The sequence below is a fragment of the Micromonospora sp. NPDC047762 genome (assembly GCF_043204655.1).
GTDB lineage: Bacteria > Actinomycetota > Actinomycetes > Mycobacteriales > Micromonosporaceae > Micromonospora.
Genome location: NZ_JBIDCQ010000001.1, coordinates 682,953 through 737,910, shown reverse-complemented (window position 1 = coordinate 737,910; position 54,958 = coordinate 682,953). Strand labels below are relative to the sequence as shown.

Here is a 54,958-nt window from a genome sequence, read left to right as displayed (position 1 = left end):
TAGCCGGCCTGGTCGTAGCCTCGGTCGTCGTAGCCGCCGCGCTGCTGCTGCGGAGGCTCCTGACCGTAGTTGCCGCCCTGGTCGTAGCCGCCGGCGGGCTGGCCGTAGCCGGCCTGGTCGTAGCCTCGGTCGTCGTAGCCGCCGCGCTGCTGCTGCGGAGGCTCCTGACCGTAGTTGCCGCCCTGGTCGTAGCCGCCGGCCGGTTGGCCGTAGCCGCCCTGGTCGTACCTGCCAGCCTCCGGAGCGCCGTATCCTGCGGTCGGCTCGGCGGCGCGACCGCCGTACGGGGCGGCATCGGGCTGGCCGTACCCCTGCCCCTGTTCGGGCTGGTAGACGCCGGTGGCGTACGGGTCGGCCGGGGCCGGGTACTGGGTGCTGTCGCCGGTGTAACGGCCGGTCGGCTCGTCGAACCGCTCGCCGTAACCGGCTGCGCCAGCGGGAGCCGGCGGGTAGGCGGCGGTGCCGCCCGGGGCGTCGTAATCACGACCGCCGTAGCCGCCACCGGAGGCTGGGGCGTTCCCGTAGCCGGCACCGGAGGCCGGAGCATTGCCGTAACCGGCGCCGGGCGCGGCACCGTAGCCGTCACCGGCCGCACCAGCGCCGTAACCGCCCTCGGGGCCGGCCGGGGAGCCGTAGCCGCCACCGGAGGCGGGGGCGTTGCCGTAGCCGCCGGCACCGTACCCAGCGGACGCTGGCTCCTCGCCGTAGCCCGCGCCACCCCAACCCTGCTGACCCGCGCCGCCGTAAGGCTGGGCAGGCGCGCCGTACGGGTCCGGCGGAACGTCGTCGACCACCGGGCGGTGCATCATCGTCGGCGCCTCGCTCAGCGCCGCGCCGCCGACCATCGTCGGATCCGCTCCACCGCCGGGCCGACCGCCGACCACGCGGGTCTGGTCGTCCGGACCGCGGAAACCGCCCCGTGAGGGAGGCACCACACCGCCGCCGCCGACAGCCGCCGGAGCGTCGTCGTCGTCGCCGTTCTCCCTGCGCTTCATCCAGAGCAGCACGATCGTGCCGACACCGGCGGCGACCAGGAGACCACCGAGCAGAATGATCAGGTACGAGCTGAAGCCGCCGCCGTCGTCCTCGCTGTTCGCGGCGTTCGCCGGAGCACCCTGGCTGGCCTCCTCGGTGGGCTCCTCCTCGGTGCCCTCCTCGGTCGCCTCGTCGGTGGGAGTGGCCTCGGGGGTGGCGGACGGCGTGGCGCTGGGCGTCGTCTCGACCTTGATCGCGAGGCTGAGTCGCTGACCGGTGACTGCCTGCCCGGCGCTGGCGTTCAAGGACTTGAACGCCTTGATGTTGTCGAACGACGCGCCCAGGTCGATCCGTCCGGGCGCGATCGGGTTCTGGGTGGTGCCGGTGAACCGGAAGTCGCCGCTGCCATTGCTGGTGGCGTCGTAACGGTGACCGGCGGTGTCCTGGAGGACCACGAACGCGTTCGCCACGGCCTTGCCGTCGCCCTGCGCGACCACCTTGCCGGAGACCGACCGCACGGTCTGGTTCTGCGGCGGCGGCGGAGCGGCCTTGCCCTTCACAGTCAGCGAGACGGTGGCGGTGTCCGGGCCCGACTCGGCCTCGACGGCCACCGTGATGGTCGCGGTCGCGTCGCCGGCGTTGTCGCTGGCCGCGATCCTGACCAGGGCCGACCCTGTCGGGTTGCCCAGGCCGCCGCCGGAGAGTTTGACGTCGCCGCAACCACTGGCGCAGCTGACGCCGGACGGCAGGCCGGCGAGGCTGACCTTCGCTGACTCGTCGTCATTACCCCCGGTGACGCGCACGGTGATTGTGGCGTCGCTGCCGGCGTTTACGGTGATCGAGCCGGGGGAAACGCTGACATCTGCGGCCATGGCTGGTGTGGCGGGGACGGCGAGCAGAGCGCCGGCAACCAGCGCTACGACCACACCGGCCCGCTGCTTCCAGGCACGTCGGTGTGTTGACACGTCCACCGCCTTCCGGGCTGACTTCCCTCTGACCGGCGGGGCGCCGGGCCGGGGATCATCACGGTACGAATACGCCGTCGGCAACTATGCCTTGTCCGACTGCATGAGCGCGACCCAGGGCCAGCGTCGCGTGTTTGGCCTGGGGGTCGTATCGTCCCGTCGTGTCCTCTCCGCACAGTAAGTCCGCTGCCGTTGCCGCCGCGTTGTCGGCGCTCGACGAGGGGCGTACACCCGAACGGCCGGTGTTCCGAGAGGCGGTCCGGTCGCTGTTGGCCGTCCTCGCGGAGCGCGCCCCCGGCCGATCGGTGGAGGTGCGCGTCCCACCATACGGGGCGATCCAGTGCGTACCGGGGCCTCGACACACCAGGGGAAATCCACCAAACGTGGTCGAGATGGCCCCGAACACCTGGTTGGAGCTGGCAACCGGCAGGGTCGCCTGGGCGGAGGCGGTCACCGACGGTCGCGTCCAGATGAGTGGAAACCGCGCGGACCTCTCGGCCTATCTGCCCCTCTAGTTGTCCCGATGTCCACTCCCCGTAACGCTGAGCAGGGGAATCGTGACTTTCTGTATTGACGCCGATTCGCGTACACTGTCAGGCGATGACAGTGGTCCCGGCAGAGGAGAGTGGATCCGCCCGTGATCCCCGCCCGGCCGGTCCAGACCAGCATGAGGGAGCGGTAGGTGCCCCGAGGCGACGGCCGGCTGAGCCACGACCTTGATCCCCAACGACCTGGCCCCCAGGATGCCTGTGGCGTCTTCGGCGTCTGGGCCCCCGGCGAAGAGGTTGCCAATCTGACCTACTTCGGCCTCTACGCCCTACAGCACCGCGGCCAGGAGGCGGCGGGCATCGCGGTGAGCGATGGCTCCGGCGTGGTGGTCTACAAGGACCTCGGCCTGGTGGCGCAGGTCTTCGACGAGCCCACCCTGGCCAGCCTGCGTGGTCACCTGGCGATCGGGCACGCCCGGTACTCCACCACCGGCGCGTCCAACTGGGAGAACGCCCAGCCGACGATCCGGTCGACGACCTCCGGCACGACCATCGCGCTGGCCCACAACGGCAACCTGGTCAACACGGCCGAGCTGGAGAAGGAGGTCGCCGAGCGCGGCCTCATCGCGGACGGCTCGACAAACGACACCTCCCTGGTGACGATGCTGCTCGCCAGCCGACCGGATCTTTCGGTAGAGGCGGCCGCGCTGGAGGTGCTGCCGCAGCTGCGTGGCGCGTTCAGCTTCGTCTTCATGGACGAGTCGACCCTCTACGCGGCCCGCGATCCGCACGGCGTCCGCCCGCTGGTGCTCGGCCGCCTTGAGCGCGGCTGGGTCGTCGCCAGCGAGACGGCCGCCCTGGACATCGTCGGCGCCAGCGTGGTGCGCGAGGTCGAGCCGGGCGAGTTGATCGCGATCGACGAGAACGGGCTGCGCTCCACCCGGTTCGCCGCGCCGGAGCCGAAGGGCTGCCTCTTCGAGTACGTCTACATCGCCCGCCCGGATGCCACGATCGCCGGGCGCAACGTCCACTCGGCGCGGGTGCAGATCGGCCGGCAGTTGGCCAAGGAGCACCCGGTCGAGGCCGACCTGGTGATCCCGGTGCCCGAGTCGGGCACCCCGGCCGCCATCGGGTACGCGGAGGCGTCCGGCATCACGTACGGCGCCGGTCTGATGAAGAACCCGTACGTGGGCCGCACCTTCATCCAGCCGTCGCAGACCCTGCGTCAGCTCGGCATCCGGCTCAAGCTCAACCCGCTGCGGGAGAACGTCCGCGGCAAGCGGTTGGTGGTGGTGGACGACTCGATCGTGCGCGGCAACACCCAGCGCGCCATCGTGCGGATGCTGCGTGAGGCGGGGGCGCTGGAGGTGCACGTCCGGATCTCCTCCCCGCCGGTCAGCTGGCCGTGCTTCTACGGCATCGACTTCGCCACCCGGGCGGAGCTGCTGGCCAACGGGTTGGACAACGACGGCATCCGGCGCTCCATCGGCGCCGACACGCTGGGCTTCGTTTCCCTTCCCGGTCTGATCGCCGCGACCGAGCAGCCGAAGACCAGGTTGTGTCGGGCGTGTTTCGATGGGGAGTACCCGATCGAGTTGCCAGCCGGCAACCTGATCGGTAAGCACCTGCTCGAAGGGGTGGGTCGACGCGTCGCCAACTCGACGCCGGAGGCCCCGCTCACCAACGGCTCGTCCGTCGCCACTCCGGGTGGCGTTACCGCAAACCGCCCGTAGCACCAACCGGCGCGGCCCGGCTACCGCCGGCGGCACCGAGAACCAAAGGGGAGAACCGTGACGCACGTGTCCGAGCGCAGCGGCGCAGGAAGCAGCCCGACCGGCGCCGGCGGCGACCGCCAGCCGTGGACGGGCGGTGCTGGCCGCCAGGCGCGCAAACGCTCGGTCTCGTACGCCGACGCCGGTGTCTCCATCGACGCGGGTGACCGCGCGGTGGAGTTGCTCAAGTCGAAGGTGCGGCAGACCCGCCGTCCCGAGGTGCTCGGTGACCTCGGTGGCTTCGCCGGCCTGTTCCGGCTGGACACGAAGAAGTACAAGAGCCCGATCCTGGCGTCCTCCACCGACGGGGTGGGCACCAAGCTGGTGATCGCCCAGCAGATGGACATTCACGACACGGTCGGCATCGACCTCGTCGCGATGGTCGTCGACGACCTGGTGGCCTGCGGCGCCGAGCCGCTGTTCCTGCTCGACTACATCGCCACCGGCGAGGTGGTGCCGGACAAGGTCGCCGAGATCGGCGCGGGCATCGCCGACGGCTGCCGCTACGCCGGCTGCGCGCTGCTGGGCGGCGAGACCGCCGAGCACCCCGGCGTCCTGCGTCCGGACGAGTACGACATTTCCGCGACCGGCGTGGGCGTGGTCGAGGAAGCTGACATCCTGAGCCCCGAGCGGGTCGAGGTGGGCGACGTGGTGATCGCCATGCGCTCCTCCGGCCTGCACTCCAACGGGTACTCGCTGGTCCGGCACGTGCTGCTGGGCGCGGCCCGGATGCGTCTGGACATCGTGATCGACGACTTCGGTCGGCAGCGGACCCTCGGCGAGGAGCTGCTCACGCCGACGAAGATCTACGCCAAGGACTGCCTCAAGCTGATCGCCGAGGCCGAGGTGCGGGCGCTGTCCCACATCACCGGTGGCGGCATCCCCGGCAACCTGGTCCGGGTGTTGCCCGAGCACGTGGACGCGGTGGTCAACCGGTCCACCTGGAAGCCGCAGCCGATCTTCGACCTGATCCAGACGAAGGGTCGGATCGACGACCACGACATGGAGTCGACCTTCAACATGGGCGTCGGCATGTTCGCGATCGTCTCGGCCGAGGACGCCGACCGGGCGCTGGCCACCCTGACCGGCCGTGGCGTCGAGGCGTGGCAGGCCGGCGAGATCATCGAAGGCACCGGCAACGTGCAGATGGTCGGTCAGCACACCCGAGGATGATCACCTCCCGGTGATCGTACGGGCACCTGATCAGGGCTTCACCCGAGTGGCCAATGCCGCCTAGCCTGAAGGGCACCCTCAGGCTAGGCGGAGGAGGGCAATGGCTGCTCGGGGACAGTCGTTCAGCGGGATGCGCGGCCTTGCCGCCGTCCCGTCGTACGTCGTCATGCAGCCCACCACTCTCTGCAACCTCGACTGCGCGTACTGCTATCTGCCGTTTCGCGCCGCCGACCGCCGGATGCCGGTGGCGGTGGCCGAGGCGGTCGCGGCCGCTGTCAATCCGTGGGCGGCGACTGGTCGGTTCTCCGTCGTGTGGCATGGCGGCGAGCCCCTGGCCGCCGGTCGAGAGCACCTGGCCGATCTGATCGCCCCGTTCGGGCCGGCGGTCGAGCACCACGTGCAGACCAACGCCACCCTCATCGACGACGCCTGGTGCGATTTCTTCGCCCGGCACGAGATGCGGGTGAGTGTGAGCGTCGACGGGCCCCGGGCGCGTAACGGCGACCGGGTAAACCGGGGCGGTCAGCCGGCGTACGACCGGATCCTGCACGGCATCTCGGTGCTGCGCCGGCGCGGTCTGCCCTTCTCCGCGCTGGCCGTGGTGTCCCGGCCCGAGCCGGGGCTCGCCACCGAGCTGTACGACTACTTCCTCGAGCTGGGCTGCGACGTGCTGGGCATCAACATCGAGGAGACCGAGGGGGTCAACACCCGCGACAACCGCCACGACCCGTCGGCGGTGTCCGCGTTCTGGGCGGAGTTGGTCGGGGCGTGGCGTCGGGAGCCCCGGATCCATCTCCGCGAGATCGAGTGGTCGTTGCGTTACGCCGCGGCGGTGCTGGACAACTCGGCGGACGGGGTGCTGCCCCGCCATCTGGACCCGATCCCGACGATCGGTCACGACGGCTCGGTGATCGTGCTGTCGCCGGAGTTGGCCGGGTTCACCGACCCCCGCTACGGCGACTTCAGCAGCGGCAACGTGCTGACGACCCCGTTGGCGCAGATCCTCGGCAACGCGGCGTCGACGCCGTGGGTGGGGGAGTTCCTGGCCGGGGTGGAGGCGTGTCGGGCGTCCTGCCCGTACTTCGGCTTCTGCGGTGGTGGTCATGCCGCCAACCGTTACTTCGAACTGGGGCGTTTTGACGGTACGGAGACCGAGCACTGCCGCAACAGCAAGATCCGCCTATTGGAGGGAGTGTTGGAGCATGCCCGAGACCACCAGTCACCGGCGGCCTGAGCGCGAAGCGAACGACGGAGTCACCGAACGGGTGCGGGACGCGGCTCCCGCGCTCGTCGCGCTGCTCCAGGAGGCCGAGGACGCACGGCTGCTGCGTTCGGAGGTGTCGGGCGGAGGGGACTCCAGCGCGGTCTGCGCCTGGAACCACTTCGAGAACATCCCGACGTTCTACAACTGGAACAATCGCCCGCGCTGAGGGAGCCGTTGTCAGGGGCCTGTCGAGCGGCCGGAGTGGATCCGGTCGGGCCAGGCCCCTGATCGTCGGCGACTGCACCTGCACGGGACGTGCGTGAGCACGCGGGGGTTACCGCGTGCTCAGCTGCGTCGAGAGGTCAGCGGGTCGGACGTACCCAGGGATCTGGGTCGTCGTCAGCGTGATCCTCATCATCATCGCCGACGGACTCTTTAGAGTCGTCGTCGAAGTGGTGCTCAGACTTACCAGCACCCGCCAGTTCGCGCTGCAAAGCGGTGAGGTCGGTGTTCGGGGAGTGGTACTTCAACTCCCGCGCCACCTTAGTCTGCTTGGCCTTAGCACGGCCGCGCCCCATGGCTCGACCCCCTCGCACAGAATGCGGGGCAGCCCGAAGGCGGGCCCCGATGACGTCAGGCATCTCTCGTGGCTCTTACGGTACATGGGGATGCCAACGTTCGGCACCTCGGGTTACCGTCAGCCGGCTCTGCGCGTCGCGTCGATCCGGCCGTCACCCAGTGTACCGGGTAAGGAGCGGAACGGTTAGCACCCGTGACACCGGACAAACCGCATCAAATTCGACCCGGGCTCAGCTTACCCAGCGAGGCCCGGCACCGGGGCCCGGAGGCGGATCTCGTCGACCCGCCCCCGGGGGCGCTCAGCGCAGGTGGATCGCGCGCAACCGGCCGACGTCCGCCATCCGGCGCTCCGCCAGCCGGTCGGCGGCCACCGCCGGGGGCACGCCCTCCGCGTCAGCCAGGTGCAGGATCTCGCGGGTGGTGTCGTAGATCCGGGTCGCCCGCAGCTTCGCCCGGTCGAAGTTGAAGCCCTCGATCTCGTCGGCCACCTGGATCACGCCGCCCGCGTTGACCACGTAGTCCGGGGTGTAGAGGATGCCCCGGTCGGCCAGCAGCTTCTCGATGCCCGGGTGGGCGAGCTGGTTGTTCGCCGCCCCGGTGACCACCTTGGCGCGCAACGCCGGCACGGTGTCGTCGTTCAGGGCGCCACCCAGCGCGCACGGCGCGTACACGTCGATGTCCGCGGCGACCAGCGCGCTGGCGTCGTCGACGAGGGTGACCTCAGGGTGGTTGCTGCGCACCCACGCCAGCGCCTTCGGGTTGACGTCGGTGGCGACCACCTCGGCGCCGTCCTCCAGCAGGTGCCCGGTGAGGTACTTGCCGACCTTGCCCAGCCCGGCCACGCCGACCCGCCGGCCCCGCAGGCTCGGAGTGCCCCACACGTGCTCGGCAGCGGCCCGCATCCCCTGGAAGACACCCCAGGCGGTGAGGATCGACGAGTCGCCGGCGCCGCCGTGCTCGACGCTGCGCCCGGTCACGTAGCGGGTCTCCCGGGCCACCACGTCCATGTCCGCCACGTACGTGCCGACGTCACAGGCGGTGTAGTAGCGACCGCCCAGCGACTCCACGAAGCGGCCGTACGCGCGCAGGAGCGCCTCGCTCTTGATCTGCTCCGGGTCGCCCCAGATGACGGCCTTGCCGCCGCCCAGGTCCAGCCCGGCGAGCGCGTTCTTGTACGCCATCCCGCGGGACAGGTCCAGCACGTCGGCGAGGGCGTCGTCCTCGCTCGCGTACGGGTAGAAGCGGGTGCCGCCGAGTGCCGGGCCCAGCGCGGTGGAGTAGATCCCGATGATCGCCTTCAGGCCGCTCTGCTTGTCCTGGCAGAACACGACCTGTTCGTGACCGGTCGATACCGGGTCGTCGGTGCTCGCGAATACGCCCATTGTTGGCTCCTACTGTGGTGTGCGTCCTTGTGGGACGCGGACCTGGTGGACCCCGGCGGGGATGCTGCCGGTGTGATCGAGCCTAGTATCGGCCGCCGGGCAGGCGCTCGACGTGCCGCCGCCGTCCCACGGTGCGGCGCGCGTGCTCCGGCCGCTGACCGCGTACGGGCGTGGTTCGTGGGAGGATCGCGCGGTGCCGTCGCTCTTCGCTTCTTACCTGCGCGTGTACGAACCGCTGGCCGCGTTCGATCGGGACCGGCAGAGCTACTGGCGCCGCTACGTCTCGGAGGGGCGCGCGATCGCCCCGGTCGAGGGGCCCGGTCGGCAGCGGACGGCGGTGATCGAGGCGCTGGGCGCTGGCTGGACCCGGCTGCCCGACCTGCCGGAGGAGGCGTACGTCCTGGAGACGGACGACGGCCTGCTGGTCTGCCCGTGGAACCTGCGCATCCGGGTCGCTGAGGCGGCGCTCAGCGCCCGGGACGGGGTGCCCTCGGTGCTCGCCGACGCCTTCGTGCCGCCGGTGCTCGCCGGGCAGGCCAGGGCGGTGGTGGACGACTGGCGCAGTGGCGCCCGGGTGCTGGAGCACGGGGTGCCCAGGGTGCACGAACAGATCGCCACCTGGGGCGTACCGCTGCGGTGGTTCGTGCTCTTCGACCCGGCGGAGCGGGACCTGGTCACCCAGCCGGGCCGGCGGGCGTTGCGCTACCGCACCGAGATCTCCAAGGCTCGACGCCGCTCGTCGCGGGCGCTGTCGGTGCTGCGCAAGTCGGTGGGCGAGGCGCCGATCACCGAGGCGGTGGAGGAGGCGGCCCGCTGGCTGGAGGAATTCCATCCGCGGTCAGTGGTCGAGCTGGACTACGGCGGTCTGGTCGACCTGCTCTCCGACGAGACGCTCGCCGCGGACGACTCGCCCGAGCTGGTCGCCGGTGGCCTCGCGGGGCTGTCGCGCGGCGAGGCCGAGGAGGCGTCGGCCGCGTACGACAAATTGGTGGCCCGGTGGCGCGCGGTGCAGCTGTTGGAGCGGTGCAACTAGGGCATATCGCACTAGGAGCGCTCCCAAGGCGAGTTGTGCTCGTAGTTGACGCATCACGAACCGTGATCATGAGTCCTAATAAGGTACTTTCTGCCGTGTAAAAGTCGTAAAAATCGGGCATGGTTCATCCGTCCGTCTAGGGACCTTCATCCGTTCGGCCCATGTCGGACATCGGGGACTAGCCGGACCATGGGAGACGCGTCGGCCGGCGGGACCCCGGCCGATGTCTATACATGTGGAGGAGTGACCGATGGCATCGCGAACGCACGAACCAGAGCCGCTACTCACGCCGGCCGAGGTGGCGTCGATGTTCCGGGTCGACCCGAAGACGGTGACCCGGTGGGCCAAGGCTGGCAAGCTCAGTGCCATCCGCACCCTGGGTGGCCACCGTCGGTACCGTGAGTCGGAGGTCAGGGCGCTTTTGCAGGGCCAGATCCCGCAGCAGCGGCAGGGCGACTGAGCAGCGATAGTTCTTCGAAAGGGGCGGTGGATCTCGATCCGCCGCCCCTTTTCGTGTGCGCCGCCGAGCACGACCCGACCGCGGGTCAGCGCCGCGGGGTCAGCGCCGTGGCTCGGCCAACGTCACCCGGATGCCCACCGTGCCGCCCTCGCCGCGCCGCAACCGGCTGCTCAGCAGACTCAGTCGACCGATCACGCGGTACTTGTGCTTGATCAGGTCGCGGATCCGGCCGGTGTCACCACCTCCGTAGAGCGTCGCGTGAGCTGGCACCTCCGCCCCGTGTGGTCGACCCCGGACGTCGCACGGGGCGATGGTCACCTCTCCGTTGCGGCGGATCCGCTTCACCTTGCCGGAGTCGGCCCGGGTCCAGACCGCCAACGCCTCGCCGTCGCGCACCGCCCAGACCGGGGTCGGCACCGCCCGACCGTCCTTGCGAAAGGTCGTGAGCAGGATGTACTTCTCGGCCGACAGTCGGTCCAGCATGGTCACGCCGCCAGGATACGGCCGGTGCGGGGCACTGAGTGGCCAGATAGCGTGAACGTCGTGACGGTGGAGCCCCAGATCGGTGACGTGGTCGGCGAACTGCTGCGGGACACGCTCGCCGTGGCCACCGGGGTGGGCCCCCGGCCCCTGGTCGGTGGTCGACTGCCGCGACCGGTCATCGAGATCATCGAACGGGACGACGGTCTGATCAACGGCGCTCCGGCCGCGCACTACCTGGACGGGCCGGCCGAGTGGCAGCCGTACGACCACCGCGCGGTGGACCGGGCGCACGGCGAGACGCTGGACATCGGCACCGGAGCCGGCCGGATCGCGCTGCTGCTCCAGGAGCGCGGCGTACCGGTCACCGGGCTGGACACCTCCGCCGGCGCGCTGGAGGTGAGCCGGCGTCGCGGTGTCCGGCGGCTGGTGCACGGCACCGTCGACACGCACGTCGCCGACGGGTCGCGGTACGACACGTTCCTGCTGCTCGGCAACAACCTCGGGCTGTTCGAGGGGCGGGAGCGTGCTCCCGAGTTCCTGGCCGCGCTGGCCGCGCTGGCCCGACCGGGGGCGCAGATCATCGCGCAGGGCACCAACCCGTACGGCACCCGCGACCCGCTGCACACCGGCTACCACGAGCGCAACCGTCGACGCGGCCGGTTCGGTGGCCAGCTGCGGCTGCGGCTGCGCTACCGCGAGTTGAGCACCGAGTGGTTCGACTACCTGGTCTGCTCGGCGGACGAGTTCGCCAGCCTCGTGCACGGCACCGGTTGGCGGCTCACCGATGTGGACGACCGTGACGCCCCCTACTACCTGGCCACCCTGCGCCTCGTCGACTGAGCAGGACGGCCCCCGCTCACCGCCGGGCGGAGAGCGGGGGCCGTCCGTACGTCTCAGACCTGGACGGTCGGGGGGAGCTGCTCGGGCGGAAGGCCGCCGTCGCCGTCGACCACCTCGTCCGGTTGGCCGTCCTCGTCGATGTCGACCATGGTGATGTCCACCTTGCCGTCACCGTCGGTGTCGAACTGGAACAGGTCCGCCTTGCCGTCGCCGTCGGTGTCGACCACCCACACGTCGGTCTTGCCGTCGTTGTTGGTGTCGGCGCGCAGCAGTTCGACCCGCTCGTCGCCTCGGGTCTCCACGGTCTCCCCGGCGGTGACGCTCTCCGGTGCCTGGCTCATGTCGATGCGGTCCTTCCCTCGGTTGACGGGGCGTCATTACCCGATCCGGCGCTCCCCCACGCATGGACCGGGTCGTCGCGCTGTCTAGGGTCGCACCATGAGCGAGCGGAGCGGGCGGGACACCCGGGCCGGCGTAGCGGGGACCCCGCGCGTCGGCGGGCGGGACAGGGAGGCGTGATGAGCGATCGTTTCGTGGTCGTCGGTGCCGGCACGATGGGGCTTGGCATCGCGTACGTGGCGGCCGGCGCCGGGCACGCCGTCGAGTTGGTCGAGGTGGACCCCGCGCGGGGTGCGGCCGCGCTGAACCGGCTCGCCGAGCTGTGGGAGCGGGCTGTGCAGCGAGGGAAGTTGAGCGCCGACGAGGCCGCCACGAACCGGCAGCGGGTGACGCTGCGCCCAACCCTCGCCGATGTAGCTCCCGCCCCCCAGGTGATCGTGGAGGCGGTGCCGGAGCGCCTCGAGCTGAAGCGTGCGGTTCTCCGGGACGCCGCCGCGCTGCGTCCGGCACTGCTGGGCAGCAACACCTCCAGCATCGCCATCGGGGCGCTGGCCGCCGAGCTGGACGCGCCCGAGCGCTTCCTCGGCCTGCACTTCTTCAACCCGGTCTGGGCGATGGCGCTGCTGGAGATCGTGGTCGGCCCGGCCACCGCCGAGGAGACCACCGCCGCGGCCGTCGCGCTCGCCGGCCGGCTCGGCAAGGACCCCGTCGTCGTACGCGACATGCCCGGTTTCGCCACCTCCCGGCTCGGGGTCACCCTCGGGCTGGAGGCCATCCGGATGGTCGCCGACGAGGTGGCCAGCCCGGCGGACATCGACAAGGCCATGGTGCTCGGCTACCGGCACCCGATCGGGCCGTTGGAGCTCACCGACCTGGTTGGGCTCGACGTGCGGCTGGACATCGCCCGCACCCTTCAGGCCGCGTACGGGGACCGTTTCGCGCCGCCGCAGCTGCTGGTGGAGATGGTGGCCGCCGGGCGGCTGGGCAAGAAGTCCGGGCAGGGCTTCTACCGCTGGGAAGGCGGGGTCAGGCAGTGAGCGGGTTGCGGATCGAGGAGCGTCCGGACCGGCTGGTGGTCACCCTGGACCGGCCGGAGAAGCGCAACGCCATCGACGCCGACCTGATCGCCGAGCTGCACCAGGTCTGCGCCGAGTTGGAGGCCCGCCCGCGCCTGCTGCTGCTCACCGGCGGCGCGTCGGGCATCTTCGCCGGTGGCGCCGACATCGGCCAACTCCGCGAACGGGGTCGCACGGACGCCCTCGCCGCGATCAACTCGGCTGCCTTCGCCCGTATCCGGGCGCTGCCGATGCCGACCGTGGCGGCCGTCGACGGCCCGGCGTTGGGCGGTGGCGCGGAGCTGGCGTACGCCTGCGATCTGCGGGTGTGCACGGCGCGGGCGGTCTTCGGGCAACCGGAGGTGCGGTTGGGCGTCCTTGCCGGCGCCGGCGCGACCCACCGGCTGCCGGCGTTGATCGGCGAGGGCCGGGCCAAGGAGCTGCTCTTCACGGGCCGGCGGGTGGACGCCGCTGAGGCGTTGCGGATCGGCCTGGTGAACCGGGTGGTGGACGAGCCCGGCGAGCTGCTGACGGTGGCGCACGCGTTGCTGGACGAGATCGCCCTGGGCTCACCGTTGGCGGTGCGGCTGACCAAGCTGGCGGTGGACGCGCCGGCCGCCGCGCACCCGCACCTCGACCTGGTCAGCCAGGCGGTGCTCTTCGAGGACGACGAGAAGCACCGCCGGATGACCGAGTTCCTGGAGCGCCGCCGGCCGCGCTGATCCCGCGTACGCAGAAACGGCCGCACCGGCGTGAAGCCGGTGCGGCCGTCGTCGTTTCTGGGCCTGCCTACTGCCGGATCTGCACCCCGGCGTCGGCCAGGCCGCGGATCACCTGGGCGGACTCACCGAAACCGATGATCAGTACGGCGTCCGCGCCGAATTCCTTGATCTCCTTCGCGCCGCCGCTGAAGTCGACCGGAGCGGCCTTGGCGTCGGCCGGCGGCTCGTACGTCAACAGCTTGAGCCGGTCGTTGGCGATACCGGCCTTCTCCAGCTCGTCACGGACGGTGCCCTGGAGGCCCTCACCGTAGGAGTCCTTGCGGGCGACGATGACGATCTTCTGTGACCCGTCGCGGAGGATCACGTCGGCCAGCGCCCGGCCCTGGAGGCTGTCCGGCGGGGCGGTACGGAAGTAGAGGCCCTGGTCGTCGACGTCGGTCAGGCTGCTGTCGGTGTTGGACGGGGAGAAGAGGATCTTCCCGGCCTGCACCACGTCCGGCAGCACCGCCCGGGAGATGCCCGAACCACCGGCACCGATGATCACGCTGACGCCGTCCGTCACGTGCTTGGCCACCGTCGCCTTGGCCACCGCCGGGTTGGTGCCGTCGTCGCCGTCGAGCCACGTCACCGGCTTGCCCAGTGCGCCGCCAGCGGCGTTGACCTCCTTGATCGCCAGCGCCGCGCCGGCGGCCATCGGCGGGTAGGCGATCGAGAGGTCACCGGTCTTCGGCAGCAGGCCACCCAGGATCAGCGGCTCCTGGTCGGCGGCGGCGCCACCCGGGCGCTGCTTCTTCGGCTTCGGCGGGGCCTTGGTGCTCGCCGCCGACTCGATGCCGGCGCCGACGAACTCGGTCTTGCCGTCGTTGATCTGCTGCCCGTCGAAGGTCAGCGTCGCGTAGCTCGCCGTGGCCGGCTCACCCTTGTCGGTGAAGCCCGCCCGGGTCAGCGACACGCCGCGGTACTCGATGTCCTGCCCGTTGCGGGCCAGCGCGAGACAGCTCGTCGGGTCTTCGCAGCGCTGCCCGTCGTTGGTCACGGCAACGATCTGCTTGGTGATGGCGGCCGGGTCGGTGCTCCCGGCCAACTGGGCGGCGAGCACGGCGATCACCACCGCGTCGTACGTCTCGGCGGAGTACACGAAGTCCGTCAGCGCCGGATTGACGGCCCGTAGCCGGCCCTTGAAGTCGTCTGGCAGCGGCACGAGGGGCGTGGTGCCCTTCATTCCGTCGACGAGACTCGCCCGTTCCTTCAACTCCGCTGGATAGGAGTTGAGCATGTTGCCGTCCGTGCCGTAGAGGCGCACCTGTTGGGCGCTGGCCTCTTCGGGCTTGTCATCCCCGCAAGCGCTTGTGGCGAGCAGGATCGTCGCGCAGGCAGCCAGTGTGGCTACCCGCGAGCGGCGTGATACGAACATGGTCGTCCTTCCTCCGGCGAAGGTCCGCTGCGCACATTAGCGTGCCGAGGCCGGCGGCGGGACCGTGGAGGTGGCGTAATGCGCAGGTAGCTCGCGTTGAACACGGACAGTGACGGTTGAGAGGGGCGCTTGACCACCCGTCCTACTGTGCGCTGCGTGACGGACCTACCACAGCAGACGTTCGATGACGCGGCCGCCGTGCTCCGTTCGGCGCTGACCGGCGATGGAGACGCGGTGGTGGGAGCCTTCGACGCGGTCGTCGACCGGGCCGGCCTGGACGGCGCGTACGACGTCGCCTGGTGCCTGGCCGCGACGATGCTCGGTGACGCGCCGGCAGCCAGCGGGGCGGCGCTCGACTTTCCGGGGATCGACCAGGCCGGGTACGACACCCGCTGGGTGGCCCGCTTCGTCAGCGCGTACGCGAATCGGGACGAGCCGACCGGGGAGGCGCTGTTCGGCGCGGCGGCCGCCGACGGGCTGCTCCCCGACTGCCTGCTCACACTCGCCGGCTCGACGATCGCCACACTGCGCAGCCGCGCGGGGTGAACCGCCGCCGGGTCGCGGCGTCCGTCGGGGGGCGGACGCCGCGACCGTGCGGGTCGGTCAGAACGCGTGGTACGCGATGAGCGGTTCGTACTCGTAGCGCAGGTTCTCGAAGCGGACCCGGAAGTTGACGCCGTCCCGAACGTTGGTCGCTACCGTGATCCAACCCGAGTTGGCCGGCAGGTAGGTCCAGTAGTTGCAGGCGCTCGTCTTGTCGACGAAGATCACGCACGCGTCGGTGGCGTACACGCTCGCGTTGCGCACGTTGATGTCGCGGCAGCGCGTCGTGGTGCGGTACTGGCCGGCTGAGCCGCCGTACCGGCCGGTCTCGAAGTACGACCGGACCGCCCCGCCGTAACAGGTGGCGAGCGGGGCGAACACGTTCGGCCCGGAGCTGACCGGCGTGGTCGGTGTGGTCGGCTCCGCCTGGGCGGGCGTGCCGACGGAGAGCAGCGCGACGGCCGTGGCGACGGCGAGCAGACGAGCGGTCGGGGATGGCATCCGTTCGTTCCTCCAATGAGTTGGTCAACGGTCCGTATTGGACTGATCATCTGGCCGTGACGATGATACGTATCGATCGATGGCCGCGCGGCCCCGGTGATGTCCGGCCCGTGTGGTAGCTCTGTAGGCATGTCCGAGGCCATGCTCAGCAAGGTGCGCAAGCTGTTGGCCCAGGCCGAGGACCCGGCCTGCACGCCGGCCGAGTCCGCCGCGTTCACCGCCAAGGCGACCGAGCTGATCGCCCGCTACGGCGTCGACCGGGCGCTGCTCGCCGCCCGGGACCCGACCACCGACCCGGTCGGCGATCGGGTGCTGGACGTCGTCGCCCCGTACGCCCGCGACAAGGTCGGCCTGCTCGCCGCGGTGGCCGAGCCGCTGCGCTGCCGCTGCGTACGCCGTCGGCAGGGCAACGGCTTCGCCCTGCACCTCTTCGGCTTCGCCAGTGACCTGGAACGGGTCGACCTGCTCTTCACCTCACTGCTCGTGCAGGCGGCGCACGGCCTGGCCGCCACCGAGGTGCCCGCCGACGACCACCCCGCCGCCTTCCGCCGCTCCTGGCTGGCCGGCTTCGCGGAGGTGGTCGGAGGGCGACTCTGGGCGGCGGAGTCGGCGGCGGCCAGCGAGTCGGGGACCCCGTCGGTGGCGCTGGTGCTGGCCGACCGGTCCGACCGGGTGCAGCGCCGGCTCACCGAGGAGTACCCACGGCTGCGTACGGCACCGCCACGTCGGTTGGGCGGCACCGGCTTCGGTTCGGGGGCGGAGGCCGGGGAACGCGCGAACCTCGGTGGTCGGGACCTCGGTGGTGCCGCTGCCGGTCGGCGGCTCGGCCGGTGATCCGGTAGGCCGTCAGGCCGCCGTGCTGGGGCGATGGCGCGACACCGTGGCGACGTAGCGGGTGAGCAGCTCGTGCCAGCCGGCAGTGAGCGCCTTGCGGTAACCCTCGGCAGCCTCGCCGTGCCGGTCGAAGTGCCGGTGCTCCAGTTCGAGCCGGGTCTGTTCCGGCCCCTCGGCATGGAACAACACCTCGACCTCGCTCGCGCGGGCCGGGTCCGGCACCGGTGCCCGGTCGGGGCCGATCTGCCACACGAAGACCAGTCGGCGAGGCGGATCCCAGGTGAGCACCCGGCCCCAGTCGGCCCGGAAACCGTACGGGCCGATCTCGTAGAGCATGCCGCCGGCCCGAGGCTCCATGCCCAGCTCGGCCAGTGCGTCCGGGCCGGACCAGGTGTATTCGGTGACCCACCAGTCGGTCAGCTCGTCGCTGAAGACCGCGAATGCGTGCTCGGCGGCACCCGGGACGAGAACGCTGCACCGGAGAGAGAACTGGCCGACGTCCTGCCGGATGTCGGCCGGATCAGTCAATTCCTGTCCCATAGGCCCGGACCATACCGGCTGATGCCTCGGTGTGCAGCTTCGCGCGGTGCCCGGTTCCAGACAGAGGGTCGTCGAGTCGTCACGGACGGGATGCCCGGCTGGAAAGCGGGTAACCGCGCGGACGACCGGGACTTTCGTGCGGGCGGGCGGGAGATCATGAGCGAGAACGCGCAGCAACGAGGACCGGACCGGACCGTCGACGACGCCGCAGACCCGGACGTCCTGCTCGACATTCCGAAGGTCACCGTCGACTCCATCCGACTGGCGGTCGACGGTCTGGAGGCCGACCTGTCGTTGCGGGCCCGGGTGGCCAACCTGCTCCAGGTCGACGCCGGCGTACGGGTGCACCTCAACGGCGGCGAGTTGAACATCGACGGGGTGAACGCCGAGGCGCAGCTGCGGGTGCGGTTGGAGCAGTTGACCAGGATCCTGGGCCGCGCGCTCGACACACTCGACCACAACCCACACATCATCGAGACGCTCGCGCGCACGGCCGGCACCGCCGTCGACGACATGAACCGCGGCGCCCAGCAGCTGGCCGCAGGCTCAGCGGAGATCAAGGCATCGGGTCGACGCTCGGACGACGTCCGCGACCAGCCGAGCCGGCAGGTCGGCGCGGCCAGCCCGGTGGTCGACCGCGACCGGCTGGGCTCCGACCGGACTGGTCCAGGTCGGCCATCGGGCTCCGGTCAGCCGGGTCCCGATCGCCATGGCCCCGATCGCCATGGTCTCGATCAGCCGGAGCTGGATCAGCCGGGCCGTGGGCGACCGGGTCCTGACCGGCCGAATGCGGATCGGCCGGATGCGGGTCGGCCGGATGCGGGTCGATCCGGGGCTGGTCCGGTCGGCTCAGGACCGGGTGCCGGCGGTCCTGGACCGCGAGCCGGTGGCCCAGGACCGGCCGACCAGGCGCAGCCGGAAGGTCAGCGTCCGGAGGGCCAGCCTCCGGAGGGCCGTGAGCCGCAGAACCCGCAGTCGGAGGAGCAGCGTGCGGAGGGCCAGCGTCCGCGCAGTCCACAGTCGGAGGGGCAGCAGCAGGAGGGCCAGCGTTCGCAGGGCCAGCGTCCGGAGACCGGCCCGCCGGCTGCCCATGGTTCGGAAGGTCAGCGGCACGAGGGTCCGCGTCGCACCGAAGAAGCCCGCAAGCAGTCGGATGGGTCGGGTCCGAGCCCGTCCGGTGGCGGCGACGGTGGTCTGCCGGCCGCGGCGCAGGCTGCGGCGCAGAGCGCAGCCCAGTTCGCCGAGCAGGCGGGGGAGACGCTGCGAGAGGCCGGACGCAGCGTGTGGGAGGCGATCCAGGGCGGCGTGGCCCAGCATCGCTCGCAGGGTCGCCGCGACCACTGACGCCGCGTGGCAATGCGGCACGCCCGCCGCGCTGCCCTGATGCGGAGGCGACCGCAGACATGATCGACTCGGTTTCCTTGAATACGCGGTGTCGCGCCAGCCGGAACGCCGCGACTTTCAGAAAGTGGTGTTGATCACGCTCGCCAAAGCAAGATCCCCACCTGCGTATCCGCTGGTGGGGATCTCTGTAGCCCGGCGAAAGGCTATGTGGCCAGGGGCGGGGTCGAACCGCCGACCTTCCGATTTTCAGTCGGACGCTCGTACCAACTGAGCTACCTGGCCGTGTCGCTCGGCTCATGTTACCCGGCAACCGGACGAACCGGCGGCAAGGCGACCTGCTCCGATACGCAGAACGCCGCGCGGGGCGCGGCGTCAGCGCTGCGGTCCTGACGGGACTTGAACCCGCGACCTCCGCCTTGACAGGGCGGCGAGCACTCCAACTGCTCCACAGGACCTAGCTTGTGTTGCTCCGGCTTGCACCGGCCTTGCCCCGGCTTTCGCCGGTCGTGCCCCCAACGGGATTCGAACCCGTGCTACCGCCTTGAAAGGGCGGCGTCCTGGGCCGCTAGACGATGAGGGCGGCCCCGCCATCATTGCACACTCGCAACTTCAAGCGGACTTGCTCCCATCCGGCCCCGCCGGAGGCTTCGAAAGCATACGTGATGCTCCGTCGGTCGACAAAATCGGTGTCGGCAGGGGCTTGGGACGGGCAATAACAGCAGGTCAGGGCGGTTCTAGCGGAGTCGGGTGATGCCGAAGCGCTGCTTCAGATCGGCGATCATCTTTGGGCATGCGGCGAGTGTCGCGGCCCGATCACCGCCTCCGTCATGCAGAAGAACGATCGCACCGGGCCGGGTGGCGGCGTGGACACGCTTGCCGATCGTGGCTGCGGTCGGCTTGTCCCAGTCCTGCGGGTCTACCGACCAGTGCAGTGGACGCATGCCGAGGTCCTTGGCCACCCTGACCACCTCCGACGTCCACCGGCCGCCGGGCTGCCGGTAGAACGACACCTTCGCGCCGGGAACGGCCTTCTGGATGGCCTTGTTGGTGCGGTCCAGGTCGGCCCGGATCTCGCCGACGGGTCGACGGGCGAGCTCGAGGTCGTGTCGCCAGCTGTGGTTGCAGAGCTGGTGTCCCTCCCGGACGATCCGCCGGACCAACTCCGGGTGACGCTGTGCCTCGCGACCGACGACGCAGAAGGTCGCTGTCACCTTGGCGGCCTTCAGCTGGTCGAGCACCTTGGGTGTCCAGGCCGGGCTGGGCCCGTCGTCGAACGTCAGGGCCACCGGGCGTACGCCGGTGTTGCGCCCCAGGCCGGAGGGGAGCTTGGCCGGCAGCGGCCGCAGTGGCGGCTTGGCCGGCTTGGTGACGCTGGGGTGCGGTTTCGGGGTGGGCGGCGGTGTCGATTCCACCGGCTTCGGAGCGGCGGCGGGTGTGATGGTGCGGGTTGGCTGGGCGCAGCCGGACAGGAGCAGCGCCACGGCGAGGACGGACGCCAGGATGGCGCGGGCTTGCATCTGCTCGCTCCCGGAGGGTCGGGGTAGGCGGACCCGCCCGACGGTAGTTCACGCCGCGATCCGGCGACAGTGCGATCAGTCACGCCTCGACTGGTCCAGGGAGTCGCGGACGGCGGTGGAGAGCGAGACCGCCTCGGCCAGGTCGACCGGCCGCACCACCCCGGCGGGCAGTGTGTCGGCTCGCCAGCCGGGGCCGGCGGCGAGCACCAGCAACGGGCGCCGGGGGGCAGCGAGCAGCGCGCTGAGTTGGGTCGGGTCGGCGGTGGCCCGGGTGTGCGACCAGAGCACCACGGCGGCGGGTCCGGTCCGGTTGACCGCCTCGACGAGAGCGGCCACCGGCACCCGGGCACCGAGCATCCGGTAGCTGACGCCGGCCTCCGCGAGGGCTGCCGCCAACGCTTCCAGCGGCAGCGTGTGCTGTTCCTCGTCGGCGCAGGAGAGCAGGATCCGGGCCGGCCCGGTGGGGACCTTGGCCCGACTGGCCGCCGCGAGCGCTTCGGAGACGCAGCGGGACATCAGGTGTTCCACCTCGATCAGGCCGGCGGTGGCGGCGTGCCGTTCGCCGATGCCGGCGAGCACCGGGCGCAGCAGGCCCTCCCAGGTGGCCACGACCCCGTTGGTGGCCAGGGCGTGCGCGATCGTCTCGCTGATCGCCGCCGTGTCCAGTCGCATGGCAGCCCGGGCCAGGCCGCGGGCCGCCGGACCGGCACGGCCGACCGGGATGGAGCCGCCGCCGTCCCGGCCGGTCGGGTGGATCCGGGCGGGGGCGACGGTGCCGTTGGGCATCGGGTCCGGTGCCTGGCGGGCCCAGCGGGCCGCCTCGGCGGGGCTCACTCCCTCGGCGGTGAGTCGTCGCATGATTTCGAGACGGGCCAGATCGGTGGGTGTGTACCGGCGGTGGTGACCGGGGATGTGTTCGCTGGGCCCGAGCCCGTAGCGCTGGTGCCAGGTGCGGAGGGTCGTCACCGCGACCCCCAACCGACGTGCGACGGCGCCCGCGCTCAGCGCCTCATCGACCACCCGACCGCTCCGCCGTGTCATCCGCCGACGATCCGGGCAGCGTCATGGCCGGGCCGGTTGCGCCCGACCGGGACTCCGCGGGGCGGAGCAGCCGGTTCACCACCCCGCCCAGCCAGGGCGCGTACGACCGGGGATCGAGCTTCAACTCGGCCTCCAACGCGGCGGGGTCGGCCCACCGCAGCTCGGCCACCTCGTCCGGGTCGGGCAGCAGCGGAGCGCCGGGCAGGAACTCGCCGCGCAGCACGTGGTCGTACTCGAACTCGACCCGACCGGTCGCCGGGTCCTCGGCGTAGTAGACGTAGACGCCGACCTCGGTCAGCTCGACCGGGCCCGCGCCCAACTCCTCGCTCAGCCGTCGGTTGGCCGCCTCGGCGAGCGACTCGCCAGGCTGGGGGTGGCCGCAGCAGGAGTTGGCCCAGCGCAGCGGAAACCGGGTCTTGGCGGCGGCTCGGCGTTGGAGCAGCACCTGGCCGTCCGGGTCCACCAGCAACACCGAGAAGGCCCGGTGCAGCTGCCCCGGTGGTTGGTGCGCGGCCGCGACGGTCGTCTCGCCGTGGGCCGTGCCGGTCTCGTCGACCAGCTCGACGAGGTGCTTCTCGCGGCTGCTCATCGGCCTTCCCCGGTGATCCGGCCGGCGGCGAGCTTGCCGGAGATGAGCACCATCGGTACGCCGACGCCGGGTTGGGTCCCGGAGCCGACGAAGACCACGTTCGACAGGTCGCGGTGCAGGTTGGACGGGCGGAACGGGCCGGTCTGGAAGAGGGTGTGCGCGGCGGCGAACGGGGTGCCGGCGGCCATCCCCTGCTCCTCCCACTCGGCGGGGGTGATCGCCCGGAGCACCTCGACCCCGGCTCCGAAGGCGACGTAGCCGCGCTCCTCCAGGGTGCCGATGAGCTGGTCGGTGTAGCGCTGGGTCAGGTCGCCGCGCCACTCGAACGGTGCCCGGTGCAGGTTGGGCACCGGGGCGAGCACGTAGTAGGTGTGTCGGTCCGGTGGGGCCACCGCGGGGTCGGTCCGGCTGGGGTTGGTCACCAGCAGCGACGGATCGGTCATCAGCTCACCCCGTCGGATGACCTCATCGAAGGTGCCCTTCCACGCGCGCCCGAAGTGGATGTTGTGATGGGCGATCTTCGCATAGGCCTGTCGGGAGCCGACGTGCAGAACGACGCAGGACGGCGAGTAGGTGAGCCGGCGCTGCGGCGCGGCGGGAAGCAGGTCCCGGTAGGCGACCGGCAGGTCGGGGTTGAGCACCACAACGTCCGCCGGCACCAGGTCGCCGTCGGCGGTGAGCACGCCGGTGGCGCGGCCGTTGACGGTCTCCACCCGGGTCACTGTGGTGTCGTACCGGATCTGCACGCCGTGCTTCTCGGCCGCGCCGGCCATCGCCCTGGAGACCGCGTGGATGCCGCCGCGTGGGAAGTAGACCCCGGCCACCGAGTCGAGGTACGCGATCACCGCGTAGATGGCCAGCGCGTCGTGTGGCGCGAGGCCGGCGTACATCGCCTGGAAGGAGAAGATCCGCTGGGTACGCGGGTCCCGGAAGAACTGGTTGATCTTCGTCTGGAGGCGTCGGAAGGCTCCGCCGCTGAGCAACTTGAGCAGGTTGCCGGTGATCAGGTCGGTCGGCGCGTCCAGGTTGCGCTCGATGAAGTCGGTGCGCTCCAGCCGCCACAGCTCTCGCGCGTACTCGACGAACCGCAGGTAGCCGTCGGCTTCCCGGGGCCCGCACACCCGGGAGATCTCGGCCGCCATCCGGGTGGTGTCGGTGAGCACGTCGAGGGTCGAGCCATCCGGGTAGTACGCCCGGTAGGCGGGGTCGAGCGGGGTCAGGTCCAGCCAGTCGTGCAGCTCCTCGCCGACCGCGCCGAGCGCCTCGGCGATCAGGTCGGGCATGGTGAGCACGGTCGGGCCCGTGTCGAACTCGTAGCCGTCCACGCCGAGGCGTCCGGCCCGCCCGCCGGGCACCGGCTCGCGTTCCAGCACCGTCACCTGTCGACCGCTGCCGGCCAGGTGCAGCGCGCAGGCGAGCCCGCCCAGCCCGGCCCCGACGACCACCACCCGGTCCGTCCGTCCTGTCACCGTCCGCACGTGACCACCTCCTCGCTCAAGTCGCTCATCAGGCCCGCCGGTTGGCAGCGGCGGTGGCCAGCCCGGTCAACGCGGTGCGCGCCGTCTGGTCCACGGGTGCGGCGTCGAGCGCGGCCAGCGCGTCGCTGACCCGCTCGGCGATCATCTGCTCCACCCGGGTCACCGCGCCGGTCTCGGCGACCAGTTCGGCGAACGTGTCGACCGATCCGTCGGCGGCCCGCTCCAACGCCGCGAGCTGGGCCGGGGTGGCCAGCTCACGGGCCAGCGTGAGCAGCGTGGTCGGCTTGCCGGTGCGCAGGTCGTCCCCGGCCGGTTTGCCGGTGGCCGCCGGGTCGCCGTAGACGCCCAGCAGGTCGTCGCGGAGCTGGAACGCTTCGCCGACAGCCAGGCCGTAGCGGGTGTACGCGGAGACCAGCGGGTCGTCGGCGGGCACCCCGGCCAGGCAGGCGCCGAAGAGCAGTGGTCGCTGGACGGTGTAGCTGGCGGTCTTGTAGCGGGCCACCCGTAGCGCCCGGTCGACCGACCAGCTGGCCGGGTCGTTCTCACCGAGCACGTCGAGATACTGCCCGGCGACCGTCTCGACCCGCATCTGGTCGTAGCAGCGGCGCACCTCGAAGAGCCGGCTCGACGGCACCGATGCGTGGGCCAGCAACTGGTCGGCCCAGACCATGCAGAGGTCGCCGATGAGCACGGCGACTGCCTCACCGAACCGGCCGGGATCTCCCCGGTGGCCGGCGGCGACGTGCTGTTCGGCGAGCGCGACGTGGGCGGTGGGCCGGCCACGGCGGGTTTTGGAAGCGTCCATCACGTCGTCGTGCACCAGCGCGAAGGTGTGCAGCAGCTCGAGCGCGGCCAGCGCGGGCAGCACCGGTGGCAGCGCCGCGGTGCCGCCGACGGCCCCGCGCCAGCCCCAGTAGGCGAACGTGGACCGGATCCGCTTGCCGCCGGTCAGGACGGCTTCCCGCGCGGTGGCGGCGAAGCTGCCCATCGACGCGTCGATCTCGTTGAGGGTGTCGACCTCGGCGGTGAGGAACGTGTCAAGGGTTTCGTCGACCGCCGTGACCAGATCGTGGGTATAAGCAGCCAGAACGGCGCGGACCGGATCGTCTCCGTCGGCCGGCCCTGCCGGCGCCACGCGGGTCACGTTGCCCGCAACTGCGTCGTTGGCCATGCGGCTGAGCGTACCCTAGGCTACGAGTTGCGTCGATTGGTGCGTCGATAATGGAGGAGGGCCGGTGGAAACTGATCTCACCGCTGCCTATGACCGGTGCCGTGAGCTGCACAAACGCCACGGCCGCACCTACTATCTCGCCACCCGCCTGCTTCCCGCGTGGAAACGACGACATGTGCACGCCCTCTACGGGTTCACGCGCTACGCGGACGAGATCGTCGACAGCACCGAGGACCTGCCGCCGGCCGAGCGGGCCGCTCTGCTGGACCGCTGGGCCAGCCAGTTCGTGGCCGGTCTGCACGGTGCGCCGGTCGACGACCCACTGTTGCCGGCGGTGCTGCACACGATCGCCGTCTTCGATCTCGACCGGGACGACTTTGCGTCGTTTCTGAAGAGCATGGCGATGGACCTGACCGTCACCGCGTACCCGACCTACGACCACCTGCTCGACTACATGGAGGGCTCGGCGGCGGTCATCGGCACCATGATGCTGCCGATCCTGGGCAGCTCCGACCCGGTGGCAGCCCGGGAGCCGGCCCGGCAACTCGGCTTCGCCTTCCAGCTCACCAACTTCATCCGGGACGTCGCCGAGGACCTCGACCGGGGCCGCACCTACCTGCCGGACGAGGACATGGCGAAGTTCGGGGTCACCCGCGAGGAGTTGGCCGAGGCCCGCGCCCGGGGCCGTGTCACCCCCCGGATCCGCGAGCTGATCGAGTACGAGGTGACCCGCGCCCAGGCGCACTACGCCGCCGCCGCACCGGGCATCACCATGCTGGCGCCCGCCTCGCAGGCCTGCATGCGCACCGCGTACGCCCTCTATGGCGGCATCCTCGACGAGGTGGCCGCGCAGGACTACGACGTCTTCGTCCAGCGGGCCCTGGTGCCGCAGCGGCGACGGATGGCGGTGGCCGCGCGGGCCCTGCTCACCTCGACGGGTACGCCGGTCGTCATCCCCGGGCCGACGATCCAGCCGGAGAGCCGGTGACCGCGAGTACGGCGATCGTGCTCTTCACCCGCGACCTGCGGGTGAACGACCACCCGGCGCTGGCCACCACCTGTGCGGCGTTCGACCAGGTGGTGCCGCTGTACGTGCTCGACCCGGCGCTGGCCGACCTCTCCGCCAACCGCACCCGCTTCCTGCACCAGGCCCTCGCCGACCTGCGCGACCAACTCCGCGAGCGTGGCGGCGACCTGGTGGTCCGGCACGGCGACCCGGTGGCCGAGACGATCCGGCTGGCCGACGAGGTCGGGGCCACCGCCGTCGCGCTCTCGGCCGACGTCAGCCACTACGCCGGCCGCCGGGAGCGGCGACTACGCGCCGAGTGCGAGCGGCATGGGCTGCACCTGCGCCTGTTTCCCGGGTTGACGGTTGTCGAGCCGGGAGCGTTGCGCCCCGGTGGCGGCGGCGACCACTACCGGGTGTTCAGCCCGTACCACCGGGCCTGGGCGGCCAACCGGTGGCGCGAGGAGCTGGCCGCGCCTCGGCGGATCGCGCTGCCCGACCGGGTACGCGTGGGTCGGTTGCCGGCGCTGCCGAGCGGCGACTCGCCCGACGCTGCCGCCGGAGGCGAGCGGGTCGCCCGCCAGCGGCTCACCGACTGGCTGCCCGACCTGAACCGGTACGGCGATCAGCACGACGACATGGCCGGCGACGACACCTCCCGGCTCAGCCCGTACCTGCGCTTCGGCTGCGTGTCGCCGCTGGCGGTGGCGAACCGCGCCGGCGACCGGTCCGGCCCGTTCGTCCGGCAGCTCTGCTGGCGGGACTTCTACTACCAGGTCACCGCCGCCTTCCCGGAGATCTCGACCGCGGCGTACCGGCGGGGTGCCACCGAGCAGTGGCGCTACGACGACGACGCGTTGGCGGCCTGGACCGAGGGACGCACCGGGATGCCGATCGTCGACGCCGGGATGCGGCAGATGCTGGCCCAGGGCTGGATGCACAACCGGGCCCGGCTGATCACCGCCGGCTACCTGACCAAGCACCTCGGGCAGGACTGGCGGTCCGGGGTGGCGGTCTTCTTCCGCTGGCTGCTCGACGGGGACGTGGCCAACAACTCCGGCAACTGGCAGTGGGTCGCCGGTACCGGCAACGACACGAAGCCCTACCGGGGGTTCAACCCGGTCCGGCAGGCCGAACGGTACGACCCGGACGGCGACTACGTGCGCCGGTGGGTGCCGGAGCTGACCGCGGTGCAGGGCAAGGCCATCCACCAGCCGTGGCGGCTGCCCGAGGCCCTGCGCCAGACGCTCGACTACCCGCCGCCCCTCTCGGTGCCCGGCACCGACCCCGTCTGGCTGCGCTGATCAGAGCACCGAGTGCAACACCTCGACCAGTTCGTCGACCCGGTCGTGCTCGGCGAGGTGCGCCGTGGCGTACGCGAAGGTGTAGCCGCGCTCGGGGTCGGCCCATGCGCTGCTGCCGCCGATGCCGCCCATGCCCCAGCTGCCGTCCGGCTCCCGTTGCATACCCAACGTCCAGCGGGCGTCGCGATCCAACACCAGGTCCGGCCCGTCGTACTGGACCCGGGTCGCCTCCGCGACCAGCTCCGGGCTGAACAGCCGGACCCCGTCCAGGACACCACCGGCCAGCAGGCCGGCGTAGAGCCGGGCCAGGCTGGGAGCGGTGGCGTGCAGGTTGACGGCCGGCATCTCGGCGCTGCGCCACAGTGGGCTGTTCAGGACGGCCAGGTCCAGCCCGCCGGCCGGGTTGCCCAGCGCCCGCGCCCGCAGCGAGCCCGGCTCACCGAGCGCCCGGGTCGGCCACCCCGGGTCGCCGTACCGCAGGTCCGCGCAGCGCGACTGGTCCGCCTCGGTCAGCCCGAAGCCGAGGTCGAGCTGCCACCGGTCGGCGATCTCCTCGGCCAGGAAATGGCCCACCGACCGCCCGTCGACGCGGCGGACCACCTCGCCCACCAGGTGCCCGTACGTCCAGGCGTGTTCCCCGGCGACAGTGCCCGGCGACCACTCGGGGTCGGCGGCGGCCAGGTCGCCGGTGAGCAGCGCCCAGTCGGCGACCGCGCTGGCCGGTCGCGGCACCGGAAAGGCCGGCAGGCCGGCGGTGTGCGACAACACCTGACGCACTGTGGCGGGAGTGCGGAACTCCGGCCAGTACCGGTCCACTGGCGCGTCGAGATCGACAGCGCCCCGGTCGACGAGCAGCAACAGGCAGAGCGCGGCCCCCGGCTTGCCGACCGAGTAGACGTTCACCAGCGAGTCCGGCAGCCACGGCTCGCCGCCCGGCCCGTGGCCGCGGCGGGAGCCGCCGGTCAGGTCCACGACCGGCTGCCCGTCGTACCAGATGGTCAGGGCGGCGCCGGTTTCCCGGCCGGAGGCGAGCAGGTCGTGGAAGCAGTCCCGGACCGGAGCGAAGCGTGCGTGCATCCGGCCACGGTAGGCGTCCGGGGCCGGTGGGCGTGCCGACTTTTCCGGCGACCCCGGTGGTTGGGGTGGTGTCGCTGGGGGATGCTGTTCGGTGTGGCGGAACCGGAGCTGGTGGATGTGGTCGTGGTCGGGCTCGGGGTCGGCGGCGAGGAGGTGGCCGAGCGACTTGCCGAGGCCGGCCTGAGCGTGGTCGGCGTCGAACGGGATCTCGTCGGCGGCGAATGCCCGTACTGGGGCTGCATCCCGAGCAAGATGATGATCAGAGCCGCAAACGCGCTCGCCGAGGCTCGCCGGGTCGACGGGCTCGCCGGGACGGCCCAGGTCCAGCCGGACTGGGCACCGGTGGCGAAGCGGATCCGCGAGGAAGCCACCGACACCTGGGACGACACTGTCGCGGCGGAGCGGTTCGTCGGCAAGGGTGGCCGACTCGTGCGGGGCAGCGGTCGGCTCGACGGTCCACGCCGGGTCCGCGTCGGTGACCAGGTGTTCGAGGCCCGCCACGGGGTGGTGCTGGGCACCGGCACCCGCCCGTCGGTGCCGCCGATCGACGGCTTGGCCGACACGCCGTACTGGACCAACCACCAGGCGATCGAGGTCGAGGAACTGCCGAAGACGCTGCTCGTGCTGGGTGGCGGCGCGATCGGCCTGGAGTTGGCGCAGGTCTTCGCCCGCTTCGGGGTCCGGGTCACGGTGGTCGAGGCGCTCGACCGTGTGCTGGCCATCGAGGAACCCGAGGCGTCCGAGGTCGCCGCCGCGGCGCTGCGCGCGGACGGCGTGGAGATCCACACCGGGGTACGCGCCGAACGGGTCGAGCACGACGGGACCAGATTCACCCTGCACGGTGGCGGCGGCGCGGAGTTCACCGCCGACCGGCTGCTGGTGGTGACCGGCCGCAAGGCCCACCTCGCCGAGCTGGGTCTGGACACGATCGGCCTGGACGCCAGCCAGCGTTACCTCCCGGTGGACGACCGTCTGCACGTCACCGACCACGTCTGGGCGGTCGGCGACATCACCGGCGAGGGTGCCTTCACGCACATCGCCATGTACCAGGCGGGGATCGTCATCGCCGACATCCTGGCCCGCGCCCGGCAGGCGAAGGCGGGCGCGGACGCCAGCGGCACCTCCAGCGTGGTCGGCGGAGCGATGGGCGCGTCCAGTTCGCTGGCCGCCAGCGGATCGAGTGGGTCAGCAGGCACCATCCCGCGAGCCGACTACCGCGCGCTGCCCCGGGTGACCTTCACCGATCCCGAGATCGGCGCGGTCGGGCTCACCGAGCAGCAGGCCCGCGAACGCGGCATCAACGTGCAGGTGGGTTTCACCAAATTGAGCAGTTCGACGCGGGGCTGGATCCACCGGGTCGGCGACGACGGTTTCATCAAGGTTGTGGCGGACGCCGACCAGGGCGTGCTGATCGGCGCGACCTCGGCCGGTCCGGCCGGCGGCGAGGTGCTGTCCGCGCTGGTGGTGGCGGTGCACGCGGCGGTGCCGTTGAGTCAGCTCCGGCACATGATCTACGCGTACCCGACCTTCCACCGGGCCATCGAAACCGCTCTACAAGACCTGTCCTGACCCCTGCCCTCACCCAAGGCCACCGCGCTCCGGGCCCCGCGCTGCCCTGCGTGCGGCGGCGGAGCATGATCCACTCGCGTTGCGGGAGTCGGGGTATCCGGGGCATTGAAACCGCGCGACATCACTGAAACCGAGTCGATCATGACCGTCTGAATCGCGTCGGCGTCACCACTGCGGGTCGTGGCGGTCGGAATGGTCGGCGGTGGGAAGAATGCGGCAGCCGACCAGCAAACGACAGGCAGATTGCTGTTCATTTCTTTCATGCAGGTGACGTATCATTGCGGTCGTGACCAAGCGGTTGACTGAAGTTGCCAAGAAGGCGGGCGTCAGCGAGGCCACCGTCAGCCGGGTGCTCAACGGCCGTGACGGGGTCTCCGAGGCGACCCGCACCGCAGTGCTCACGGCGCTGGACGTGCTCGGTTACGAGCGGCCGACCAAGCTGCGCGGCGAGCGCGCCCGGCTGGTCGGGCTGGTGCTGCCCGAGTTGCAGAACCCGATCTTCCCGGCGCTGGCCGAGGTGGTCACCGGCACTCTCGCTCAGCGCGGCTACACCCCGGCGCTCTGTGCCCGCACCATCGGCGGCGTCTCCGAGATGGACTATGTGGAGATGCTCCTCGACCACCAGGTCTCCGGGGTGATCTTCGCTGGCGGTTCGTACGCGCTCACCGACGCCCGACACGACCACTACCGTCGGCTCACCGACCGGGGCCTTCCGGTGGTGCTGGTCAACGCCGGCGTTGACGAGTTGGGGTTTCCCCGGGTCTCCACCGACGACGCGGTGGCGGTGGAGCAGGCGTACGGGCACCTGCGCTCGCTCGGGCACGAACGCATCGGCATGGTGCTGGGCCCGGAGGGGCATGTGCCGTCCCGGCGCAAGCTCGACGCGATGACCCAGGCTGCCGGCTGGGACGAGGGCGACGCCGAGTGCGTCGAGCGTTCCAGCTTCTCGTTGGAGGGAGCGCGGGTCGCCGCGACGAAGTTGGTCGAGCGGGGCGTGACCGGCATCATCTGCGCCAGTGACGTGCTCGCGCTGGGCACGATCCGGGCGGCCCGCCGGCTGGGCCGTTCGGTTCCGGCCGACGTGTCGGTGGTGGGTTTCGACGACTCCGCCTTCATGACGTGCACCGATCCGCCGTTGACCACTGTGCGGCAGCCGATCGAGACGATGGGGCAGGCCGCCGTGGATCTGCTGGTCACCCAGATAGAGGGTGCCGGCGTCCTCCAGGACGAGCTGCTGTTCGAGCCGGAGTTGGTGGTGCGGGGTTCCACCGCGCCCGCCCCCCGCCGCTAGGCACCACACCGAACGACGCTTCGGCCGTCGACCGCCTCTCGCGGTCGGCGGCCGTTTTCGTCGTTGCTCGCCGCCGTCGGCATCGACCGGGCCGAATGACCGGTCATAGGCCATCAATAGCCAACAAGTCGGGCCTCTTTCAGCGTCTTGCCAACATCTGTCGTAACCACGTCGTGTCCTTTCGGAACAGCGTCGATACCTTGCCGAAATGAGTCGGCCTCGCTACAGTGACTCCACTCACACCTGGCTCCGACGCAGCTACTGGGCGTCAGGTCGTATCACCGCAGATCAGCGAAGGTCATTGGAGTCACCCGTTCCCGAAGGGATGGACAGATGTCCGTACCGCACTACCGAAAGGCTGCGGCGGTTGCGCTCGTGGCCGGCCTGGGGCTCAGCCTCACGGCATGCTCCACGAAGAGCGACGACAAGGGCTCGAACGCCAGCGGCAAGGTCACCATCACTGTCGACTGCCAGCCGGTCGGCGCCCAGAAGGAGCTGCTGAAGAACTGGAACGACGACGTCGCCGAGTTCCAGAAGCAGAACCCGGACATCACCATCAAGAGCGTCAGCGTCGGCGAGCAGTGCAACAACCCGCCGGACTTCACCGCCCGCCTCGCCGGCGGCACCGTGACCGACGTGTTCTACGGGTACATGACCGATCTCCAGCAGGTGCTCGACTCCGGTCAGGCGATGGACATCAGCCAGTACGCCAACAAGGACACGGTCCCGACCTGGGACAGCGTCGACCCGGCGCTCAAGGAGGTCTTCACCGACGGCGGCAAGCTCTACGCCGTTCCGGTGAAGAACTACTCGATGGGTCTGGTCTACAACAAGGCCCTGTTCCAGCAGGCCGGGCTGGACGTGAACAGCCCGCCCAAGACCTGGGCCGAGGTCCGGACCGCCGCCAAGAAGATCTCCGCGCTCGGCAACGGCATCGCCGGTTACTCCGAGTACAGCGCCGGCAACACCGGCGGCTGGCACTTCACCTCCCTGCTTTACTCGCAGGGCGGCAAGGTGCTGAGCGAGGACGGCAAGAAGGCCGACTTCAACAACCCCATGGGCAAGCAGGTCCTGCAGAACCTCAAGGACATGCGGTACGGCGACAACAGCATGGGCGCCCGTCAGCTGCTCCAGTGGGGCGACCTGCTGACGAACGCCGGCGCGGGCAAGGTCGGCATGTTCATCGGCGCGCCGGACGCCACCCAGGCGATCGTCAGCCAGTTCCAGGGCAAGTTCCAGGACTGGGCGATGGCTCCGCTGCCCGGCCAGGACGGCGCGGCGAAGGGGACGCTCGGTGGTGGCGAGGGCTACTTCTTCAAGAAGGACCTCACTCCCGAGCAGGTCAAGGCCGGTCTGAAGTGGGTCGCGTACCAGAAGCTCACCCCGGGCAAGGGCCAGTTCGACTACGTCCGGGCCAAGCCGCAGAACTACCCGGTGGGTCTGCCCCAGCCGCTGCTCTTCGCCAACGGCAGTGACGCGCAGAAGCAGGAGCTGGAGCTGCGTAAGGCGAACGCGAACGTCGACACGACGAACTTCGCGCTCTTCGAGGCGACCCCGGTTCCGATCAAGGGTGAGCCGCGCAACGCACAGGCCGTCTACGCGGTGCTCGATGCCGCGATGTCGGGTGTGCTGACCAACCCGAACTCGAACATCGACGCACTGCTCAAGACCGCCGAGGAGAAGGTCAACCAGCTCCTCGCCGCCGAGAGCTGACCGATCGTGTGGGGGCCGGTACGCCGACCCGGCCCCCACACTCCTCACCCCGCGCCGTCGACGTCACCGACTCACCCAGGAGTTGCCTTGGCGATCACCACCGTCCCGGAGACCCGCAGGAAACCGGGCCGCCCGCCGTCGCCGTACTCGGCGAGGCCGCAGCGCACCAGCCTCGGCCGCAAGGTACGGGACAACCTGACCGGTCACGCGTTCCTGATCGGGGCGGTGCTCTGCTTCGTCGTCTTCTCCTGGTACCCGATGGTCCGCGGCATCGTCATGAGCTTCCAGCGGACCCGGCGCGGCGAGACCACCTGGGTGGGCTGGGACAACTACTCCCGCATCATCGCCGACCCGAGCTTCTGGACGGCCTGGCAGAACACCTTCTACTTCACGGTGCTCGCCCTCGCCCTCGGCTACGTGGTGCCGTTCTTCGTGGCGATCCTGCTCAACGAGTTCCGCCACGCCAAGGGGTACCTGCGGATCCTGGTCTACCTGCCGGTGATGCTGCCGCCGGCCTCGGCGCTGTTCCTCTTCAAGTTCTACGCGTACGACCCCAGCGAGGCCGGGCTCTTCAACGCGATCCTCAAGGCGCTGCACCTGCCCACCTCGCAGTGGATGCAGTCGCCCGAGATGACGATGCCGGCGATGGTGGTCGCGTCGACCTGGATGAACATGGGCGGCGCGGTGCTCATCTACCTGGCGTCGTTGCAGAACATCCCCGGCGAGCTCTACGAGGCCGCCGAGCTGGACGGCGCCGGGATCTGGCGGCGGATCGTGCACGTCACGATCCCGCAGACCCGGCTCATCCTCGCGCTCCTGGCGATGCTCCAGATCGTCGCCACCATGCAGCTCTTCATCGAGCCCCTGATCCTCGCCAACGGTGCGGGCGCGGAGGACTCCGCGACCTCGGTGGCGTACCTCATCTACCAGCACGGGTTCTTCCAGAACGACCTCAACGGCGCCGCCGCGCTGGGCGTGATCATGCTCGTGGTGCTGGCCGGCTTCTCCGCCGTGTACGTGCGGCTGACTGCGAAACAGGACTAGGACGGCGAGGAATGGCACAGGATTCCGGAACCCGGACCCTCATCTCCCACTCCCAGCTGAGCCGGGGGCGCGGCAAGGTCATCTACTGGACGCTGCTGGTCATCGTCGTGGCGGGGTTCACCCTCGTGTTCCTCGGCCCGCTCTACTGGATGGTCACCGGCGCGCTCAAGTCCGGCCAGGAGATCGCGCAGACACCACCCTCGCTGTTCCCGAAGGACCCGCAGCCGCAGAACTACATCGACGCCTGGAACAACCTGGCCCTCGCCAAGCTGCTGTTCAACACCTTCTACTACGCGATCGGCGCGGTGCTGTTCCAACTGGTCTTCGACAGCGCGGCGGCGTACTCGTTGTCCAAGCTCCGGCCGATCTTCGGCAACGCGATCCTCGGCCTGATGCTGGCGACGCTGATGATCCCGGCGATGGTCCTCATCGTGCCGCAGTACGTGACGGTGCTCGACCTGCCGATCCTGCACATCAACCTGCTGGACTCGCCGTTCGCCATCTGGCTGCCGATGGTCGCCAACGCGTTCAACATCTTCCTGCTGAAGCGGTTCTTCGACTCGATCCCCGAGGAGCTGATGGCCGCCGCCCTCATGGACGGGGCGTCGTCGCTGCGTACGCTCTGGTCGATCATCCTGCCGCTGTCGCGTCCCATCCTCGGCGTCGTCTCGATCTTCGCCGTGACGGCGGTGTGGAAGGACTTCCTCTGGCCGAAGCTGGTCATGCCCTCGCCCGAGACCCGGACGGTGAGCGTCGGCATCTACACCTTCGCCGGCGGCACACCGATGAACGTGGTGATCGCCGCGTCGGTCATCGCCGCGATCCCGACGGTCATCATCTTCCTGATCTTCCAACGGAACATCATGTCCGGTCTGACCACGGGCAGCATCAAGGGATAACCACCACCGCATCCTTCCGCGCGGCGAACAACGACCGTTCGCCCGACACACGACCAGGTCCGGCGAACCCGCCGACGTACTGACGCAGAAAGCAGGTGCTCGTGTCCACAGCTGACAGAAGTCCGTGGTGGCGTGGAGCCGTGATCTACCAGGTGTATCCCCGGAGCTTCGCCGACGGTAACGGCGACGGCATCGGAGACATCGCCGGCATCCGGTCCCGGCTGAACCACCTGTCCGCGCTCGGCGTCGACGCGATCTGGTTCAGCCCCTGGTACCCGTCGCCGATGGCGGACGCCGGCTACGACGTCTCCGACTACCGCGACATCGACCCGGTCTTCGGCACCCTGGCCGAGGTGGAGGCGCTGATCGCGGAGGCGCACGCGCTGGGCATCCGGACCATCGTCGACGTGGTGCCCAACCACTGCTCCGACGCGCACCCCTGGTTCCAGGCCGCGCTCGCCGGCGGACCCGGCGCGCCTGAACGGGACCTGTTCTGGTTCCGGCCCGGCCGGGGCCCCAACGGCGACGAGCGACCCACCGACTGGATCGGCGAGTTCGGCGGCGAGACCTGGACCCGCACCACCAACCCGGACGGCACCCCCGGCGACTGGTACCTGCACCTGTTCGCCCCCCAGCAGCCGGACTTCAACTGGGACCACCCCCGGGTGCGGGAGGAGTTCGAGGACATCCTGCGGTTCTGGTTCGACCGGGGCGTGGACGGCATCCGGATCGACTCGGCCGGGCTCCTGGTCAAGGACGGGACGCTGCCCGAGGTCCGCGAGGACGAGCCGCACCCGTTCCACGACCTCGACGGCGTGCACGACATCTACCGGGGCTGGCGTCGGGTCGCCGACGAGTACGCCGACCGGGCGCTGATCGGTGAGGTGTGGCTGCCGGACCGGCAGCGGTTCGCCAACTACCTGCGCCCGGACGAGCTGCACGCCGCGTTCAACTTCGACTTCCTCGGCTGCGCCTGGGACGCCGCGGCGCTGCGGGAGAGCATCGACGGGACGCTGAGCGCGCACGCGCCGGTCAACGCGCCGGCCACCTGGGTGCTCTCGAACCACGACGTCACCCGGCACGTCACCCGCTACGGTCGCGCGGACACGCGGTTCAGCTTCGCCGCCAAGCGCGAGGGCACCCCCACCGACCTGGAGCTGGGCACCCGCCGGGCCCGCGCCGCCGCGCTGCTCTCGCTGTCGCTGCCCGGTGCCGCCTACGTCTACCAGGGCGAGGAGCTGGGCCTCTACGAGGTCGAGGACATCCCGTACGCGATGCGCCAGGACCCCATGTGGGAGCGGTCCGGCCGGATCGACCCCGGTCGGGACGGCTGCCGCGTACCGCTGCCGTGGGCCGGGGACGAGCCGCCGTTCGAGTTCAGCCCCGAGGGTGCCGCGGCGCCCTGGCTGCCGCAGCCGGCCGACTGGAAGGAGCGGACGGCCAGCGCGCAGACCGGCGACTCGGCCTCGATGCTGGAGCTGTACCGGGCGGCGATCCAGGCCCGCAAGGCCGACCCGGCGCTCGGTGACGGCGAGCTGACCTGGCTGCCCGCCCCGGACGGGGTGTTGGCGTTCAGCCGTGGCGGGGGCTTCACCTGCCTGGTCAACCTGTCCGCCGCGCCGGTACCGATGCCAGCTCAGGGGGAGTTGCTGCTGGCCAGCGGGCCGCTCGACGACGGGTTGCTGCCGGCCGACACAGCGGTCTGGCTGCGTACCGCCGAATCCACCGACGGGCCGCGCGGGGCGGACGGCCCGGCCTGACCTGACTCTGCTCGCCGTGGTGGCGGCGGCCCCGCCCCCCCCCCCCCCCCCCCCCCCCCCCCCCCCGGGGGGGGGGGGGGGCCCCCCCCCGCCCCCCCCCCCCCACGCCACCCAGGAAGGGAGAACCGAGGGGGACGCGCGACACCGCACCGACACGGGGGGATCTGGCCTGCCTGACGAAAGGGAGAGCGCAGCTCATGGCCAACCACACCACCGGCACCCCGCACCACCTTCGACACCCGACCAGGGCACTGTTGGCCGCCATCTCCGCCACAGTGCTCGCCGCCACCTCGGTGACCATCCTCGCGGTCACCGGCACCGCGACCCCGGCCTCCGCGGCGGGGTTGTCCCCCTTCGACATCCCCAACCGGGGCGCCACTGTGCCGTTCATCGAGCACGAGGCGGAGAAGGTCGCCCACAACGGCACGAAGATCGGCCCGGACCGGCGTTACGGCACGCTGCCGTCCGAGGCGTCCGGCCGGGAGGCGGTCACCCTGGACGCCGTCGGTGAGTACGTCGAGTTCACCCTCACCGCCCCGGCCAACGCTGTCACCTTCCGCTACAGCCTGCCGGACAACTCGGCCGGCACCGGCCGGGATGCCGCCATCGACCTGCGGGCCAACGGCAACCTGCTGAAGTCGGTCCCGGTGACGTCGAAGTACGGCTGGTACTACGGCGGATACCCGTTCAACAACAACCCGGGTGACACCAACCCGCACCACTTCTACGACGAGACCCGGGCGCTGTTCGGCAGCACCCAGCCGGCCGGCACGAAGATCCGGCTCCAGGTCTCCTCGACGGCGCAGTCGCCCACGTTCACCATCGACCTGGCCGACTTCGAGCTTGTCGCGCCGATCGCCAAGCCCTCCGGTGTCATCGACGTGGTCACCGACTTCGGGGCCGATCCGAGCGGCGCGACCGACTCGACGGCGAAGTTCCAGGCGGCTGTCGACGCCGGCAAGGCGCAGGGCCGGGCGGTCTGGATCCCGACCGGCACCTTCACCCTCTGGGATCACGTGGTGGTCGACGGGGTGACTCTGCGCGGCGCGGGCCCCTGGTATTCAGTGCTCGGCGGCCGGCACCCCACCGAGCGGAACAGGTCCGTCGGCATCTACGGCAAGTACGTTCCCGGTGGCGGCTACACCGGCCCGGTCCGCTCGCACGAGGCGAACGGGCCCAGCCGCAACGTCACGCTGCGGGACTTCGCCATCATCGGCGACATCCGCGAACGGGTCGACGACGACCAGGTCAACGCCCTGGGCGGCGCGATGACCAACTCGGTGGTGGACAACCTCTGGCTGGAGAACACGAAGGTCGGGGCGTGGATGGACGGCCCGATGGACAACTTCACCATCCGCAACAGCCGGATCCTGGACCAGACCGCGGACGGGGTGAACTTCCACACCGGGGTGACAAACTCGACGGTGACAAACACGTTCGTCCGCAACACCGGTGACGACGCGTTGGCGATGTGGGCGCAGAGCGTGCCGAACGTCAACAACTCCTTCACCCGCAACACCATCGGCGTGACCCTGCTGGCGAACCACCTGGTCAGCTACGGCGGTCGCGACATCAAGATCACCGACAACGTGACCGCCGACTCGCTGACCAACGGTGGTGGCATCCACGTCGCGAACCGCTATCCGGGTGTGCAGGGCGACACCGCGGTCCGGGGCACCTGGACGATCGCCCGGAACACGCTGATCCGCAACGGCAACTCGGACTACAACTGGAACTTCGGAGTGGGGGCGATCTGGTTCTCCGCCCTCAACGAGTCGTTCCAGCAGGCCACCATCAACATCACCGACACCGACATTCTGGACAGCTCGTACGCGGCGCTGCACTGGATCGAGGGTCAGACCAGCGGCATCAACCTCTCCAACGTGCGGATCGACGGCGCCGGCACGTACGCGCTCCAGGTGCAGGCACCGAGCCAGGTGTCCTTCACCAACGTGCGGGCCACCAACATCGCGCAGAGCAACCCGATGCACAACTGCGTGGGCGGTGGCTTCCAGATCACCCAGGGCTCCGGCAACTCCGGCTGGTACACCCCGACCCCGTACTGCGGCCCGTGGCCGGACCCCCAGTGGGGTGGCGGACCCACCTCGCCGCCGCCCACCACGACCCCGCCCCCGACCACGACGCCGCCGACCACCCCACCGCCCACCACGCCGCCCCCGACCAGCGGGAACCTGGCGCTGGGCCGGTCGACGACCGCTACCAGCACCAACCAGAGCTACACGGCCGCCAACGTGGTGGACGGCAACGCGTCGACGTACTGGGAGAGCGCCAACAACGCCTTCCCCCAGTCGGTGACCATCGACCTGGGTGCGTCCCGGTCGGTCGACCGGGTGGCGCTCAAGCTGCCCAGTGGTTGGGAGCAACGCACCCAGACCCTGTCGGTGCTCGGCTCCACCGACGGCTCGTCGTACACCACACTGGCGTCGTCCGCCGGTCGGGTCTTCGCCCCCGGCTCGGGCAACACGGTGTCGATCGGGGTGCCCTCCGGTGACCGCCGCTACATCCGGGTCACCGTCACCGGCAACAGCGGCTGGCCGGCCGCGCAACTCTCCGAGGTCGAGGTGTACGGCGGCACCCAGACCACCCCGCCGCCGACCACACCGCCCCCAACCACACCGCCCCCAACCACACCGCCCCCAACCACGCCGCCCCCGACCACGCCGCCGCCCAGCGGCAACCTCGCGGCCGGACGGTCGATCACCGAGACCAGCCACTCCGACGTGTACGCCGCCCCCAACGCGGTGGACGGCAACGCGAACACCTACTGGGAGAGCGCCAACAACGCGTTCCCGCAGTCGCTGACGGTGGACCTGGGCGCCGACCGGTCGGTGTCCCGGGTCGTGCTGAAGCTCCCACCCTCATCGGCCTGGCAGACGCGTACGCAGACGCTGGCGGTGCTCGGCTCCACTAACGGGTCGACGTTCAGCACGCTGAAGGCGTCCGCCGGCTACAGCTTCAACCCGGCCAGCGGCAACACGGTCACCGTGACCTTCACGGCGACCACCCAGCGGTACCTGCGGCTGACCGTCACCGGCAACAGCGGCTGGCCAGCCGGCCAGCTCAGCGAGTTCGAGATCTACTCCAGCTAGGTCGGGTGCCCCCGCCCGAAGCGGCGGGGGCACCCGGTCCGGGCGTCCCGGCGCAACGCCGCGCCGGCCGTCCGACCCGTCCCCACCCAGCACCGTCCCCCACCTGTCGCGGAACGACGGGCGTACCCCTGCACCCGTCGCCGGGCAACGCACCCGCACCCACCCCCGAAAGAGGTGTAGCGACCCCATGTCCAGTAACGGCACCAGACGAGGCACGCCGCCAACCGGCGCGCACAATCCCGTCTCCCGCACGGGCCACCGACGGCTGCTCGCCGGCGTACTCGCCGGCGTGCTCCTCGCCACCGCCCCGGTCGTCACCCCCATGGCGAGCGCGGCACCGGCGGCCGACCCGTCCGCAGCCGCCGCCCGCGTGGCCATGCTCGCCGGGCTCTCCGCCACCATGACCGCCAGCAGCTACAACCAGAACTACGTGGCGGGCAACGCCAACGACGGCAACGCGTCAACCTACTGGGAGAGCGCCAACAACGCGTTCCCGCAGTGGATCCAGGCCGACCTGGGCGCCACTGTCAGCGTGGACCGGGTGGTGCTCAAGCTGCCACCCGCGTCGGACTGGCAGACCCGTACGCAGACGCTGTCGATCCTGGGATCGACGAACGGCTCGTCCTTCACCACCCTGAAGGCGTCCGCCGGCTACACCTTCAACCCGAGCAGCGGCAACACCGCGACCGTCAGCTTCACCGCCGCCAGCACCCGCTACGTACGCGTGCAGGTCACCGGCAACACCGGTTGGCCGGCCGCCCAGCTGTCCGAGGTCGAGGTGTACGGCGCGACCGGCAGCACCGACACCCAGGCTCCCAGCGTGCCGGGCAACCTGGCCTACACCCAGCCGGCCAGCGGGCAGATCCGGCTCGCCTGGTCGGCGTCGACCGACAACGTCGGGGTGACCGGCTACGACGTCTACGCCAACGGTGCGTTGCGTGGCAGCGTCGGCGGTTCGACGCTCACGTACACCGACAGTCAGGCGGACAGCGCCACGGTGTCGTACCACGTGCGGGCCAAGGACGCCGCCGGCAACCAGTCGGCGAACAGCAACACAGTGACCCGGACCGGCACCGGCAACCCGCCGACCGGCTCCAACCTGGCGATCGGCAAGCCGATCAGCGCCTCCGGGTTCGTGCACACGTTCGTGGCCACCAACGCCAACGACAACAACGTGGCCACCTACTGGGAGGGCAACGGCAACCCGAGCACGCTGACCGTGCAGCTCGGCGCGAACGCCACCCTCAGCCAGGTCGTCGTGAAGCTCAACCCGGACTCGGCGTGGGGCGCGCGTACCCAGAACATCACGGTTCTCGGCCGGGACCAGGGCTCGTCGAGCTTCACCACCCTGGTCGGCGCGGCGAACTACAACTTCAGTCCGGGCAGCGGCAACACGGTGACCATCCCGGTCTCCGGCGCGGCGGCCGACGTACGGCTCTCGATCGCCTCGAACACCGGTGCCCCGGCTGGTCAGGTGGCCGAGTTCCAGGTCTTCGGCACTCCGGCCCCGAACCCGGACCTGACCGTGACCGGCATGTCGTTCAGCCCGTCCGCACCGGTGGAGACCAGCACCATCACGCTCTCCGCGACGGTACGTAACGCGGGCTCGGCGGCCTCCGGCGCGACCAACGTCAACTTCTACCTGGGCTCCACCCGGGTGGGCACGGCCTCGGTCGGCGGTCTCGCGGCCGGTGCCTCGACCACTGTCAGCGCCAGCATCGGCACCCGGGACTCGGGCAGCTACCCGCTCAGCGCCAAGGTCGACGAGTCGAACACCGTCGTCGAGCAGGACGACACCAACAACAGCTACACCAACCCCAGCCCGCTGGTCGTCGCCGCGGTCGCCAGCTCCGACCTCGTCGCCTCGGCGGTCGCCTGGTCGCCGGGCAACCCGTCGGCGGGCAACACGGTGACCTTCTCCGTGTCCGTCCGCAACGCCGGCAACCAGGCTTCCGCCTCCGGTGCGCACGGCATCACCCTGACCGTGCTCAACGAGTCCGGCACGGTCGTCCGCACCCTGACCGGCTCGTACTCCGGCGTGATCAACGCCGGTGCCACGGTCGGCCCGATCAGCCTGGGCACCTGGACCGCCGCGAATGGCAAGTACACCGTCCGGGTGGTGCTCGCCGTGGACGGCAACGAGCTGCCGGTGAAGCAGGCCAACAACACCAGTGACCGGCCGCTCTTCGTCGGTCGCGGTGCCAACATGCCGTACGACATGTACGAGGCCGAGGACGGCGTCGTCGGCGGCGGCGCGGCGGTCGTCGGGCCGAACCGGGAGATCGGCGACCTGGCCGGCGAGGCGTCCGGTCGGCGGGCGGTGACCCTCAACTCGACCGGCAGCTACGTCGAGTTCACCACCCGGGCCAGCACCAACACGCTGGTCACCCGCTTCTCCATTCCGGATGCGCCGGGCGGCGGTGGGATCAACTCGACCCTGAACGTCTACGTCAACGGCACCTTCCACAAGGCCATCGACCTGACGTCCCGGTACGCCTGGCTCTACGGCAGCGAGGCCAGCCCGGGCAACTCGCCGAGCGCGGGCGGACCGCGGCACATCTACGACGAAGCCAACGTCATGCTCAACTCCACCGTCCCGGCCGGCAGCAAGATCCGTCTTCAGAAGGACCCGGCCAACACCACCACGTACGCCATCGACTTCATCAACACGGAGCAGGTGGCGCCGATCGCCAACCCGGACCCGGCGCGCTACACCACGCCGACCGGCTTCACCCACCAGGACGTGCAGAACGCCCTGGACCGGGTGCGGATGGACACCACCGGCAACCTGGTCGGGGTGTACCTGCCGGCTGGTAACTACTCCACCTCGTCGAAGTTCCAGGTGTACGGCAAGGCCGTCCAGGTGACCGGCGCCGGCCCCTGGTACACCCGGTTCAACGCTCCGTCGGGCCAGGACAACACCGACATCGGCTTCCGGGCCGAGAACTCGGCGGCGAACTCCTCCTTCAAGAACTTCGCCTACTTCGGCAACTACACCTCCCGGATCGACGGTCCGGGCAAGGTGTTCGACTTCGCCAACGTGTCGAACATCGTGATCGACAACATTTGGAACGAGCACATGGTGTGCCTCTACTGGGGCGCGAACACCGACTACATGACGATCAAGAACTCCCGGATCCGGAACATGTTCGCCGACGGCATCAACATGACCAACGGGAGCACCAACAACCTGGTCAGCAACAACGACGCCCGGGCCACCGGCGACGACAGCTTCGCGCTGTTCTCGGCCATCGACGCGGGTGGCGCCGACATGAAGGACAACATCTACGAGAACCTGACCTCGACCCTGACCTGGCGGGCCGCCGGTGTCGCCGTGTACGGCGGCTACGGCAACACGTTCCGCAACATCTACATCGCGGACACCCTGGTCTACTCGGGCATCACCATCAGCTCGCTCGACTTCGGCTACCCGATGAACGGCTTCGGTGCCAACCCGCCGACCCGGTTCGAGAACATCTCGATCGTGCGGGCTGGTGGGCACTTCTGGGGTGGGCAGACCTTCCCGGCGATCTGGGTCTTCTCCGCCTCGAAGGTGTTCCAGGGCATCCGGGTCAGCGATGTCGACATCATCGATCCGACCTACAGCGGCATCATGTTCCAGACCAACTACGTCGGTGGGCAGCCGCAGAACCCGATCACCGACACGGTCTTCACGAACGTCTCGATCAGCGGTGCCCGGAAGAGCGGGGACGCCTACGACGCGAAGTCCGGCTTCGCCATCTGGGCGAACCCCATGCCGGAGGCGGGGCAGGGGCCGGCCGTCGGCTCGGTCACCTTCAACAACCTGCGGCTGAGCAACAACGCCGTGGACATCCAGAACCCCACGACGACCTTCACCATCAACCGCAACTGATTCACCCGGTAGCCGACGCCGTCGGGGGGACCCACCCTCCCGGCGGCGTCGCGCCGTGTCGGCCCTCGCCCGCGGCGAACCGGGCCGCGCCGGCCGCCGCGTCAGTGGCCAGCGAATCCATCCCGTACGCCAACTCGGTCGCCAGCGCTTCCGGCTCGGGTCGTCCCGCAGCGGCCAGCAGTGCCAACCGGTCGTTGCGCAGGCAGGTCTGCGGATGCCGGGCGATCGCCGCCGCCAACTCCTCGGCCGCGGCCCGCGCCTGGCCGGGTGGCACCAACCGATTGACCAACCCCATCGAGTACGCCTCGTCGGCCGGCACCGGCCGGCCGGTGAGGATCAGGTCCATGGCCCGACTCTCGCCGATCAACCGGGGCAGCCGGACGGTGCCACCGTCGATCAGCGGCACTCCCCAGCGGCGGCAGAAGACCCCGAGTGTCGAGTCGGACTCGGCGACCCGCAGGTCACACCAGAGCGCCAGTTCCAGCCCGCCCGCCACCGCGTACCCGGAGATCGCCGCGATCACCGGTTTGCTGAGCGTCATCCGGGTCGGACCCATCGGGCCGTCCCCCTCGGGCTCGACCCGGTTGCCGCTCGGTGTGCCGATCGCCTTGAGGTCGGCGCCGGCGCAGAACGTCCCACCGGCGCCCCAGAGCACTGCCACCAACGCGTCCGGATCAGCCTCGAAGGCCCGAAACGCGTCCGCCAGCGCCCGAGCCGTAGGACCGTCCACGGCGTTCCGAGCGTCCGCCCGGTCCAGCACCACTGTGGTGACCGCCCCGACCCGCTCCACCCGTACACCCATCCCGCCAGCATGCCGGCCCGGCCCCAACCCCACAATCCCCGTCGATCTTGCACTTTGGGTTGCCGATTCGCCCCTTGTGGCCAGGATTTTGTGAGCACAAACTGCAAGATCGGCGGCCTGGGTGGTGCGGCAGGTTTGTCGCCGCTGGCCGGTTTGCGACGGCGAACGCCGGGAAGTCGGTACTCGTGCGAGCACTTTTGACGAAAGTTGAGCAGGACTCCCGGCTGGACCGCGCGGGCGACCGGTTGCAGAAGGTCGTCCTGGGGACGCTACGTCCACGTCGGCTGCGCGACCTGTTGCACGGGGTGACCCTCGGGCATCCGCTGCACCCGGCGATGGTGCAGGTGCCGGTCGGCGCGTGGATCAGCGCCGCGGTGCTGGACCTCATGCCCGGGCAGCGCCGGCCCGCCACGGTGCTGGTCGGTCTGGGCACCGTCAGCGCGCTGCCGGCGGCCGTCGCCGGTCTGAACGACTGGGCGGCACTCGCCCGGGACCAGCGCCGGGTCGGCCTGGTGCACGCCGCCGCCAACACCGTCGGCATGACGCTCTACGCCGGCTCGCTGGCCGCCCGGCTGTCCGGCCGCCACGGAATGGGTCGCGCCCTCGGCTTCCTCGGGCTCTCCACGGTGAGCCTCGGCGCGTACATCGGGGGTCACCTGGCGTACAAGCAGGGGGCGCAGGTCAACCAGAGCGTCTCCGAGCTGCACCGGATGACCGATGGCTGGCACTCGCTGGCCGACATGGCGACGCTGCCGCAACGCACCCTGATCACCAGAGAGGTGGACGACGACATCTCGGTGATCCTCTACCGGCACGGTGACGAGGTGACCGTGATGTTGGAGCGCTGCCCGCACCAGAGCGGGCCGCTCGGCGAGGGTGAGGTGCAGGAGATCGACGGCCACGCCTGCGTGGTCTGCCCGTGGCACGGCAGCGCCTTCCGGCTCAACGGCGGCGAGGTCGTACAGGGGCCGTCCGGCAACGACCAGCAGATCCTGCCCACCCGGATCCAGAACGGTGTGCTCCAGACCCGCCTGCCCTGACCCGATCCGCGCTGACCCGATCCGCGCTGGCCCGATCCGCGCCGGCCCGTTCCCCGCTGGCCCGCCCGCGCCGTGGCCTGGTCCGGGCGCCTCCGGCGTCGGGATGCCTCACCTCACGCAGATGCTCCGCGCCCCAGGGCAGTAACTCCTTCGACGCTGATGTCTGTGAGTCATCGTGATGACTCACAGACATCAGCGCTCTCCGGGACGTCGCCCCGGCCGCCCCGCCAGGGCGGCGTGACCAGACCGCCTCGGGCGCGATCGGCGCGACGTGAAGGAACCAGGTCCAGCGCGGGGTGGCCAGCCGCGTGGCAGGCGCGGCGTGGGTCCGGCGGATGCCGCCCGACCGGGGTGGCCAGCCGCGTCGCAGGCGCGGCGTGGGTCCGGCGGACGCCGCCGACCGGGGTGGCCAGCCGCGTCGCAGGCTGGCGTGGCGTGCGGGCCGCTCAGGTGCGTCGGTGTCGGCCGACCGGCGGACCGTCCGGTACCGAGTCCAGGCCGTGCCCGCCGTCGAACAGCCCGCCCTCGCCGCCGGCGCCGGCCCAGCCCTCGTCACCACCCCAGCCCGCAGGGTCGGCGGCCGTCATTCCGCCGCCGTGGGGTGCCGTGCCGCCGGAGAGTGCCATCCCGCTGCCCGGGAACGCCGTGCTGCCGGGGTAAGCCATTCCGCTGCCGGCGGGCATCGCCCCACTGCCGGCGGGCATCACCCCACTGCCGGTAGGTGCGACCCCGCTACTGGCGGGCGCCACCCCACTGGCGGGCGTCACCCGACTGGCGGGCGTCGCCCCACTGCCCAGAGGTGCGACCCCACTGCCGACAGGCGTCGTCCCGCCGCTGCGAGGTGCGAAGTCGCTCCCGCCCGGTGCCGCGCCGCCGTGTGGCGTCGCCGGGCCTTCGATGGCCGCGGCCGCCCGACTGGCAGCCCAGGCGGCACCGCTCCCGGCCGTCCCTCCGCCGCCACGCCGGCCCGCGCCACTGCCTTGGCCCGCACCACTGCCACCCTGGCCCGCGCCACTGCCTTGGCCCGCACCACTGCCACCCTGGCCCGCGCCACTGCCTTGGCCCGCACCACTGCCACCCTGACCCGAGCCACTGCTTCGGCCCGAGCCACTGCTTCGGCCCGAGCCACCGTTTCGGCCCGTGCCTGCACCGCTTCGGCCCGCACCGCGGCGTGATGTGCGGGAGGACGCGGCCAGTCGGGGAGCCGCCCCTGCGGTGGCTGGACGGCGGCGCAGCCCCAGGACTGCGCCTATCTGAGCGCCGACGATGCTCGCCACGGCCAGCACGGCAGAGACCGCCAGCGGGCGGTTCACCCGATCGGCGGGACCGACTCGGGCTGCACCGACCGTCATCGCTGGTGGTTGGCCCGCTGACTCCGTACCACTGGGTGGTGCCGGGGCCACCCGCGGCGGTGCGGCCCGCTCGGGCGCCGGCCGGGGCGCGGGCGGCTTCGGTGCCGCGGGCCTGTCGACGAGCCGACCGGTGGCGTGCTGCCGGGACCCCTGGTCGGTGGCCTCCGTGGGCAGTCGGAGCAGTTGGCCGGGGCGGATCCGGTCCGGGTCGTCGAGCTTGTTCAGCTTGGCGAGCTGTCGGTAGTCGTCGAACTCGTCCAGGTACCGTTCGGCCACCTCCCCGAGGTAGTCGCCCCGCGCCACCCGGTACACCGGCGCGGGCTCGTCGTTCGCCGCCGAGGCGCCGGGTGCGGCCAGCCCCGTCCCGGCCAGGCCGAGCAGGCCGCCCCGGGCCACCGGCGCTGCCGTGTCTGGTGTCGTCGCGGCTCGGCTCGGCGCGGCCAGGGTGGTGACGGACGTTGCGCTCGGACTCGCGTACACCGGAGTGCTGTAGACCGCTGCGGCGCTGGCGGCGGCCGGGCTGGCGATCAGGATCAGCGCGACCGAGCCGACCAGCGCGGCGGCGGCCTTCTGCTGGCGGCCCATCCCGGGCAGCTTCGGCGCCGGCCGGCGCAGGGTCTGTGCGCCCAGTTCGACGAGGACGGAGAAGGCGAACGTGGCCCAGCCGAACCACCCGGCCAGGGCCAACGCCCGCAGGAAGAGCTGACCGTCGTCCCGACTGGTCAGCGCGGTGCCCACCTCGCTGATCGTGGGGAGGTGATCGGGCAGCGGGTTACCGGCGAAGGCCAGCAGCGCGATCGGCGCGCCGACCAGCAGCACCAGGAGCACGGCCAGCGCGCCGATGCCGGTGAGGATCCGTCCGGTCCGCCGTACGACGGACCCACCCGATACGGGCATGGCTGCCTTCCTTCCTACGGTGTTGCGGTGATGGCACGCGCGGTCGCCTCGCCGGTGACGGTGACCGTCTTCTTCTGGGTGAACGGCCCGATCATGGCGCGCTGGTAGGTGATGGAGACGGTCACCCGGATCAGGGTCTCCCCGTCGACATCGGGGAAGTTCACGGTGTGGCCTGCGGTCTTCACGGCGTTCAGGTAGTTGTCCACCGCCTTGCGCGCCTCCGGCTCGTCGATCCGCTTCGGCCCGCCCTCGATGGCGGTGGCCCGGTCGATGGCCTGACCGCCGGCCCGGGCCGCCTCGGCGGCCAGGTTCTGGGCGTGTTGCAGGGTGCGGAGCTGCCCGGCGGCGTCGAAGGAGAGGCCGATGATGGCCAGTACGCCGATCATCGTCACAGCGAGGAAGATGCTCACCCGGCCGTGCTCACCTGCTCGCGAGGGCCGGGCAGTCGACGTGGTCGCCGTCATTGCCGACTCCGGTAACGGTCAAGTGGGGAGGTGAACTCCGCGGTGATCAGCCGATCACTCTTCATCCCAGGCAGGATGCCGAGGGTGATGTCCTTGAAGGACACCAGGCAGCTGATCTTCACCGTCACGGTGGCGTTCGACCCGACCGAGCTGCTGAAGGCATCGTCAAAGCTGGAGGCATTGCCGGGCGACTTGCCGGTGAACGTCGGGTCCAGGTCGTTGGCGCAGGCCAGGCCATGCCAGTCCAGCTGGTCCTGGGCGGCTTCCAGCGCATTCTTCCGGGCGGTGTCGGAGTCCCGGGAGATCGAGGCGGCCCGGGCGGCGTCGTGCGCTGCGGTCTGGAGCGTCTCCGCTGCCACGGCGCTGCGCCCGACCACACCGGCCAGGACCATCAGCGCGATGAACGCGGGCGCGAGGACCGCCACCTCGATGGAGACCGAGCCCCGCTCGGCGGTACGGGTCATGGCGGTGTCACCCTCTCCACCGTTCCATGGACGGTCTGCTGAATCGCGAAGTCCACGCCCGGCACCACGGACAGGGACCGGCCGCTGACCGTGCAGGTCACGTCGGTCGTGGTGGTCTCGCAGGTCGGCCCGGCCTTCTCCCAGCCCACCAGCCAGCCGCCGGCGCCCTTCAGGAAGCGGGAGGCGCTCTCCACCCCGGCACCGTTGCCCGCCTGGTACGTCCGCTGCGCGTTGACGCCACTCTGCGCGGCGTTCAACGCGGTGGAGCGGGCGAGGAAGACGGCCGCGACCTGGATCGAGGCGAAGAGCAGCACCAGGATCAGCGGCATCATCACGGCGAGTTCCACCGGGTTGGCGCCCCGCTCGCGGTCGCCGGCCGCGAGGCGGCGCCGGGCGGCGGTGACCGCCCGGCTCCACCTCGGGTACGCGGCTCGACGCACGTCGGCTACTTCGGGTCCGTGTGGTTCGGGATGCCGTTCATCCAGTTGTTGGCCTTGGCCAGGGCCAGGGTGGTGACGGCCATGGCGACGACGACCAGACCGGCGATGATCACCGCGGTGGGCACCGGGCTGTCGCCCCGCTCGCTGTCGCGGCGCAGGTCGGCCAGGCGCGTCGTCACCACGACGTGCAGGTAGCTGAGGATGGACATGGCGTTCTCCTTCAGGGGGCGGTCAGACACGGGCGATGAACGGATAGAGGACGAACCCGAGCAGCACGAAGACGAGCAGCGCGCCCGGGATGTCGAGCTTGCTGGTGATCCCCTCGGCGCGGGCGAGGTTGTCGGTGCGGATCTGGTCGCGCAGCGAGTCGGCCCGGCTGCGCAGCGTCTCGTGCACCTGCGCGCCCTCGCTGCCGGAGGAACGCATGATCGCGCCGACGTCGCCCAACTCGGGAATGCCGATCTTGTCGGCGAGGTCGCGCAGTTCGTCCCAGGGCGCGTGCATCTGCATCTGGGCGATCCGCAGCGATTCCTGGAGCCGGTCGAACACCCAGCCGTCGCAGACCGCAGCCGCCCGCTCCAGCGACTGCACCGGCCCGTGCGCCGCGGAGAGCTGCAACGCCACCAGGTCGAGGTAGGTGCAGACCGCTTGGCGGAACTCGTCGCGGGCGGCGGCGGCCTTGGTCAGTACGGCGCGGTGCGCCAGCAGGGCGGCCAGCAACGCCAGGCCGAGGCTGCCCAACACCGGCACCACCAGCGGGAACGGAATGCCGAGCGACCACAGCACCACCCCGAGCACTGTCGGTGTGGCCAACCCGATCAGCGCGGAGAGCAGCACCGACAACGCGTACTGCTCGGGCGTCTGACCGATCAGGGCGAGCTGCATCTGCGGCGGCCGCATCCAGCGGGACATCCCGCTCAGCCAGTCGAGTCGCCGGGACGCGGGCGTGGACACCCGGCCGGTGCCCGGCGGCTGATGCAGCCGGCGCAGCGCAGGCCCGAGCGCCGGTGTCGCCGGCACCAGCTCCCGGACCACCAGGAACACACCTAGACCGATGCCGGCGCCACCGCAGACCGCGAGGGCGAACTGCCAGTTGATGATCACGCGATCACCTCGCTCGGGTTGGGCGCCGGCAGGAACCGGGCCGGCCGTTGCGGTTGGCTCATCGACCGCACCCAGGCCAGCAGGCCGATGAAGGCGGCGCCGAGGGCGGCCATCACCAGCTGACCCACCGGGGTGCCGTACGGCCTGATGTACTCGGCGTTGATCAGCCCGTACGCCAGGGTCGCCAGCGTCATCCCGGTGAGGAAGCGGACCGCGAACCGGGGCTGGGTGCGCTTGGCCTCGATCTCCCGCCGGGTGGCCACCTCCGCGGACGCCGCGCCGGCGATCGAGCCGAGCACGTCACCCAGCCGCTCACCCCGGTCCGACAGGTGCAGGATCAACGCCGCGACCACCTGGTCGCAGACCGGGTCGGCGATCTCGTCGGCGAACGCCAGCAGGGCGGAGCGGGCCATCCAGCCGGCCTGGAGGCGGGCCGCGAGCAGCCGTACCTCGTCCTCGACGCCGGGTGGGACGCTGCCGATCGTGCCGATGATCGCCTGCTGGAGGCCCTGCCCGGTGCCGGAGACGTCCTTGAGTCGGCGGGTCCACTCGCCGACCGCCTCGATCCGGGCGATGGCCCGCTGTTCGGCCTTGCCCACCCCGAACAGCCACGGGGTGCCGGGCACCGCCACCGCCACCAGCAGACCCACCACCGGCAACCCGGTCAGCAGGAACGCCAACGCGCCGGCGACCAGCGCGGCGACCAGCAGCGCCTGATAGGCCCGCTGCTCGGCCGGCGTGCTGCCCGGCCCGCGCCACAGTCGGCTCAGCCCCGGCCCGCTGCCCGGCCGTCGCCCCGGGGGTCGACGGGTGCCGACCAGGGCGACCACGGCCAGCAGCAGCCCGGCCACACAGGCGGCGCCGGAGACCACCGCGATCAACTCAAGGCTGTCGAACATCAGGTCACCGCCGGGCCAGTCGGGTCTGCCGAGGCCGCCGCCAGGCACCAGCACCGGCCTCGACCCACCGGGTCAGCAGCCGCGCGTCGTAACCCACCCGCAGCAACTGGTCGCGGACCCGCTCCGGCAGGTGGCGAGGGACCGCGCGACCGTCCGGGCCGGGCCCGAAGACGGTGGTGGTGGTGATCCGACCGGCTTCGCCGGCCCCGATCACCTCCTCCACATGCGAGACGAACCGGTGCTTCCGCCCGCCGATCGCGGTCTCGTCCTCGACGGTGACGTAGACGATCAGGTCGAGCGCGTTCCCGGCCATCCGCCGGGCCTGGTCGACTGTCATCTCGCGGCCGTGCGCCAGGGCCAGCTCGACGATCCGTTCACCCACACCGGCGGCGGTACGGGCGTGAATGGTGCACATCGACCCCCGGCTGGTGGTCATCGCCTGGAGCATCGGCACGATCTCCCGGGACCGCACCTCACCCACGATGATCCGTAGGACGCCCATCCGCAGGGACAACGGGATCAGGTCGGCGATGGTCACCTCACCGGCCGGGCGGCCGTCGAAGCCGCGTTCGCCGTGCCCCTCCCGGGCCTCGAAGCTCATCACCGCCCGGTGCCGCTCCCGGCGGCGGGCCGGAAGCAGCTCCCGACTCTCCTCCAGCAGCACGTACGGCTCATCCTGCGGGATCTCGTTCATCAGTGCGCGGATGACAGTGGTCTTTCCGGCGCCAGCCAACCCGGCGACCATGATGTTCAGACCGGCGCGCATCGCGGCGCGGAGGAAGTCGCGCAGCAGCGGGTCGATCATCTCGTCCAGGTCACCTCGGGCGCCCGCGAGGTCGTCGAGGCTCACGTCCAGGGTGTTGTGCTTGCGGATCACCGCGTACGGGCGGTGGCTGACCAGGAACACCGCGGCCAGCCGGCTGCCGTCGGGCAGTTGCAGGTCGAGGGTGGGTTTCACTGTGGAGAGGGACCGCTCGGTCGCGCCCGCCCGACGGGCCGCCGCCTGGAGGATCTCCACCAGCTCGGCGTCGCTGTCGGCGATCGGCTCGGCCCAGTCCACCCCACCGCCGTGCCGGGTGATGCGTACCTGGTCGCAGCCGAGGATGTGCACCTCCTCGATGGTGTCGTCGACGAGCAGCGTCTGTAGCCGGCCGAGCCCGACCAGCTCGGCGGTCACCTGGTCGAGCAGCATGCGTTCGTCGCCGGCGGCCATCGGCGTGCCGGACCGGCGCACCCAGTCCGCGTACGCGGCGACCACTGTGACGGCGAGCCGGGCCCGCTCGGTGTCCTCCTCGTCGACAGTGAACTCCCGGCCGCGCTGCCATAGGGTGAGCCGTTCGGTGAGTTCCCGGCGCAGCTCCCGGACCACCTGGAAGTCCATCCGGGCCCGAGGGGGCGATTCGGGCGGCGGGCTGGTCGCGGGCGTCGACGGCGGCTGCGGCCCGGACTGGTGGTGCCGGCCGTTCGGCAGGGCCAGGGGCGGCGCGGTGGAGGTCACTGCCGGTGGCTGCTGGCGCGGATCGGTGGAGACCGGCTCAAACCGCATCCGGCACCCCCTGCTGCACGGGCCACGCCAACCGGGCCCGTCGCCGCTCCAGGAGCGACCCGATCGGGACCTCCAGCGCCGCCGCCGCGCGCATCAGCGGCCGACCGGCCCGCACGGTCCCGCCCAGGGCGAGCACCCCGGCGGTACGCGCATCGTGCGGCAGCCGTGCGATGACGGGCAGTTTCAGGGCGCGGCTGATCTCGGCCCGCCCGTGCCCGTCGCCGACCAGCAGCAGCCGCAGGGTGCCCGGGGGCACCCGGTGCTCGGCGAAGTCCCGTTCGATCGCGGTGACCACCGCGCGGGTGCCGGAGAGGTCCGGCAGGTTCGCCCGGGTCACCAGCAGCACCACCGAGGCGGCCCGCAGCACCGGCCACGGAGGCCCGGTCACGTGCAGCCGACCACAGTCGACGAGGACGTCGTAGCCGGGGGTGCCACGGTCGAGGGCGTCGAAGTAGTCGGCGAAGCGCTGCCACAGCGGGGTGACGCTGCCGCTCTGGGCCGGGTCGACGAGGCCGGGCAGCAGCAGTCGTTCCCGGCGGGGGGCGTCCAGGTCGACCAACTGGGACCAGAATGCGGTCTCCAGGTTGCCGTCGCGCAACTCGCCGACGGCCAGCTCTCCGATGCCGCGTGGGCCGTCCAGTTGGCCGCCGAGGTATCCGGCGAGGATCGAGCCGCCGGCCGGGTCGCATTCGGCTACCACCAGCCGCCGGTGCCACGCCAGCGCGCAGGCCAGCGCCGAGGTGGTGACGCCGGGCGAACCCTTCGCGGACACCAGCGCGATGATCGCCATGCTCAGGCCGCCTCGGTCAGTACCACGGCGAGCCGTTCCTGTGCGGCGAGCGCCACCACCGCGGGCACATCACGGGTCAGTAGCGCCAGGTACAGGACCCTGTCGTCGTTGGCCGGGCTGACCATGTCGATGACGGTGGCCGCGAACCGGGTGCCGGCGGCGGCCGTGTCTTCGTCGGCATCGTTGTCCGGGGTGCTGACCAGCAGGACCTTGTCGCCGGGGTGCAGTTCGCGGGCCGGCACCTGGGCGGTCTTCAGGCCGAGCGCGATCTGTTGCTGGCCGGGGCCGAGCAGCGGGTCGTCGGTGACCTGTCCCAGGGTGAGCAGCGTGCCCGGAAGCAGCGCGACAGCGGCCCGTTTGCCGACCACCTCGTCGAGCCGTGCGGCGGGCACCGGGCGCAACCCCTGGCCGCCGGCGACCTGCACGGTGACCAGGTCGGCCGCGCTGATCTCCCGGCCCACCTCGACCGGTCGTGCGACCGCCAGATAGCTGCCGGTGGCCCGTACGGAGGTGACCGCGAAGGCCGCGCCCAGCCCGCCCAGCGCGATCAGGAGGACGGCTAGGCCGAGCAGCCCGGGACGGACCCGGCGCTGGCGGACCACTGTGGGTGGGTTGACGGGTGCGTCCACCGACGGGGTTCCGTTGCGCGTCGCGAGGCTCATCTGGTGACCACCTGGAGTTCGTTGATCTGGATCTGCACGATGCCGCTTCTCCGGGTCTGCGGGATCACCCGCCTTGTGGCGTCGTTGTTGGTCCACCAGCTCACCGTCCAGTGCGTGGTGGCGGTGACGTCGTAGGTGTCTGCCTTGGGGTAGCCCTCGTCGTAGCCGCAGTCCGGGGAGGTGGAACCCGCCCGGGTGCCCGTGGCCTTGTACTCGGTGCCGGCGCTGTAACAGGTGACCGTCTTGCCGTTGCCCATGTCCCAGTCGATCCGGTCGACCTTCGCTTCGATGTAGACGGTCAGACCACGGTCGGACTCGTCGGCGTAGAGCGGGCCGAAGTAGTTCTTCCCCGGGGTTGCCCACATCCAGACGGGCAGGCCGACCAGGCCGGGGCCGATGCTCTTTCGGGGTGCCACCTTCAGCCGGGCCGGCAGCAGACTGATCGACGCCAGGGCGCGACGGGCCAGCTCCTCCGGGTCCGGCGGTGCGCCGAAGCCAGCCGGCGGGTCGGCCAGCGACACCACCTCCTGGGCACCCAGGTCGCCGCCGTTGCAGGTTTGCAGGTACCACTGCTCACCCTCGGGGGGTTCGACCGGCCCCTCGGTCAGCTTGTAGTAGCACCCGTCGCCGCTGTTGAACCAGCCCAGGTCCTCGTCGTAGCAGGGGATGGTCCGCCCGTTCCACTGGCAGACGCCGCTCCCGCCGCCGCCCCCGTCGTCCCCGCCCCCACCGTTGTCCCCGCCGCCGCCGGGATCACCGGGGTTGCCGGGCTCGTCGTCCCAGACGCTGCAGTCGGGTTGGTCGGGCGGGCAGCCCGCTCCCGGGTCGGCCCGTAGGGCGGCGGTGGCCGGCGGTGCCGCACCGACCACCAGCAGGAGCGTGAGGCCGATTCCGGCGAGCGCGCGTCGGGTTGTCACGGCCCGGCTCAGCACGGCTGGTCCCGGTGCGTCGCGCCGTAGTTGATCAGCCAGCGACCGTTCGGATATCGGGTCGCGGTGGCGGTGGAGAGATGTCTGCCGCCACCGCTGCCCGGAACGGCGCGCTTGTCCTTGGCGTAGACCAGCCGGTAGCCGGTCGTGTCCAGGCAGTCCTGGATCTCCACCGTGGCCGGCTTGGCGTCCAGGCTGACGGCGGTCACGGTCGGGTCGGACTTGAACGTCCCGGTACGCATAGCGCCGTGCTCCTTGGCCTCGCGAATGGACACCCGGACCCGAGTCAAAAGTGGATCACCGAGAAACCGGGACAGTTCCGGCGATCGCGGATCACTGCGCAGGCCGGCCGTGCGCGAGGCCGCGAGATAACCGGAGTACGCGTCAAGTGCCGCCTTTTCGGCAGCGCGTCGTTCGACGTCGGAATCGGTCCGGGGTCCGTTGTCGCGGACTTCTGTCGGCCGTTCGACCGCTTCCCGT

At 71.0% G+C, this 54,958-nt stretch carries 49 protein-coding genes, 3 tRNA genes and 2 pseudogenes (1 of these 54 running past the window's edge); 24 read left to right on the top strand and 30 right to left on the bottom strand.

Translation table 11 applies throughout. From position 1 onward, the window contains the following. A partial coding sequence (locus ACGF3C_RS03645; RefSeq protein ID WP_393218410.1) for a carboxypeptidase regulatory-like domain-containing protein occupies positions 1–1,901 on the bottom strand: 1,901 nt, incomplete at its 3' end. A 200-nt stretch (positions 1,902–2,101) separates the two neighbouring features. Here ACGF3C_RS03645 and ACGF3C_RS03640 point away from each other — a divergent pair. The 5 genes from ACGF3C_RS03640 (at position 2,102) to amcA (ending at position 6,803) form a co-directional block, all read left to right on the top strand. Then, on the top strand, positions 2,102–2,455 hold the full coding sequence (locus ACGF3C_RS03640; RefSeq protein WP_238672767.1) for a sterol carrier family protein: 354 nt from the start codon (positions 2,102–2,104) through the stop codon (positions 2,453–2,455). A 167-nt stretch (positions 2,456–2,622) separates the two neighbouring features. Then, positions 2,623–4,161, top strand: a complete 1,539-nt coding sequence (purF, locus tag ACGF3C_RS03635; protein WP_393218407.1) for an amidophosphoribosyltransferase — start codon at positions 2,623–2,625, stop codon at positions 4,159–4,161. A 57-nt stretch (positions 4,162–4,218) separates the two neighbouring features. Next, entirely contained in the window at positions 4,219–5,373 is a 1,155-nt protein-coding gene (gene purM, locus ACGF3C_RS03630; protein ID WP_196920530.1) for a phosphoribosylformylglycinamidine cyclo-ligase, read from the top strand. 130 nt (positions 5,374–5,503) lie between these two features. Then, complete coding sequence (amcB, locus tag ACGF3C_RS03625) at positions 5,504–6,607, top strand: cyclophane-forming radical SAM peptide maturase AmcB (RefSeq protein WP_357222786.1); 1,104 nt, start codon at positions 5,504–5,506, stop codon at positions 6,605–6,607. Further along, entirely contained in the window at positions 6,576–6,803 is a 228-nt protein-coding gene (gene amcA, locus ACGF3C_RS03620; RefSeq protein WP_357206840.1) for a multiple cyclophane-containing RiPP AmcA, read from the top strand. Before amcB ends, amcA begins: the two co-directional genes overlap by 32 nt. A gap of 136 nt (positions 6,804–6,939) precedes the next feature. Here the strand turns inward: amcA and ACGF3C_RS03615 are convergent, their stop codons facing one another. Together ACGF3C_RS03615 and ACGF3C_RS03610 are read right to left on the bottom strand one after the other, a co-directional pair. Further along, entirely contained in the window at positions 6,940–7,155 is a 216-nt protein-coding gene (locus ACGF3C_RS03615; RefSeq protein ID WP_124821603.1) for a DUF3073 domain-containing protein, read from the bottom strand. Positions 7,156–7,455: 300 nt separating this feature from the next. After that, positions 7,456–8,538, bottom strand: coding sequence for a Glu/Leu/Phe/Val dehydrogenase dimerization domain-containing protein (locus tag ACGF3C_RS03610; protein ID WP_145796214.1), 1,083 nt, complete (start codon positions 8,536–8,538; stop codon positions 7,456–7,458). A gap of 193 nt (positions 8,539–8,731) precedes the next feature. On the opposite strand from ACGF3C_RS03610, the gene ACGF3C_RS03605 reads away from it, so the two are divergent. Continuing rightward, positions 8,732–9,571 carry a hypothetical protein gene (locus ACGF3C_RS03605; protein ID WP_203123410.1) on the top strand — a complete coding sequence of 280 codons (840 nt, stop codon included), beginning with the start codon at positions 8,732–8,734 and terminating at the stop codon, positions 9,569–9,571. Positions 9,572–9,821: 250 nt separating this feature from the next. Next, a complete protein-coding gene (locus ACGF3C_RS03600) occupies positions 9,822–10,031 on the top strand; it encodes a BldC family transcriptional regulator (RefSeq protein WP_007073996.1) in 210 nt (69 codons plus the stop codon). Positions 10,032–10,130: 99 nt separating this feature from the next. On the opposite strand, the gene ACGF3C_RS03595 is transcribed toward ACGF3C_RS03600, so the two are convergent. Then, positions 10,131–10,520, bottom strand: a complete 390-nt coding sequence (locus ACGF3C_RS03595; RefSeq protein ID WP_357222771.1) for a PPOX class F420-dependent oxidoreductase — start codon at positions 10,518–10,520, stop codon at positions 10,131–10,133. Positions 10,521–10,574: 54 nt separating this feature from the next. On the opposite strand from ACGF3C_RS03595, the gene ACGF3C_RS03590 reads away from it, so the two are divergent. After that, a complete protein-coding gene (locus tag ACGF3C_RS03590) occupies positions 10,575–11,354 on the top strand; it encodes a class I SAM-dependent methyltransferase (RefSeq protein WP_393218402.1) in 780 nt (259 codons plus the stop codon). Between the two features lie 53 nt (positions 11,355–11,407). Here the strand turns inward: ACGF3C_RS03590 and ACGF3C_RS03585 are convergent, their stop codons facing one another. Beyond that, positions 11,408–11,695: a hypothetical protein gene (locus ACGF3C_RS03585; protein ID WP_355004718.1), complete on the bottom strand. Its 288-nt coding sequence runs from the start codon at positions 11,693–11,695 to the stop codon at positions 11,408–11,410. A 177-nt stretch (positions 11,696–11,872) separates the two neighbouring features. Between ACGF3C_RS03585 and ACGF3C_RS03580 the strand changes: the two genes are divergently transcribed. Then, on the top strand, positions 11,873–12,730 hold the full coding sequence (locus ACGF3C_RS03580; protein ID WP_357222777.1) for a 3-hydroxyacyl-CoA dehydrogenase family protein: 858 nt from the start codon (positions 11,873–11,875) through the stop codon (positions 12,728–12,730). Beyond that, entirely contained in the window at positions 12,727–13,470 is a 744-nt protein-coding gene (locus ACGF3C_RS03575) for an enoyl-CoA hydratase/isomerase family protein (protein WP_393218399.1), read from the top strand. Before ACGF3C_RS03580 ends, ACGF3C_RS03575 begins: the two co-directional genes overlap by 4 nt. 67 nt (positions 13,471–13,537) lie before the next feature. On the opposite strand, the gene ACGF3C_RS03570 is transcribed toward ACGF3C_RS03575, so the two are convergent. Continuing rightward, positions 13,538–14,884, bottom strand: coding sequence for an ABC transporter substrate-binding protein (locus ACGF3C_RS03570; protein WP_355004720.1), 1,347 nt, complete (start codon positions 14,882–14,884; stop codon positions 13,538–13,540). A gap of 156 nt (positions 14,885–15,040) precedes the next feature. On the opposite strand from ACGF3C_RS03570, the gene ACGF3C_RS03565 reads away from it, so the two are divergent. Beyond that, positions 15,041–15,430, top strand: coding sequence for a hypothetical protein (locus ACGF3C_RS03565; protein WP_350854648.1), 390 nt, complete (start codon positions 15,041–15,043; stop codon positions 15,428–15,430). Positions 15,431–15,487: 57 nt separating this feature from the next. Here ACGF3C_RS03565 and ACGF3C_RS03560 read toward each other — a convergent pair whose 3' ends face one another. Beyond that, positions 15,488–15,928, bottom strand: coding sequence for a hypothetical protein (locus ACGF3C_RS03560; protein WP_393218395.1), 441 nt, complete (start codon positions 15,926–15,928; stop codon positions 15,488–15,490). A 129-nt stretch (positions 15,929–16,057) separates the two neighbouring features. Between ACGF3C_RS03560 and ACGF3C_RS03555 the strand changes: the two genes are divergently transcribed. Then, positions 16,058–16,762 (top strand): DUF2786 domain-containing protein, encoded by a 705-nt coding sequence (locus ACGF3C_RS03555; RefSeq protein WP_357203063.1) that lies wholly within the window; start codon positions 16,058–16,060, stop codon positions 16,760–16,762. A gap of 12 nt (positions 16,763–16,774) precedes the next feature. Here ACGF3C_RS03555 and ACGF3C_RS03550 read toward each other — a convergent pair whose 3' ends face one another. Next, positions 16,775–17,302, bottom strand: coding sequence for an SRPBCC family protein (locus ACGF3C_RS03550; RefSeq protein ID WP_355004723.1), 528 nt, complete (start codon positions 17,300–17,302; stop codon positions 16,775–16,777). A gap of 156 nt (positions 17,303–17,458) precedes the next feature. Between ACGF3C_RS03550 and ACGF3C_RS03545 the strand changes: the two genes are divergently transcribed. Beyond that, positions 17,459–18,646 carry a hypothetical protein gene (locus ACGF3C_RS03545; RefSeq protein ID WP_393218391.1) on the top strand — a complete coding sequence of 396 codons (1,188 nt, stop codon included), beginning with the start codon at positions 17,459–17,461 and terminating at the stop codon, positions 18,644–18,646. 208 nt (positions 18,647–18,854) lie between these two features. Here ACGF3C_RS03545 and ACGF3C_RS03540 read toward each other — a convergent pair. The 8 genes from ACGF3C_RS03540 to ACGF3C_RS03505 form a co-directional block, all read right to left on the bottom strand. After that, positions 18,855–18,928: transfer RNA gene (locus tag ACGF3C_RS03540), tRNA-Phe, on the bottom strand. Positions 18,929–19,027: 99 nt separating this feature from the next. Then, a tRNA-Asp gene (locus ACGF3C_RS03535) sits at positions 19,028–19,101 on the bottom strand. 52 nt (positions 19,102–19,153) lie between these two features. Further along, positions 19,154–19,226, bottom strand: a tRNA-Glu gene (locus ACGF3C_RS03530). A gap of 154 nt (positions 19,227–19,380) precedes the next feature. Beyond that, on the bottom strand, positions 19,381–20,163 hold the full coding sequence (locus ACGF3C_RS03525; RefSeq protein ID WP_357225604.1) for a polysaccharide deacetylase family protein: 783 nt from the start codon (positions 20,161–20,163) through the stop codon (positions 19,381–19,383). A 75-nt stretch (positions 20,164–20,238) separates the two neighbouring features. After that, the gene (locus ACGF3C_RS03520; protein ID WP_357225634.1) at positions 20,239–21,183 is read right to left on the bottom strand and encodes a MerR family transcriptional regulator; all 945 of its coding nucleotides are present in this window, start codon (positions 21,181–21,183) and stop codon (positions 20,239–20,241) included. Next, positions 21,173–21,793 (bottom strand): isopentenyl-diphosphate Delta-isomerase, encoded by a 621-nt coding sequence (gene idi / locus ACGF3C_RS03515; RefSeq protein WP_357225607.1) that lies wholly within the window; start codon positions 21,791–21,793, stop codon positions 21,173–21,175. Before idi ends, ACGF3C_RS03520 begins: the two co-directional genes overlap by 11 nt. After that, positions 21,790–23,271 carry a phytoene desaturase family protein gene (gene crtI / locus ACGF3C_RS03510; RefSeq protein WP_393218386.1) on the bottom strand — a complete coding sequence of 494 codons (1,482 nt, stop codon included), beginning with the start codon at positions 23,269–23,271 and terminating at the stop codon, positions 21,790–21,792. Before crtI ends, idi begins: the two co-directional genes overlap by 4 nt. Before the next feature lie 28 nt (positions 23,272–23,299). Beyond that, positions 23,300–24,442 (bottom strand): polyprenyl synthetase family protein, encoded by a 1,143-nt coding sequence (locus ACGF3C_RS03505; RefSeq protein ID WP_357225610.1) that lies wholly within the window; start codon positions 24,440–24,442, stop codon positions 23,300–23,302. A 64-nt stretch (positions 24,443–24,506) separates the two neighbouring features. Here ACGF3C_RS03505 and ACGF3C_RS03500 point away from each other — a divergent pair, with 64 nt between their 5' ends. Together ACGF3C_RS03500 and ACGF3C_RS03495 are read left to right on the top strand one after the other, a co-directional pair. After that, complete coding sequence (locus ACGF3C_RS03500; protein ID WP_357225614.1) at positions 24,507–25,430, top strand: phytoene/squalene synthase family protein; 924 nt, start codon at positions 24,507–24,509, stop codon at positions 25,428–25,430. Further along, positions 25,427–26,752 carry a cryptochrome/photolyase family protein gene (locus ACGF3C_RS03495; RefSeq protein ID WP_393218382.1) on the top strand — a complete coding sequence of 442 codons (1,326 nt, stop codon included), beginning with the start codon at positions 25,427–25,429 and terminating at the stop codon, positions 26,750–26,752. Before ACGF3C_RS03500 ends, ACGF3C_RS03495 begins: the two co-directional genes overlap by 4 nt. On the opposite strand, the gene ACGF3C_RS03490 is transcribed toward ACGF3C_RS03495, so the two are convergent. After that, positions 26,753–27,829 (bottom strand): serine hydrolase domain-containing protein, encoded by a 1,077-nt coding sequence (locus tag ACGF3C_RS03490; RefSeq protein ID WP_393218379.1) that lies wholly within the window; start codon positions 27,827–27,829, stop codon positions 26,753–26,755. Between the two features lie 81 nt (positions 27,830–27,910). On the opposite strand from ACGF3C_RS03490, the gene ACGF3C_RS03485 reads away from it, so the two are divergent. The 8 genes from ACGF3C_RS03485 (at position 27,911) to ACGF3C_RS03450 (ending at position 43,089) form a co-directional block, all read left to right on the top strand. Further along, the gene (locus ACGF3C_RS03485) at positions 27,911–29,398 is read left to right on the top strand and encodes a dihydrolipoyl dehydrogenase family protein (protein ID WP_393218376.1); all 1,488 of its coding nucleotides are present in this window, start codon (positions 27,911–27,913) and stop codon (positions 29,396–29,398) included. A gap of 286 nt (positions 29,399–29,684) precedes the next feature. After that, the gene (locus tag ACGF3C_RS03480) at positions 29,685–30,689 is read left to right on the top strand and encodes a LacI family DNA-binding transcriptional regulator (protein WP_357225626.1); all 1,005 of its coding nucleotides are present in this window, start codon (positions 29,685–29,687) and stop codon (positions 30,687–30,689) included. A gap of 333 nt (positions 30,690–31,022) precedes the next feature. After that, the gene (locus ACGF3C_RS03475; protein ID WP_357225628.1) at positions 31,023–32,402 is read left to right on the top strand and encodes a sugar ABC transporter substrate-binding protein; all 1,380 of its coding nucleotides are present in this window, start codon (positions 31,023–31,025) and stop codon (positions 32,400–32,402) included. 87 nt (positions 32,403–32,489) lie between these two features. Further along, positions 32,490–33,446: a carbohydrate ABC transporter permease gene (locus ACGF3C_RS03470; RefSeq protein WP_393218372.1), complete on the top strand. Its 957-nt coding sequence runs from the start codon at positions 32,490–32,492 to the stop codon at positions 33,444–33,446. Positions 33,447–33,457: 11 nt separating this feature from the next. Further along, on the top strand, positions 33,458–34,345 hold the full coding sequence (locus ACGF3C_RS03465; RefSeq protein WP_355004735.1) for a carbohydrate ABC transporter permease: 888 nt from the start codon (positions 33,458–33,460) through the stop codon (positions 34,343–34,345). A gap of 140 nt (positions 34,346–34,485) precedes the next feature. Continuing rightward, positions 34,486–36,105, top strand: coding sequence for a glycoside hydrolase family 13 protein (locus ACGF3C_RS03460; RefSeq protein WP_357225632.1), 1,620 nt, complete (start codon positions 34,486–34,488; stop codon positions 36,103–36,105). A gap of 197 nt (positions 36,106–36,302) precedes the next feature. Continuing rightward, positions 36,303–39,215 (top strand): discoidin domain-containing protein, encoded by a 2,913-nt coding sequence (locus tag ACGF3C_RS03455; protein WP_393218368.1) that lies wholly within the window; start codon positions 36,303–36,305, stop codon positions 39,213–39,215. Between the two features lie 187 nt (positions 39,216–39,402). After that, positions 39,403–43,089 (top strand): discoidin domain-containing protein, encoded by a 3,687-nt coding sequence (locus ACGF3C_RS03450; RefSeq protein ID WP_393218366.1) that lies wholly within the window; start codon positions 39,403–39,405, stop codon positions 43,087–43,089. 1 nt (position 43,090) lies between these two features. Here ACGF3C_RS03450 and ACGF3C_RS03445 read toward each other — a convergent pair whose 3' ends face one another. Next, positions 43,091–43,891, bottom strand: coding sequence for a crotonase/enoyl-CoA hydratase family protein (locus ACGF3C_RS03445; RefSeq protein ID WP_357234623.1), 801 nt, complete (start codon positions 43,889–43,891; stop codon positions 43,091–43,093). 185 nt (positions 43,892–44,076) lie between these two features. Between ACGF3C_RS03445 and ACGF3C_RS03440 the strand changes: the two genes are divergently transcribed. Continuing rightward, positions 44,077–44,931, top strand: coding sequence for a Rieske 2Fe-2S domain-containing protein (locus tag ACGF3C_RS03440; RefSeq protein WP_328651462.1), 855 nt, complete (start codon positions 44,077–44,079; stop codon positions 44,929–44,931). A gap of 1,205 nt (positions 44,932–46,136) precedes the next feature. Here the strand turns inward: ACGF3C_RS03440 and ACGF3C_RS03435 are convergent. The 12 genes and pseudogenes from ACGF3C_RS03435 to ACGF3C_RS03380 form a co-directional block, all read right to left on the bottom strand. Continuing rightward, a pseudogene (locus ACGF3C_RS03435) lies at positions 46,137–47,180 on the bottom strand (LysM peptidoglycan-binding domain-containing protein); the annotation flags it as partial. A 14-nt stretch (positions 47,181–47,194) separates the two neighbouring features. Beyond that, a complete protein-coding gene (locus ACGF3C_RS03430) occupies positions 47,195–47,644 on the bottom strand; it encodes a pilus assembly protein TadG-related protein (RefSeq protein WP_357232989.1) in 450 nt (149 codons plus the stop codon). Beyond that, positions 47,641–48,108, bottom strand: coding sequence for a TadE/TadG family type IV pilus assembly protein (locus ACGF3C_RS03425; protein ID WP_357232987.1), 468 nt, complete (start codon positions 48,106–48,108; stop codon positions 47,641–47,643). The genes ACGF3C_RS03430 and ACGF3C_RS03425 overlap by 4 nt, the downstream gene beginning before the upstream one ends. Beyond that, positions 48,105–48,548 carry a TadE family protein gene (locus ACGF3C_RS03420; RefSeq protein ID WP_357232985.1) on the bottom strand — a complete coding sequence of 148 codons (444 nt, stop codon included), beginning with the start codon at positions 48,546–48,548 and terminating at the stop codon, positions 48,105–48,107. Before ACGF3C_RS03420 ends, ACGF3C_RS03425 begins: the two co-directional genes overlap by 4 nt. A gap of 5 nt (positions 48,549–48,553) precedes the next feature. After that, on the bottom strand, positions 48,554–48,757 hold the full coding sequence (locus tag ACGF3C_RS03415) for a hypothetical protein (protein WP_357232983.1): 204 nt from the start codon (positions 48,755–48,757) through the stop codon (positions 48,554–48,556). A gap of 22 nt (positions 48,758–48,779) precedes the next feature. After that, a complete protein-coding gene (locus tag ACGF3C_RS03410) occupies positions 48,780–49,652 on the bottom strand; it encodes a type II secretion system F family protein (RefSeq protein WP_357232981.1) in 873 nt (290 codons plus the stop codon). Further along, positions 49,649–50,595, bottom strand: a pseudogene (locus ACGF3C_RS03405) (type II secretion system F family protein). The gene ACGF3C_RS03410 and the pseudogene ACGF3C_RS03405 overlap by 4 nt, the downstream one beginning before the upstream one ends. Beyond that, positions 50,556–52,097, bottom strand: a complete 1,542-nt coding sequence (locus tag ACGF3C_RS03400; protein WP_393218358.1) for a CpaF family protein — start codon at positions 52,095–52,097, stop codon at positions 50,556–50,558. Before ACGF3C_RS03400 ends, ACGF3C_RS03405 begins: the two are co-directional and overlap by 40 nt. Further along, positions 52,087–52,887: a ParA family protein gene (locus ACGF3C_RS03395; RefSeq protein ID WP_355004748.1), complete on the bottom strand. Its 801-nt coding sequence runs from the start codon at positions 52,885–52,887 to the stop codon at positions 52,087–52,089. The genes ACGF3C_RS03400 and ACGF3C_RS03395 overlap by 11 nt, the downstream gene beginning before the upstream one ends. Before the next feature lie 2 nt (positions 52,888–52,889). Continuing rightward, positions 52,890–53,549 (bottom strand): SAF domain-containing protein, encoded by a 660-nt coding sequence (locus ACGF3C_RS03390; RefSeq protein ID WP_357235714.1) that lies wholly within the window; start codon positions 53,547–53,549, stop codon positions 52,890–52,892. Then, a complete protein-coding gene (locus ACGF3C_RS03385) occupies positions 53,546–54,481 on the bottom strand; it encodes a hypothetical protein (RefSeq protein WP_393218353.1) in 936 nt (311 codons plus the stop codon). Before ACGF3C_RS03385 ends, ACGF3C_RS03390 begins: the two co-directional genes overlap by 4 nt. After that, positions 54,475–54,958: the 3' portion of a hypothetical protein gene (locus tag ACGF3C_RS03380; protein WP_387351851.1), read on the bottom strand. 26 nt of this gene lie beyond the right edge of the window; the window shows 484 of its 510 coding nt (coding positions 27–510); the start codon falls outside the window, past its right edge — the gene reads right to left on this strand; it ends in the stop codon at positions 54,475–54,477. The genes ACGF3C_RS03385 and ACGF3C_RS03380 overlap by 7 nt, the downstream gene beginning before the upstream one ends.

What these genes read in the sequence shown, in the direction of transcription:
- ACGF3C_RS03485 (WP_393218376.1), top strand. Translation starts at nt 27,911, where the DNA reads ATGCTGTTCGGTGTGGCGGAACCGGAGCTGGTGGATGTGGTCGTGGTC.
- ACGF3C_RS03455 (WP_393218368.1), top strand. Translation starts at nt 36,303, where the DNA reads ATGGCCAACCACACCACCGGCACCCCGCACCACCTTCGACACCCGACC.
- ACGF3C_RS03585 (WP_355004718.1), bottom strand. Translation starts at nt 11,695, where the DNA reads ATGAGCCAGGCACCGGAGAGCGTCACCGCCGGGGAGACCGTGGAGACC.
- ACGF3C_RS03600 (WP_007073996.1), top strand. Translation starts at nt 9,822, where the DNA reads ATGGCATCGCGAACGCACGAACCAGAGCCGCTACTCACGCCGGCCGAG.
- ACGF3C_RS03395 (WP_355004748.1), bottom strand. Translation starts at nt 52,887, where the DNA reads ATGGCGATCATCGCGCTGGTGTCCGCGAAGGGTTCGCCCGGCGTCACC.
- ACGF3C_RS03415 (WP_357232983.1), bottom strand. Translation starts at nt 48,757, where the DNA reads ATGTCCATCCTCAGCTACCTGCACGTCGTGGTGACGACGCGCCTGGCC.
- amcA (WP_357206840.1), top strand. Translation starts at nt 6,576, where the DNA reads ATGCCCGAGACCACCAGTCACCGGCGGCCTGAGCGCGAAGCGAACGAC.
- ACGF3C_RS03450 (WP_393218366.1), top strand. Translation starts at nt 39,403, where the DNA reads ATGTCCAGTAACGGCACCAGACGAGGCACGCCGCCAACCGGCGCGCAC.
- ACGF3C_RS03475 (WP_357225628.1), top strand. Translation starts at nt 31,023, where the DNA reads ATGTCCGTACCGCACTACCGAAAGGCTGCGGCGGTTGCGCTCGTGGCC.
- ACGF3C_RS03560 (WP_393218395.1), bottom strand. Translation starts at nt 15,928, where the DNA reads ATGCCATCCCCGACCGCTCGTCTGCTCGCCGTCGCCACGGCCGTCGCG.
- ACGF3C_RS03555 (WP_357203063.1), top strand. Translation starts at nt 16,058, where the DNA reads ATGTCCGAGGCCATGCTCAGCAAGGTGCGCAAGCTGTTGGCCCAGGCC.
- ACGF3C_RS03570 (WP_355004720.1), bottom strand. Translation starts at nt 14,884, where the DNA reads ATGTTCGTATCACGCCGCTCGCGGGTAGCCACACTGGCTGCCTGCGCG.
- ACGF3C_RS03400 (WP_393218358.1), bottom strand. Translation starts at nt 52,097, where the DNA reads ATGCGGTTTGAGCCGGTCTCCACCGATCCGCGCCAGCAGCCACCGGCA.
- ACGF3C_RS03465 (WP_355004735.1), top strand. Translation starts at nt 33,458, where the DNA reads ATGGCACAGGATTCCGGAACCCGGACCCTCATCTCCCACTCCCAGCTG.
- ACGF3C_RS03430 (WP_357232989.1), bottom strand. Translation starts at nt 47,644, where the DNA reads ATGACGGCGACCACGTCGACTGCCCGGCCCTCGCGAGCAGGTGAGCAC.
- ACGF3C_RS03580 (WP_357222777.1), top strand. Translation starts at nt 11,873, where the DNA reads ATGAGCGATCGTTTCGTGGTCGTCGGTGCCGGCACGATGGGGCTTGGC.
- ACGF3C_RS03425 (WP_357232987.1), bottom strand. Translation starts at nt 48,108, where the DNA reads ATGACCCGTACCGCCGAGCGGGGCTCGGTCTCCATCGAGGTGGCGGTC.
- idi (WP_357225607.1), bottom strand. Translation starts at nt 21,793, where the DNA reads ATGAGCAGCCGCGAGAAGCACCTCGTCGAGCTGGTCGACGAGACCGGC.
- ACGF3C_RS03490 (WP_393218379.1), bottom strand. Translation starts at nt 27,829, where the DNA reads ATGCACGCACGCTTCGCTCCGGTCCGGGACTGCTTCCACGACCTGCTC.
- ACGF3C_RS03610 (WP_145796214.1), bottom strand. Translation starts at nt 8,538, where the DNA reads ATGGGCGTATTCGCGAGCACCGACGACCCGGTATCGACCGGTCACGAA.
- ACGF3C_RS03390 (WP_357235714.1), bottom strand. Translation starts at nt 53,549, where the DNA reads ATGAGCCTCGCGACGCGCAACGGAACCCCGTCGGTGGACGCACCCGTC.
- ACGF3C_RS03550 (WP_355004723.1), bottom strand. Translation starts at nt 17,302, where the DNA reads ATGGGACAGGAATTGACTGATCCGGCCGACATCCGGCAGGACGTCGGC.
- amcB (WP_357222786.1), top strand. Translation starts at nt 5,504, where the DNA reads ATGCGCGGCCTTGCCGCCGTCCCGTCGTACGTCGTCATGCAGCCCACC.
- ACGF3C_RS03525 (WP_357225604.1), bottom strand. Translation starts at nt 20,163, where the DNA reads ATGCAAGCCCGCGCCATCCTGGCGTCCGTCCTCGCCGTGGCGCTGCTC.
- ACGF3C_RS03505 (WP_357225610.1), bottom strand. Translation starts at nt 24,442, where the DNA reads ATGGCCAACGACGCAGTTGCGGGCAACGTGACCCGCGTGGCGCCGGCA.
- ACGF3C_RS03445 (WP_357234623.1), bottom strand. Translation starts at nt 43,891, where the DNA reads ATGGGTGTACGGGTGGAGCGGGTCGGGGCGGTCACCACAGTGGTGCTG.
- ACGF3C_RS03615 (WP_124821603.1), bottom strand. Translation starts at nt 7,155, where the DNA reads ATGGGGCGCGGCCGTGCTAAGGCCAAGCAGACTAAGGTGGCGCGGGAG.
- ACGF3C_RS03545 (WP_393218391.1), top strand. Translation starts at nt 17,459, where the DNA reads ATGAGCGAGAACGCGCAGCAACGAGGACCGGACCGGACCGTCGACGAC.